The organism is Novosphingobium sp. FG90 (assembly GCF_057808725.1).
In genome coordinates this window covers 1-52852 of record NZ_JBMDIO010000019.1, presented here as the reverse complement: position 1 = coordinate 52852, position 52852 = coordinate 1, and the positions used below count along the sequence as shown (strand labels likewise).

Below are 52852 nucleotides of genomic sequence, written 5' to 3'. Positions count from 1 at the left end.
CAGGTGTTCACCGCGATCACGAACGGGAGTTTCGGATCGACTGCCTCCTGCTCCAGACATTTGAGATAACCATCACGCTTGGCTTTGATGACAGACGTCCAGCGCAGGAGCATCTGATCGGTGGGAACCATACCGGCGCCGTTGGCGCCGCCATCCTGCCACTCCTGCGGCAAGCCGCCCTTGGCGGCGTCGCCCGGCTGCGCGGCGACCGCTTCGATATAGACCTGATCATCGATCAGGAAGTCTGGCCCCTTGTCCTCGCTGGCCATGTTCCAGCCGAGGTCCTGAAAGCGGCCATAGAGCATCGCTTCCCAGATCCGGCTCGCCAGCTTGCCGAGATCGCCGCGCTGGAACTCGACAAGGAAATGGCGGTCGCGGCAATCCGACCGCGCGAACCTCGCGACCATTGGCGTCAGATAGTTCGCGATGTCGGGATCGCTACTTGGCCAGATGCGCGAGAATGTTTCGCGAATGAGCGCAGTCAGTTCGTCGTTATCGCTCATTTCGTGCCGGGGCGACCATCAAGGCAGGGAAGGGGGCGACGCCTCGGTCCTCAGGGGGCTCGAGGCGTCAATCTCGACTAGCCGTTGAGCTTGTCCTTGACGGCTTTCGCCACAGTGAAGGTAAGTTTCCGGGAAGCGGCGATCTTGATGGTCTCGCCATTGGCCGGGTTGCGGCCTTCGCGGGCAGGCACGTCTTTCACCTTGAATTTTCCGAAGCCGTTGAGGCTTACTTCCTCGCCCTTGGCCGCCGCATCCGCGATCGCCGCGAAAACGAGATCGACCGCCTTGCGGGCATCCGCCTTGGTCGTGCCCGTCTGGCCGGCGAGGGTTTCAGCAAGCTCACTATTGTTCATTCGGATAGTCCTCATTTCAGTTGAAATTGCTCACTGCATAGCCGCCTGGACCGACCTGCGCCATCGGTGTGCTACGTCTGCATGAAAATGTCTGCCTTGTGGGTGTCCGACAGGCTCATCACACGATGGGCGAATGCTTCGTTTTCATCGGTCGCCTGATCAAACAGACGTGCGAGCTTTGCCAGATTTTCAGTCTGAAGGTCGCTGAGCGCCGCGCGATCAGCTCGAACGACGTCGATTTCGGTGCTGACGACATAGGAGAAGAACTTGCCCAACAGACCCGCGACGACGTCGCTGACCTGGATCAGCGGTTCGTCCTGCGAGTCCACGAACCTGAAGCTGTCGACTGGCACGCCGTCACGCATGAGGGGATCGGCCAGCAACTGGCGGCGGACGACTTCCTCGAGGTCGAGAACATGCGTCGAGTTGCGCAGCAGTGCGATCCTGTGGCGGAAGAAGATGTCGAACCCCTCGATCAGGATATGCCGATCTTCATCGTCACCTTCGATGAACGGAAAGCTCTCACCCTGAATGGCGTCCTCGAGAGCCTGGGCAAGAAGCCTCCCATAGAAGGGATGAAGGTGATCTGCTTCCTCTTCGACCATCTGCAGCACGACATGATAGAATTGCGGGCCATCGCGAGGATCGAGCGCGGGATAGTTGAAGAGCCGGAACAGGTCCGTGGTCGCCTCGAGGTCCCGGCGCAGGGCAAGGTTGAGCATATCCTTGAGAGCCGGTGCGACCAGCATCAGTTCTTCACGATCGCCCGCGATAAGTGCGGCGTCTACAATGTCGACGAGCGACCAGTAGATTACGTCCAGGCACTGGTAGTGGAGGAATAGCCCGTTGGCCGCGATCCAGTCGAGGAGGTCCCCCAGACGCCGTGAGCCCAGCAGGTCGAGAAAGTCGCCCTTGCCGATGTGCGCGAGCTTCATCTCCTTGGTGGTGGGCTGTAGTTTGAGAGCCGCGCGTAGAGGGGCGATGTCGATGGGTTTGCGAGGACCGCTATGGGCAACGCCGGCGAGGACAAAGCATCCCGGATTATCGACGTTCAACCCATCGGCCGTGACGTGCAAACGGCGGATGTTGTTCGTCTCGTCATAATAGAGCGTATAAGGCGCGTCGGCGCGATCCAGCCCGTGAAGGTGAATGTCGAGCCCGCGCAGATCTTCGATATCAATTCCCTGTTTGCTCTCCGTCATCCGCAATGTCAGCGTTTCGCGATCCTGAGGCCTGAAATGGCGCGTGCGCGAAACCGCGCGGCTCCGCCTGCCTCGCGCACCTTTCGAGCCTTTTCGGCATAGCGGCGCGCCATCTGCCGGTGCGCGAGAATGCGATCGATGCAGGTCGCCCGGCTAGCCGCACGATATTCATCCGTCGTGCGCAGCTCGTAATGTTTGAGACTGAAATCAGCCACGCTGGTCTCCGACAGTTTGCCATTGCCTTAGTGCCAACTGTGTCACTTTACCTCACGCCGGGTAAAGTGACGTAGATGGCAAACGTTACGATCCGTCTGGCTTGCGGTTGGATATGCGGATGATGTTGACGAAGGCCACGACGATGCCGAGGGCCATCACGATGAGCAGGCCCCAGGGACCGGTGCCGGCAAACCTGTCGATGATCCAGCCAAGCAAGGCACCGCCGGCAACGCCGCCGAGTAGTTCCGCCAGCACGCGATTGCCGAGGCTATAGCTGGCATCGGCACCTGTAGAGGCAGGGCGGGTTCGTTCCTCTTCGGCCGAATGCGCCGCCTCGAGGCGATCCTTCAGGCCATCCAATCGGGGATCCTCTCCGATAAGATCGGGGTCTGATTCATCTTTGCTCATGGGGCGGGTCTAGCATGGTGTGAAGACGAGAAAAATGATGAGGAGGGGTGAAGTGACACGGATGGCAAAAGTGCCGTCTCGCGTCTCCATGAGCATTTTGGGGGATTCACAAGAGTCCAGCTTTGTGCTTGATTCGTTCCATGATCCAGCAGGACCTCTTCGCGGCGACGCCCCAGCGAACGACGGGCATGCCCGATATCGTACGCATCATCGCCGAGCACTCCGCGCGGCCGCGCTATACCTTCATGGTGCTTGATCTGATCGCGCGGGTTGCGCGGGCCAACGGGCAGGCGGGACCGCTCGTTCGCGAAGGCGAAGCGCTTGTGCCGATCCGCGAATGGCTGGCCGCGACGATCGCACCCAGCGGCGCGCGTCATCATCAGCGCCGCGCGACCGCCGACAAGGTTCGAGCTGCGCTCGTCGGCCGGGGAGAGTTTCCAGGTGATCCGGCCGAGGCCGACCGCCTGGTCGAGGCGGAAGTCAGTGAGCGTGTCCGCGAAACCGGCATGACGGCAATCAGCCGGGCGGTGTCGGAGCTGGTGAGGGCCGGGCTGATCACGCGGCACTACCAGGGGTTCTTCGTCGATCATGAAAACCGCGGCGCCCAGCGTCATGCGGTCTACACCGTGACCGACGCGGTCCGAGCCGCGCTTCACCCAAGCATCGCCATTAGCGAGCACCGGCGGCAACCCTATGTCCGCGGCGCGCATGGGCAGCCCCGGGCAGAGGCAGCGCGCGCCTCAGGCTAAATCCCCGGTGCGTGCTGCGGCAGAGCGCGCTTTTCTTGGCGCTCCCAGGTCTCGATCAGGAACAGGGCCAGCGAACTGGCGGCGTTGATCGCGAGACGTGCGATGCGCGGGTCGATCCTCCGGAAGCCCTTTTCACGCCCGTGAGCGTCACCACCATGCGTTCGCAGCGCACCGATGCCTTTTGCAACCGATGTCAGGCCGCTCAGGATCTGGCGGACGTCTGCTTCCACTTCGGCGGGCAGGTCGCTGCGCCCCGGCGACAGGTTCAGCGGCTCCTGGACGGCGCGGATAAGGCCGTCGATATCCTTGCGGGGCGGCAGCGGCAACCCGAGCTCGATGAGGATGGATCTGCAGACAGCCTCGATGAGCGAGCACGCGGCGGTTACCGCATCTTCGGGGTCATCCTGAAGATTGGGGAGGGCGCGCGCTATCTCCATCTGCACCGTGTCGAAGTCCAGTGTTTCGACTTTCTGGATGAAGGGTTCGACGATCGTCCCGGAGCTCTGGCGTCTGGTCAGCACGGCCTTGCCGCCGACGATGACCACCGCCAGCTCGTCCGCTGCGAGCGCCTTGTTGAGATGCTCGCGAACCGCGGTCGCCTTATCGGGCTCCGTCAGATATTCGCGCGGATCGCAGACCTTCTCAATGATCCGCGTGATGTAGACATCGCCCTGGCCGTCATAGTGATTGGCTGCCTGGCGCAGGAAATCCGTCGTCGCGGGTACGCGAGAGCTCGCGCCGATACGCATGTCGAGGCCGCAATCGAGGAAGAATTGTTCGATCTTCGGGCCCGACCGATAGATTCCGATCGCCGGGCTGTTATCATTGCCGGCGCCGCCCGTGATCGTGTCGACCAGCGCCTTGATGACAAAGGCAGAGAATTTGCCGCTCATGGCTTGTCTGCCGCGAGAGAGAAGGACGCGAGCTTCGGGCAGCCTTCAATCTTCACTACCCACATGCTCAGCCTTGTCCGAGAGTGATTCCGTCAGAATTCGATGCGTAATTGCTTGGGCTGCCGTGACCAGATGGCTGTATCTGTCGCGGTACAGGAGTTGACCGATGACTGTTTCGACGGCCTTCGGGTTGACCTTTTCTACGACGTCTAGCGCCTTTTGGCATCGCTCGCGGCCGCATTCGCGCAACGCTGAGACGAGATAGTCGTCTCCATGATGCTCGGCGATTGCTGCCAAGTCGAACATGTCGCGTGGCTGCAAGTTCCAGCCCCGGAAATAGACCTTCTTGGCTGCGATTTCGGCCGGTGTCTCCAGGTCGACGATCTGCCCTCGCACATCGTGACGCTCGCTGGCGATATCGAGGATGGCGGAAGAGCAGATGAAGTCGATCTCGCCGAGTTCGTCAAAGGCCAGTTTGAGCGCCTGCGTCCCGTCGGTCTTATATTCGTCCGGTCGGCGGGTCATGGCGAAATCTTGGATCTGCGGATTGAGGAAGGGTAGGATTTGCGGATCATCGAGAAAGATGTCGATGTCGTGGCTTTCGCGATGGTCGATCTGGAGCATGAGAGCGGTCCCGCCGCCAAAGCTCCACGAAGGCGCAAAGCCTACGGTTTTCTCTAAATGGCCGAAGATTTCCATCGCGAGGTCGAACAGGACTGGCCACTGGCTCGGGCCCCGCTCGACCATACGTTACGCTGCCAGCGGGAGCGCGTAGCCCGACAGGTTGGAAAACTGGTCTGCGACCGCGCAGACCTTATCGGCATCGACACCCATTTCCTGGACGAACTGCAACTGCAGAGCCGGGCTCACTTCCGAGAAAAAGGAGAACACGGGCGCGTTGAAGTCGCTCGCGCTCTTGGGGTCGGTGATCAGCGCGGCGAGTTGATGCGCGGAGAGGTTCGCCCCATAAGGAGCGTTCACCGTCGCCAACACCAAGCTTGCAGCCTTTGCCATCTCACAACCTGTACCATGATCCCATCGATCACTCCGTCTATATAGCTCTGGGGCGTTATCAAAACAAGAACGGGGCAATCTGACGAGTAGCTGGGTGAATGTAGGCGTCAGATTTCCGGCTTGAATCCGCCCTCCCCGCGCGATTTTCCCACTTACCATAATGGGAGATTATGGTAAGTATAGGAGCGCGAAACCGGCAGGGAAGGGGCAAGTTCCGCAGATGAAGAAATTGCAGCAATCACGCGGCACAAATGTGCCGCGCATTGTGCCGCAGGCGACCGAGCGGCTGGCGTCACTCGGCGTCGGACTCAGGAACCTCGAACAGTTCGACCGCGAAATCCGCGATCTGGTCGGCGGCCAGGTGCATCATGGCGATCGGCGCGCTCTCCATATCAACGCGCTCGATCTTCCCGTCCTTCATCTGGACCAGGAAGCGGTCGCATTGCTCGAGCACGACCATGCGAATCCCGTCATCCTCGTCGAGCGTCAGCCGACGCACGCTTCCTTCATAGGCGATCCAGGCTCCGTCATGGCCGCTGGTCGTCCGCACATAACCGACGGCGACATGGCCGCCAGCCTCGACCTTCTGGACGATCGGCAACAGCCATCCGAAGCGCAACGGATCGGCCCTCGCCGTAATCGGCGATGTCCGGGCAATCGTTTCACAGATCCAGCCCATCAGCACCGCCAGTCCGAGGAAAAACAGCAGTTCCAGTTCGATCGCAAGCGAGGACAGCCCCTGTGGCGCATGGCCGCTGAGCAGCGCCTTATAAGGGTTGGGTTCGTAGGACAGCCTGATGAGTGGCTTCCAGGCCGCGATCAGTTCGTTGAGCGCGAAGATGCCAGCGCCGAAGACATGCGCGCCCAGCGCCAGCGCCACAACCAGGAAGATAGTGAGATTGGAGTTCGGCCGATCCGGTCGCGGCGAGACAAAATCGCGCGCTTCCCCGATCCGAAGTCCGAAATAACCAGCGAAGCCCGGAAGCAGCAGAACGAGCGCGCCGAGCAGCGCATATCCGAAGGTCATGCCAGCTTAGGCCGTTTCGGCGGTCTTCTCGGCCCTGGCGGCGCGAATCTTCTCGCGGTCGATGACATAGACGCCGTTGCGCTGGACGGCCGCCTCACGCGCTTTCCTCCAGCTCCCGAAGGTTTCATGGACCTCGCGGCCCAGTTTCAAGGCTTGTGCCGAGTTAAGCTGCATCATGTCCTCCAGAATGACATATAGCGAGCAATGGCTGAGAGTTCCACAAGATCCTCCGATATGGAAATCATCGTCGTCAGAACCGAGGACGCCGCACTGCCGATGCGGTCGCGGAACGCGGACGCCGAAACGGTCGATATGCGGTTGCTCCGCACGATCGGCGGCATCGTTCCCACAGATCTGCCGCCGATCAGCCAGCTCGGGCTCGAGACGACGCTTTCGGCCATGGCCGACGCGACCAAGGCGGCGATTGCCGCCGATCTCGATTGCTGGCGTGACTGGTGCGGCGAGGAAAGCCGAAAACCACTGCCCGCCGATCCCGAAGATGTGGTGCGCTATGTGAATGCGCTCGATGCCAGGGGGAAAAAGCCCGCGACCCTCGCGCGACGTATCGCGAGTCTCGGTTCGGTCCACCGCATGATGGGACTGACGGGCGATGCCGCGCCCACCGACGCGCCGATGGTGCGGGCAGCGCTCAAGGCCGTCCGCAGGCGCAAAGGTGCCCTCCAGCGCCAGGCAGCGCCCTTGCGGCTGGGCAAGGCACTCGATCCTCATGCCGCCAAAGGTTTTACCCTTGCCGCGCTGCTCGATGCCTGTGGCGGCGATTTGCAAGGGCTGCGGGATGCCGCCCTGCTTTCGCTCGGCTATGATGCCGGCCTGCGGGTCAGCGAACTCACCATGGTGGAGGCAAGACAAATCGATCCACAGGAGGATGGCTCGGCGACGCTTTTCATCCCTTACTCCAAGACCGACCAGGAACAGGAAGGCGCCTGGGCATGGCTTTCCGCGGAGACGATGCGGCGCGTCGGCGCATGGCTGGTTGCAAGCGGCATCGAAGAAGGCCCGCTGTTCCGCAGGGTCGGGGTCGATCGACGTCGCGCACGGGAAACCGTACCGGAAACTGCGCTCGCACGAACGACCTATTCCATCGGAACGACATCTCTAACCCGGCAGGGCGTCAACGGCATCTACCGCCGTGTGGCGCTCACGGCCTATGACAAGGGACTGGTTACGCTGGCTGTTGGCAAGCTGGACGACGCGATCCAGGCCTTGTCCACACATTCGCTGCGCGTCGGCCTTACCCAGGATCTCTTCGCGGCGGGAGAGGATGGCGCTGGCATCGCGCAGGCCCTGCGCTGGAGTTCGCCAACAACCGCATTGCGCTATGGCCGCAAGCTCGCCGTGCGCAGCAATGTTGCCGCACGCGTCTTGTCGCGGGTCCGTAAATGAGCTGCCAGCCCTGCCTTTCCAGGCCGGATTTGCAAAGACTCTCATATTGTTGGAGACTCCGACGAGGACGGTTTCCGAAGAAATCGAGGAGAATGAGTTTGCCGACCATCACGATCGAATTGAGCAAAGAGGATTCGGCGAACCTGGCCGAACTTACGCGGCGTTGTGTCGATGCAGATCAAGCACGAAATGGCGCAACGACTCATGGACCACTTGAGAGTGCCGCGGACCTTCTAACGATGCTGGCGCAGGATGCGGCGATGGTCATTCGCCGGCCCGGAAGCTGGGAAGGTGCCGGCATGGCTCGACTTCTCGCGGGTCACGGGTATGAGGTGTAGCGCGCCCGCCAAAAGCGGGGCGAAGATCTCGAGAGCGAATGAACGGCTCGTCCGAAGCGCAGCGCCACATGTTGCGGCAAGTGGATACCTGACAGGACCATCACATGACCTAGAACGGGTCTGGGCCTGTCTTGCGGCGGCGATTGAGACGGTCCCGGTGTCGAACCCAGCCTGAAGCGAACGGACGAAGGATAGAGGAAGGAATGTTCACGCTCGATGACGGTTTGGTCCACGCACAATCCGCCGGTACTTGCGCAGCCCTCTATTGTGCGAAACGCGTCCAACTTGGAGTGAAGGGGGATTGGAATATACCGCCGGTGATCGAGGCATGTCTGACGGGACCCTCTGCCCAGGCTTTGGCACTGGCCCACAGCATGCCTTACTGGAATTTGCGGAAACTTCACCGTGATAGGGCTCGCGTCGGCGTATATGCGCTCGTCCTGCGCTCGGGGAATCTGTCGGTTCGATGGCAGCCATTCGGTTGCGATTTCGATAGCAATATCGCCAGATTCGATTTCGAGGGGGACGATGATACGGACTGGATCCGTTCACCGATCCTGGGCCCGCAGGTTATGCAACGGCCGGACAATGAACTCTATTTCATCGAGGATTTCGCCGGCCTGATGCACCGCGTGGACCGAGCAGAGGAACTGTCGCCAAGGGAGCGGCTCCTTCTGGACATTGAGTGCGAAGCTCTCGTGGCATTGCTCAAGAATCTCATCGGAACCTTGTCCTGGTTCGTCAGGCCGATCTGGGAAGACACGATTGTCTGTCGATGGAAGCCCCGTCCGGAAGATAGCGGCAATAAGGGACTTCCAGCCTATCTTCTCCCTGGGCAGAGACACATTGCCGCGCTCGAGGTCCGAATGCGGCACGAGCTGGAGGCGAACTTCTTTGAGGGCATCCTGTCCTGGGCACTATCGCAACTGAAAATCGAAGAGGGAGATTTCTGTAGCGTGCTGGCTGACATCGATCCGAAAGAGCAGAGCCATCATGCGCGCAGCCAGCGCGTGAGCACGGCCATCAAAAACATGACCGGTGCCGGCGGCCCCAAGCGCGTGGCCCGCGCGCTTGGGGCGCTGAAAGCCCTGAACCGGCTTCCCAAAGGATGGTCTGAGGCCGTTGTCCCGAGAGAAGATGATCCTTGGGAAACCAGCATACAGCAGCACTTCGTGGACAGCATCAGCACAGCCGGCTAAATGCCAGTTGCGGCTCCTGGGCCACCGTACCTGCGTGGCGGTCGTAGACCCTCCTCATTGGATGAATGATAGACAGTAATTTCGCGCGCGACTTGGCGTCGATGGCGCGTTTCAACAGGCTGGCATTGTTCGTGGCCAGCACCTTGTTCCTGCCGCGGCCCACGCAATCAGTTCGAACGCGCGATCATATGATCCCGAAATTGCGCTGCCTCGGGTGGAAGCCCCCGAAACCAGTAGCGCCGGACGGGGTAAGGGAGCCAGCGCATCGGCACTCTGCCGAAACCGAAGAACGCCAATATGCACCCCGCAATGAAAGCCGTCATCACGCCGGTGCGGATCAGATCGCCCGCCTGTGTCGCCGGATAGACGGGGAGGTAGATGACGACCAACAGCATGATCAGCACGGCGAGGGTCAGCCTGAATGAGAGCCGCCACCAGTCATCCATCCGATGCTCGAACGTCACCAGAAAGGCCTCCCGATCCGCACGCCCCTGCGGGCTGTCAAGATACACCATGTGGGGGTTCTCCGGCTCCGGCGCGGCCCCGACCGGCACCGGCGTTGGCGGATACCGGTCCGGCGGACACGGCGTCTTTCGCCAGATGACAAAGCCCAGAATCTCTTTCCGGTTCGCCTGACGCTTGCGGTACGGCCAGTAGATTTCGTGCCAGTAGGTCAGGTTCGATTTGCCTTGAGCGGCCAGCCACTCGTAAATCGGTTCTGGCGGCGTGGGTGCCGGACCGTAATCCGTCACTGCCCCAAAGGTGCAATGATAAACGAAGTGGAGGAAGGCGCCGACGAACACGACCTTGGCGACCACGGTCGGAACGGCGCCGGCAAGAACCCCAAAGAAGGTCTGCCAAAGTTGTGGTTCGAACCAGCAGAGAAAACGCGCTCCCAGAATGACCGTGCTGAGCCCAAGCAGGAGCTGGCCAAGCCAGAATAGCGCGCGGCTGCGATTCAGCGGGCCATAGCGCGCGCGTTGCAGGGTGAGGATCGCCGTGTCGATCTGGCGCTCCCCCTCGCCCGGATCGTCCGGAGCCAGATGGGCGGCCAGTGCGTCATAGGCGCGTGGTTGTCTGGTCATTTCTGTTTCTCCTGAAGGGCGCCGACAATTTTTGAATGCCTCGGGCAAGGCCCGCCTCGCGGAGTCCGGCCATCTCGTCGCGCCTGCGGCAGGAGCGGAACAAGGATGCCCGACACACGGGTATGGCTTCTGCTGCCTCCATCAGAGGCTCTCAGGCCGGGTAAGCATGATGCGCGTCTTGAGATTGCCATCGGGCCGGCGATGCAGGTCGATGATATGCCCGGTCCGCGGCTCGAAGCTCATGAGCTCCGCAACCGTCTCATAGGATGTGTTCGATCCGAAAAAGTGCGCCGGGCCATGCCATTTCTGGCCCTCGATCAGCCGCATCCTGAAGGTGCCTTGCGGGACCGGAACGCGAATGCGGTCGTTTTTTGAGACATAGACCGAGATGATGTGCCGGCCTGATGCCGGATCGAAGAGCTGCACGACCGCGTTCGCATCCGCGGTTTCGATGGTGAGGAAGCTGGAAATGCGCTTGCGCGTGACCCCGTTTTCGACGGTGACCGAACCCGATTCCGGGAAAGGCATTGCCGCCGCGCCGTCAGGCAGCCATCCCGCCCTTTGGGCTTCCCCTAAAAAGGGAATGGCAATGAGGAGCAGGCTCAACGCGAAGGGCAACCAGCGCAGTGTCCCGCCGGCATTACCGCGCAGGCTCCAGTACCGGCTACGCTGATAGTCGAAGCCGCGGTTGACGGAATCGAACCAGGCGCCTTCCATCCGCCCGGTCGGGGTTTTCTTCGCACGGTCGCGATAGCGCTCGCGCATATAGTCGCGATCATCGAGTCCCATGGCCGGGCTACCCGTTGATCGCGGCGGTCGGCGCCGCGTCGCGAAGATGCCCGATCACCCCGAAACGGCCTGGACGGTCGGTCCCGTACCGGCGGGAATCCGAAAGGTCCGGTAGCCGGCCCGGGCTGTCATGGCGTCGCGCTCCCGATCCTTTTCGGCATCATGCGAGCGGTCGTCGATCTCGATCAAAGCGATGACCCTGCCTGTGGTGGGATCCTCCACCACGAAATCGACGATCTTGCGCGCGAAGGGATTCCAGTCTGCCGGGATGACCCGCCGGCCAGGCACGGAAGGCACCTTGAGGAGCGCACCCATCGCGACCTGTGCATGGATGCGGTACATGGGCAGCACATGTTCGAGCGCCGCCAGCATGGCCTGTTCTCGTTGCGTCATGAACGGCCTGGCGACAGGCGCCAGAGGCTGCTGAGGGGTAATATTGCCCGACAGCCGCGACCAGCCGAGCGCCACGAGCCCGCTCACCAGCAGGAGCGAGGCCAGAAGTTGAAACATGTTCACAGCTCTCTCCTTCAGCCCCAGCCGTCGCGCCGACCTTCCCCGTTGTCCCGCAGATTCCGGCCATCGAGCGCCGAGCGGCGGATGTTGAGCTCGACCTCTTCGCCCTTGCGGGTGATCTGGACGTCGCGCGGATCGAGGCCGTTTCGCCGGGCATAGTCGTTTGCCGCCTTCTCGCTGCCGAACTTGCCGGCTTCCTCGAATTCCCAACCCATTGTTCATCTCCTTCTCTTGGCCGCCGGCACCGCGCCGGCGGCTTCTCCATTCACAAGTCGAGGCCGAGGCTGCGTTCGGGCAGCGGCGGCAATGGATCGCCGCGATCCGGCTTCAGATCGGACGGCGCTGGCGGGGCCTTCGCGGCCGGCATGGGCGCGGCGCCATCGGGCAGCGGCGGGAGGTCGGTCGGAATCGGTGGAAGGTCCGAAAGGTCGATACCATCGATCGGGCCCGGGTCGAATTTCTCGAGGGTCTGAGCGCCCGGTCCCTTCTTCCCGTCGATGTCGAGGCGACCGAGCGTCTCGAGGGAGGAGGTCTTGTCACCGGGGTTCATGTCGAGCTGGCGGCCAAGCTTCTCCTTGTCGTCGACCACCATCGTGAGGGCATCGCGCACGCGGGTGACGAGGACGTTGAACAGACGCTGATTGGACAGGAAACGCTCGAATGACGACATCACACCGATCGCCTTGTCGGTGGTGATCCCCTGCGCCATGTGCATGTTAAGGCTGTAGGCAAGGTCGAGCCGAGACAGCATCGGGTCACCGAGGCCGAGCGTCACGAGCGCCTTGTCTGCAGTCTCTACTTTCACGCCATCGGCATCGACGCCGACGACACGGGCGAGAGCGGCGTTGAGCATACCGCGTTCCTTGTCGTTGGCGGTCCAGCGGATGCGGTCGCCTTCGCGGAGTTGAAGGTCCTTCTTCTCGGAGAGCTGCAGCCGGTCGCGCTGCTCGGTCGGGGAAAGCTTCTGGGGATCGAACCGGATCCTGCGGCGACCGTCCGACAGTTCAACCTTTCCGTTGGCATGGACTTTCAGGACGTCGTAGCGGCCCGCCTTGATGCCGACGTCCTGCGCACCGCCGCGGCCGACCTCCAGCGTCTGGCCCGGCCAGTAGGTCGACGCATAGCGCAGCTCCTCGCGGGTCGTATTGACGCGCTCGTATACGGTGAGGTGGATCGCCTCGCCCTTGACGCTGCCTTCGGCGATCAGTCCGTCCTGAATGCGCTGATTGATGATGGCGCGCGCATCGCGGCCCGACGCGAACACGGCGGTTGCCTCGCGCTCTTGCGGGTCAAGTCCGAGCCACATGTCGGCGGCAGCGGCCGCCGGGTCGGCTGCCTCGACGACACGCTCCCCCAGCACCTTCATCGCCGCGCCGGCCTTGCCGATATTGGCGAGCGCGGCGACCGTGCGCAGCTGGTCGGTGCGCTGACGGATATTCTGGTCCATGCGCGCCACGGTGCCACCGCCGACCTGGATCATGGCGAAGGCCTTGCCGGCATCGATCGAGGAGAGCTGCTGGCGATCGCCGACCAGCACCAGCTTGTCGACACCCAGGGCCGCCGTGATCTGGTGGAGCTTGAGCATGTCGTTGCTCGAGACCATCGACGTCTCGTCGACCAGCAACATGGTGCCGGCGAGCTTCTCGCGCGCGGCGTCATATCGGGGCGTGTCACGCTCGGTGATGAAACGCTCATTGGCGAGGACGAAGGAGGCGATCGTCTGCGCCTTGATGCCCGCCCCTTCACCGAGGTCCGCCACCATTTTGTTCTGAAATGCGAGGCCGGTGATCGATCGGCCTTCGGCTTCGGCGACCCGGGCGACCGCCTGGAGCATGGTCGACTTGCCCGCGCCCGCAACGCCCTGGACCGACACGGTCCGATCTGTCGACGACAGGATCATTGTCGCCGCTGCAAGCTGACCCGGATTGAGGGGCAGAGCCACCGCTTCCTGCAAGCGCTGCGGCGCGTCTGCTGCCGCCACGATCGGCTCCGCTTTCCCTTTGCCTTCTTCGACAGCACCGAGGATCTTTTCTTCGGTCCGCAGAGCCTCCTGCGTGGTGCCCATGCGGCCCGTCCGATCCGCGGCGGTCGCAACGCCGGGGATGAGCTGACGGTTCTGCACCAGCCGATCGATCCGCTTCTCGATCATGTCGACGGTGACGCCTTTGAGGCCGAGATCGAGCGCGGTCTTGCTCAGCAGATTGACGGGCCAGGCGGCTTCGCGTTCGGAGAGCATGCGCACGGCAGACGCGACCGCAAGCTGCGCGCGTGCTTCTCCCGGCGACTTGACCGCCCGGGCGAGCGCGTTGTCCACCAGAGGATCCTGGGGACGAAGCAGCGCACCCAGGGTCTGGCGGGCGCCATCCACGGCATCGACGATGGCGCGGTAGCCGCGCTCCAGGGCGCTTTCCGGAGCCGCTAGCCCTGCGCGCGCCTCGGCCGCCGCCCGCAGGTCCTTGCCGTCGAAGCCGTGGGCCGCAGCCTGGTCGATCCAGCCCTGCTTGAGCGCCGCGCGATCCTCGACATCGAGTTTGGGATCGCGCGAGCGCTTGGTGATTTCGCGCAGGCCCTCGGGCGACTTGATGCCCAACCGCGTCGCGTGATCGAGGATCTCTTCGCGGCGCTGACTGAACTCGCCGATGACAGCCTTGGGGACACCCGATATCTCGAACGTGCCATGCTTGCCCTTGAGCTCAACCTGATAGCCGATCCGCTCGAGCCCGGCGCGCAGGAAGGCGTGGTAGATCGAGCCGATTATGCTGTTGTGGCTCCAGAGCTTGTCGGCATGGAGCGCCTGCCATTTGCCGTCGGGCATGCGCGTGAGATTGGCGATCACCGCATGGATATGCGCCTGGGGATCGAGCGCCCGGCTGGTGTCGTGCTGGAACAGCGCATAGACGAGATTGCCGGTCTGGACCGGCACCTTGCGGCCTTCGATGTCGCGCCGCCCCTCGGCGAGGTTCTTCTCGACCCACGCCATGGTCTGCTTGACGGCCGCCATATTGGCCTCAAGCACGCGCTTGTCGCCGGCGACATAGGCCATGATCGAGGCCGACTTCGGCATCGAGAAGGTGAGGTCGTAGCCCGCGCGCCGGTTCTCGACCTGGGCGACCGCTTCCCCGCTCGGAAGGATGCCATTGAGCACGCCCTCGAACGCGTCCTTGGACACCTCGCCGGACAGACCGAGGTCTTCCGACCCCTCCCCCGCCCACAGGCTGATCTCTGAGGATCCCTCGACCGTATAATAGTCGTCCTTCGCGAAATAGTTCGCGGCACCGGAAGCGGAGCGGACGCCGGCGACCGAGAGCATCAGATGCCCATATCCATGCCGTCATCGTCGCGGCCGCTGGCGAAAGCCTGGCGCAGCTCAACCAGCGTCAGATCCTCGACCTGCGGGCTGGTCTCGCCGTGCCGATGACCATCGCGGCGGTCATCCCTGTCGCGCGCGGAGACCGGCTGTTCTTCGCCGCCGGTGCGCGCCGCTGCCGCCTTGTCCGCCGCATGGGTGCCGGGCGTCGCCTGTTCGTCACGATCGTCGGCGCGCTGGGCCGCGCGCCGGGCGGCATCGTCCTCCTCCTCGACCTCGGCCGACAGGATGCGCGCGGCCAGATCGCGGGCGAGATTGGTGGTCTCGGCCACCTCTTCCACCACCTGCAACGAGCCGTCGCGCCCGCCTGCCTCCCCTGCCCCATCCTCGTCGAACGCTTCCTCTCCGCGCTTTGACCGCACCGGCCCGACATCGGGCCGTTGGACGAAGCCCTGGGCGACCTGGGGATAGTCTTTCCACTCGAGCAGGATCCGCGCCGCGGGAAAGCCGTCGGGGAACTTCACGAAGCCGTGCATCGAGGGCAGGTTGGTGATGTCGTCGGCGATGACGAGCGGCTCGACCTGTTTGCGCGGGGTCAGGGTCGAGGCGTCGCGGGTGTTGTTGTAGCCATAGCTATAGGCCTCATCCATCTGCCGAACCTCGCGGTTGCCGATGTAGCGGGCGCACTGCTCGGCCGTGTCGAGATCGGCGGTCGCGAGGATAAGCTTGGAGCGGGCAAGCGAGGCGAGATTGCGCGCTCCTTGCTCGCCATAGACTTCGACCAGTTTCTCGAAGCTATGGATGCCGAGGATCATAGCACCGCCGAACGCGCGGGCGGTCTGAAGACCATTCTCGATGGCGGGCAGGCGGTGGAGAGCGCCGAGCTCGTCGAACATGAACCATGTGCGCAGGCTGCGCGTGCGCGGCAGCGTCATCAGCCGGTTGATGGCGAGGTCCATCCAGAGCGTCAGCAGCGCCCGGTTCATCGGCAGATCGACATAGTTCGAGGTCACGAACAGGATCGAGCCGGGCTTCTTGTCGCGGGTGATCCAGTCGCGGATCGAGAAGGGCTCACCTTCGTCCGGCAGGAAGCGCAGGACCTGCGCGTTGGTGTTGAAGACGGCGCGGATCGATTCCGCCATGCGGGCCGCTTCTGGGGCGGTCAGCGGATCGGCGATGGTGTTGGCGAGGAAGCGGTGAACGCGCTTCAGGTCGGCCGTCATCAGGTTCTCGGACAGCGCGAGGTTGCTGGTCTGTCCCCGCTCCATGAGGCGGATGCACATCTCGATGAAGAGCGTGCGCGCGGCGAGCGCCCAGAAGGGTTCGGAGGAGCCGCCGTCAGACGGGATCAGCGCCGCCGCGGCGGCGGTGAACTCGCTGTGCGTGCGGCAGTCGTTGAAGATCGACCAGGCCGGGCAGCGCGCGTCCATCGGATTGAGGATCGTGTCGCGCGTGGGATCGTAGAAGGCTTCGACATAGGCCCCTGTCAGGTCGAAGATCACCGCCGTGTCCTGACGCTCCCGCATCTGGGTGACGAGGCTCCTCAGCTCCGTCGTCTTGCCCGAGCCGGTGGTGCCGATGAGCATGGCATGCGACTGCTCGGTGCGGTGCGGAAAGGGGATGCCGGCGAGCGTGTAGGGATGATGGATGCCGGCTTCCTTGCGCGCGCGGAACGGGAGCGCCAGAACCTGCCGCGGGGACAGGCTGGGGAAGAGGTCGGCGGCTTCCTCTTCGAACTTGATCCGGTTGTGCTCATTGATCTCTGCAAGGAGGACGGTGCGGTCGACCAGCATGGCCCCGCGTTCATGGCGTTCCTGAAGGATCGAACGCCCCCGCCGGTGCGAGATGTCGACGAACCAGATGGCCGCCGGAATGGTGATGAAGATCGAGACGAGGAAGGCGCCGATGAGGCCGCGCATCGCGACGGCCCAGGCGGTGATGACCTCGGGCACATAGGGCACCGCTTTCATCACGGTGCGCAGGATCTCGCCATTGGGAAGCGTGACGTTGACGCGCTTGCTCGGATTGAGATCGACCCAGTTCCAGAGCGTCGCGTAGATCTTCATGCAAACGAGCTGGAAGCCATGCTCATCGAGCTTGATCGACATGATGATGAACCAGGCTGCGAGGAAGGCGAAGAACCACAGGATGAAGGGGAGTTTCGTGCCCGAGAACCACATCAGCATTTCGTGGGTAAGAAGCTGGCTGCCGCGGGTGAAATTACCGGCATTGCGCTGGACGCGGCCGCGCGCGGAATGATGGGTGAGCGGGACGGGACGCCCGTCCGTGCGGATGTCCTCACGCGCCATGATATTGCTCCAATCGCTTGTCGGTTTCGGCGATGATGCGATCGCGATATTCGGGGAATTGCTCGCGGATGATGATGTCGAGCGCGAGCTGCTGGAACTCGCTGATGCGGGCGATCCGGCGATGGCTGGAGCTCAGCAACTGGCCCGATCCCAGGAAGGCATCGACGGCCGCGCGCAGCAGGTCCGATGGCGTGCATCCGCGTTCCGCCGCGAGCGCGACGAGGCGATCATATTTGCCGCGGTCGAGCCGGACCGAGCAGTGCTTGTAGGGGATGGTCAAACCGAGCCTCCTAGCAGGGAGGCTGGTGGGGTCTCAGAAACCGGTCCGGGTTATAGCGCAATCGCTGTGGTGGAGCAAGGAAATCGGCTTCCCCGCAGCAAGCGTGTGCGCCTGTAACACGCGAAAATGGCGGATTTCCGTGGGTTTCGGGAACGGCGAAACCATGTCCCACAGTGTCCCACCGAGCGGAAACGCCATAACCGGTTGGAATTGTTCCAGAACCTATGCACCGAAGGTGCGTTCGGTGTGCTTCTCTGCACCAGGGCTGAGTCCAGACCCTCGGAGCGTCCAGGACGCGTTCGGAATGGTTGGGATAGCGCCTCCGGCGGGGCTCCGTGCCGGCCTGCGGTCGGAAGGAAATGCCGGCTGGCGATTGACGGACCACGCGATCGCGGGTGCGTTTCAGCGCTTTCGGCAGGCTCGATGAGCGCCTATAGTCGGACCGTTCATAGCCCGATCAGCGTGAACCAAGAGGCCCATCATGGCACGCACATTGGAACAGGAAAGAGCCGCGCTTGAAGAAGAAGGCCGCAAGCTGGAAGAGCGGCGGCAACGACTGGAAGAGAAGGAACGCGAGGCCGCGATACAGGCGATCGAGAAGACCGGTCTTCTCAAGCTCGACGGCAAGCGATTGAGTGGGCTGGTCGCCCGCATAAAGTCGCTGGGAATCGAGGAAGTGGAAAAGCGCCTGACGGCCTGAACAGCCCCCGCCGCGACCCTTGTCGCGGCACGGGCATGGGGGGCTCGATGCCCCTCATGCCCGTAACATCGCCACACAAAAAAAGGGGAGAGGCGCCCGCGCCCCTCCCCGTCTGTCTCAGAATTCGTCAAGCCGCCCGCCCGGCACGCTATGGACGATCCGGTCGATGATCGTCATCGGCAGCGCGCCGTAATCCCCCTCGTCGATGGTGATGTAGCCGGCCTCCTCGTCCGCCACGACATGCTGGTCGAAGTAGCTGTGAAGCGCGCGACGTTCGGCGTTCGCGATGGCGGCGAAGAAGGCGGCGTTGTCGGCGGCGGCGCTGGTCGAGATCATCTGCATGATAGGCTCCTGTCTGTCTTGAATGACAGGAGCGGCGCGTCGGGCGGCCGAGGCCGGGTCAAGGATCGCGAAGCGACCGCGAAGCGGCGGTGGGGGTCACGATTTTCTTCGGCGGCCAGGACGCCGAAGGAGAAGCGCCGCGCCTGATCCGCCGGAGAAAATGGTGGGGCCCCGCCGTCCTTGAGGCGGTCTCGGGCGTCCGACAGAATGGGAAGTCTGTGAGAGATGTTTCCTCTCGTCGGGAGACCCCGGCAAGGCGTAGCGGCGTGCGGACCGACGGGTCCGCGCGGCACGCGAGCGAGCCGGGACTTGATGCCAGCGGCAAAAGAAAAGGGACCGAGCGCGAGGCCCGGTCCCGGATGGCGTCAGGGATGACGACCGCAGTGGCAGTAGTTCTCGTCGATGCCGCTGATCGAGCAGAGGCCTGGTCCGAAACCGGCGGCCATGATCTCGGGATCGTCGATATAGCCAAGCTCGGTGGCGATCGCGATTGCCTGTGACCGGAGCGCCGGATCGAGCTTGTCGATGGTCGGCTCCAGCGCCTCCGTGAACCACCGCTCATACATCTCGTAGCTGCCGCCGGCGGTCTGGTGCATCATCGCTTTCGAGACGCGGTCCGCCTCCTCCCGAAACTGCGCCAGACTATCCGATTGGGCGGCTGCGGATAGCGGATCGTCCTGCGGAGTGTGCGCCTGTTGTGGGCGGTGTTCGGCTGCGACCTGGTATGTCCTGCCGCAGTTCGAACAGCGGGCGCATTCATCGACTTCGTCATAATGCTCAGGATCGTAGAGCGTCGCGCAGTACGGGCAGATCGGAGCGTTGAACAGCGCCCGGAGATCGTCGGAAAGGTTGTCCATAAGAGCCTCCATCAGGATGATGCCGTGCTCCCCATCTCTCATCGATGAGGATGGGCTCATCGGGACGCGGTGTTGAGGCGGTCAGGGACGGCATGGCCGCCGCGAAGCGGGCAGCGGGGGAGCCGATTTTGTTGCCGGGTAGCGGAGCGGATCGGCGGCAAAATTGGGGGGACCGCTGATCCTTGACGGCCGAGAGACACCCAGCGTCAAACTGTGGCGATGAAGCTCCGTCTGATGCCGAGATGTGAGAGTGGTTTGGCTTTGCCCCCGAGCGTCGTGCGGGCGTCCGGATGGACCGCATCGCACGTCTAGGAGCGGCTCGCACAGAGGCAACTTGGTGTCGTTCCATCTCTGTGATAGGCGAGCGCTTGCGCCACCAAGGCCGTGGCGCCGGGACTGGTAATCCCGTCGAGAAAGGCAGCTCGGTGTGGTTTCACGCCGGGGTGCCTGCGCATATGTCCAGGTGCCTCGGTGCTAAAAGCGTAGGCGCATGTCTCGACGTGTTACCAGCCCCGGCTCCCGCGCCCAGAGCGCGGGAGTTTCGGCAAGGGTTTGGCCCTTGCGCATCCGGGGAGCGTGGGATGAGCAAGTCAGGGCAGAAGGTGGAGTCTCGTCCGCCGGAGATGGCATCGCGAGCGGCTGAAGCGTCGGACGCGATCGACCATCTGAGAAACGATCCGGAGATCCGGCGCGCGCTGGCTCTGGTCCTGATGCGGCAGGCGATGAAGGCGCTCGAAGAGGCCGAAGAAGACAGGGCCTGTTGTCATCTGCAGGCCGCGATCGACAGCCTTCTCGAGCGTTATGTCGATGGCGTTCCGTCGGCGACGAACTGACCGTTCAGGCCCACGCAAACCGAGCGTCATCATGCGCCGGCGCGCTCGCGACGAGACGCTCGAGCCGGGGCAGATAATGATCGACGCCGCGCAGTGCCGCCCGGCTCGGCGTGGCCGGATCGGACAGCCGGGCGCGGAGGAGCTCGACGGGAATGTCGCCGACGCTTTCCGCCTCGATTGCGAGGGCTTCGAGCAGCGCATAGGCATTGCCATAGGCGAGATCGAGTTCGAGGCCCTGATCCGATGTGAGGGCGACGCACAGCGTGATCTCGGCGCTGGCGGGGCAGTGATGGATGGCGATGCGCCGTCCTCTGAACTGGGCTTCCTCGATGACCGCGATCACGGCGGCGTCATGGTCGAAGATGCTGGTGATGGCGGCGAGCGCGAGCGGACAGACGCGCGCCTCGAAGCTGTCGCCGAGATACTCGTCGGGTTCAAGCAGCGCGACGCCGATGCGGTCTTCCTCGGAGCGGAGGAACCGCCGGAGCGCCGCGAGTTTCCGCGCCGTGATGATAGCGCTGGGCGAGAGAGCATCGTCGGCCGGTTCGGTGATGCGAAACAGGATGGACACGGGCTTGGTCTCCTCGACTGAAGGCGCTTTGCCCCTCCCCTCTCCTCTTTCTGGCGGCCGCCCACGGTCAGCTTGTCGGGCCCGTCTTGGCGGGACGCTGCAGTCGCGGCGCACGGGGGTTCGATGCCCGCGTGCGCCGCTTCCTCGCAGCAAGAAAGAAGAGAGGCTCCGGCGGATGCCGGAGCCTCTCGAGGGTGCGTCAGCGACGACGCTGGCGACCGCCGTTCACCATGTCGCGGTAGTAGTCATCCTGCGTCCAGGGATCGAACTCGTCGCGGGACTTCGGGAGATCGGTCTTGGGCTGGGCGAGCCGCGCCTTCACGGTCTCATCGAGCTTCACGACATGGAGAGGCACGCCTGCCTGCCGCAGCTTCTGGGCGAGGTTCATCTGGATGCCCGAGCCTTCGCAGACGACGGCTTCCACCGGCCTCAGGGCCAGCAGCCGGTCGTTGCGGACGAAGGCGGCCTTGGCGCCCAACCGGCGGTCGAGCTTGAACAGAATGACCTTCACGCCGCGCGCTGCCGCCCATGCCTGCGCAATCGCATCGCAGCCCTTGGTCTGGGCGGTCGTTGCGAGGATCATTTCCGGGATGCGCGCCTTGATCGAGTCGAGCCCGCGCCAGAGACCCTCATGGTCTTCCCAGACCTGCCCGCCGGAGAATGCGACAACCGGACCTTCGGGCGCGAACTGCTCGCGGCGCTCTCGAATTCGGGAAGCGAGATAGTCGCGGGCATCGATCATCGACGCGGTGACGCCTCGGGACACCCGGCTGCCGCGGGTCGGCGAATAGGGCCGTCCGGTCTCGACGCGATAGACTTCGGAGGCGTGGTCGCGCATGCACTCCATCGCATCGCGGCACCCTTGCAGCGTCTGGCAGAGAAGCTGGGCGTCTTCGAGCTGCGCGGCGTAGATCTCGCTCGGGTCAAAGTTGCGGGCGAGTTCGCCAAGCTCCTTCGCGGCATCGTCTTCTCGGTCGTTGATGCGCTTCGCGACGACGTGGAAGCTGTTCACGAAGCCCCAGGCGAGATCGGCTGCATAGGGTTCGAGGCGCGTGTCGCGGAACACATCGAACAGCGTCGCCATCACCATCTCAACGGCCACACGGGCCTGCTCCGGGTCGGGCATGTCGAGCTGCTCGGCCTCGTCGACCGGCGAGAGCTTCGCGCGTTCGTCATGCTCGATGAAAGCGTGTTCGTAAGTGGCGGCGCGGTCGTGGCTGTCCGTCTCGCTGGCGATGAAGCTGGCGAGATCTGCGAAGTTCGAGAAAGACTTGGTCATGTGAGCCTCCATGGGTTCTGGATGTCTCATCCTCGGGATGAGGCCTGGCTCAGGGCATGCGGTGGTCAGGGAGGTCGGGCACGTTAACCGGGAAGCCGGCCGCTCGCGGCCGGACCCGGGTTAACGCCGCCGCGCGGGGAGCGGGGGAGCCGATTTTTTCGGGGGGCCGCGCCAGCGGGCGCACGCAAAAATTGGGGGGACCGCTCATGCTCGACGGACCGCCAACCCCGCATGCCACACTAGGCAGACACAAGAGAGGAATAGGAATGAAAATCCTTCCCCGCTCGTCAACCGCAAGTGGGATCGTGACCCGGCAGGGCGGAGACGAAGCTCCGCTTCGGCTCCGTGAGCTTAGCCGGGGCTCGCGCGGCACGCGCGGGCGGCGGCTTAGCGAATAGAGCCCCGGTCCCGTCCTTCGCCCGAGCGAAGGGCGGGATGCGCCAACCCTTCTTGGCCAGCCCTATCGCAGGACCGATGACCTGGACCTCGCCGGCCCCACACAGCCCGGTTTTCAGACGAAGTCTGATCGATCGGTGAGATCCCGCAGCACGAGCAACTTACGCCGCAGCCAGCACGCAGCACCGCGCGGCACGCAGACGTGACGCGAGGCGACATTCGCTTTGAACCCGGTCCGGTCAGAGGCGGGTGAGCACGGCAAATGCCCGCGCCGCCATCGAGGGCGCCGCGCCGCGAGTTTCAGGGGATGCTGGGCGGGTGGCAAGCTCGCCCTAGGCACGGGGCGAGGCCGGCGTGTGCCGACCTCGCCGCCGGCATCAGGTCGGCCTGATCCAGTCGGCGGCGAGCTGCCATCCAAGGATATCGCTGCCGCTGTCACCGACGGCATCGCCGGAGATGTCGCGCCAGGGCGAACGCGGCCGGTAGGTCGGCATATACCGTACCGTCATCAGCTCGAATGTGGAGCAGGTATAGCCGCTCAACCGGATCGCAAGCACCGGCTGGTTCTCGGGCGGCAAAGCACCGAAGATCGAGATGAAGCCCGAGGGGATCGGGTGCAGTGTCGCATCGATCATCGCGCGCGCGAGCCGGGTCTCCAGTTCGCTGGCCTCGCTGCCCCAGGGATGGGCATCGATGTCGAACAGATCGGCGGCGCCGGCCGCGGGCACATAGGAGAATTCGCCGGACCAGCAGCGGCTGTCCGGATTGAGCGCGGCGATATCGTCGCCGAGGCGCGGATCGCCGGTCTCGCAGCGTAGCCAGTCGGCAAGGGCCGGCGTGAGCCGGCCTGAAAGCTTGCGGGCGCGCAGCGGGGTCGCATCGAGATCGGGAAATTCGACCAGCCACCAGGCGAGGCGGTGGTGCATGATGATGCCGAAGCAATGGTCGGCGGACCGGGCGGGCGTGGATTGTGCGTGCATGAGCGTTGTCCTGTTGGAAGGCCGACGGGTCAATGGACCGACCCGTCGTGCGCGAAGATGGAATGGGGGACGATCAGTTGGTGCTCGCTGGCGACCAGCGACCAGGCCGCGGCAAGATCGTCATAATATTCGCAGTCGACGATCGCGTCGGCGCTGGCTTCGCCGAACTGCGCCTGCTCGAAGTCGCGGGCGTGGGCGGCGTCGGTCGCCTCGGTGATCGCCTGGCCAAGGCGGGCGGCGATCTCGTGGCGGCCCATGCTGTCGGCCGCGCGGCGGATGCGCTCGACCATGCAGGGGTTGGTGGTCTCGATGCCGTGGGCGATGCCGGCGATGTCGTCGAAGCTGGTGAGGGTGAACATTTGTGCTCTCCATCGAAAGGTGGAGGGCGGCCGCGCGCGACCGCCCGGAAGGACGGTCAGAGGAATTCGATTTCCTCGGCGACGATGTCGGTGTTGTAGTAGGTGCGACCGTCGCGCTCGTTGCGGCTGTAGCGGATCTCGCCGACCACCAGGAGCTTGTCGCCCTTCTTCTTGTGGTTGGCGACCGACTTGCCGAGGCCGTTGAAGGCCTTGACCGTGTGGAACTCGTCGTAGGTCTCGGTGTAGCCGTTGTCGTCCTTCTGGACCTGGCCGTCCTTGATGACCGGCTTGGAGGTGACGAGGCTGAAGCTGACGCCGCCCTTGCTGTCCGTGCCGAAGCGGCTGATGTCCGAGGTGATGCGGCCCGAGAGAAAAACCTTGTTCATGGCCTGATGCCTTTCGCGTCTCACGCCAGCGGGCCGATCCCGCTGGGATGAACTTGTCCGAAGGCCCGTGATCGAGGGGACACCGCACCCGAGCGCCAGCGAGGGGAAACCCCCATTTTTCGAGTGGTGCGGGCAGAGGCCGCCAGGCCTCAACACGGTCGGAAAATGGCGGGTTGCGGAGGCCCCGCACGGGCGTAGCGTTCATCCACTCAAGCGGATGGCCCACCGGCGATATCGCGAAGGCCCTCGCCATGGACGGTCTTCACTCGGGGTCAGCCAAAGCGAGACACCTGCCCTGCACGGCGGCGGCGCGTCGGATTGTCGGCCTCGCCCGAGCGGTCTGGGGACGGCCTCGTGTGCGGGATCGACAGGGCGCGGCGTCCGGGACGGCGAGATGCCATCAGGTCATGCCGGCCAGCGGTCGGCGAGTGCCATGCACGAGGAAGGGCATGGCGCTGGATCGTCCGGCAAGAGGACAGCGCACCGCGGCACGGCGACGGGTGCTCCGGCTCGAGCGATATCAGCGGTCGGCAGGCAGAGACCTCGGCGACGCTTCCTGCGGTCGGGCCGGCCCGCCTGTCGCCAAGATGGTGGCTCGATGCGGCCTATCGGCGAGGAAAGCCGGGAAGGACGGCGAGGCTATCTACCGCAGACGGGCGAGCCGGCCTGGCGGTATCCCGCGGAACAGGGAGAGGGAGCCCGCGCCGGTCGCGGCGATCAGGAAGAAGCCGCCCGCCATGGTCGCGTTCTTCAGGATTTCGGTGAGATTGCCCATGTGCGCCTGCTTGGCCGTGGCGAGACACCAGAGCCCGAGCAGGATGCCAACCGTGCGGACGGGATAACCCAGGACGATCGCGATCCCGCCGACAAGCTCGCAAAGGCCGATCAGATAGGCGAAGATCAGGGGGTCGGGCAGGCCGATGGCTGCAAGTCCGGGAACGAGGGCGGCCGCGCCGCCCATGAGCTTCATCGCACCCCATACGATGAAGGGGATGCCAAGGAACAATCGTGCGAGAAATAGCCCTCGGTCGTTCATGAGCATCCCCCTGTGATCGGCCTCGCCATGACAGGAGGACGCACGGAAAGGTCGTGCGTCTACCCGGGCGGGCTTCTTGAAGACTAGCGCCCGTGCGGGCGTGCAACAACGGGTCTAGTCCTGGACGGGCTTTCCGGACTTTTCTTCTTCGAAGGAGAGCGCGACGTCGGCGTTGGCGGAGAGGCGGACGCGGTCGCCTTCGACACCGGCGACCAGGCCGATGCTGATATAGTGGTGGTGGCCGCTGTGGGCGCCGTGGCTGTCATGTTTCCCGAGCTAGATCCGGTCGCCCTCGAGACGATCGACGGTGCCGACATGGACGCCATCGGCGCCGATGATTTCCATGCCTTCCTTGATGTCGTGAGCCATCGCTAGTTTCTCCTTGATTGGCGGAGGTCGCGAAGCAACTCTCATGCCACCGGCATGATCCAGCGATGCACGTGCATAGTCAGCGACATGCGGCGATGCTCAACGCAGGCGAACGACAGAATGTCCCGCATTGCGGGGCAAATTGTCCAAGGCAAACGGTACTCGTCCGTTCAATGCTTGCGGACGAATTCTGCGCGCAAGACCAGCCCCTTGATTCCATCGTATCGACAGTCGATCTCCTGGGCGTCGCCGGTGAGTCGGATCGATTTGATCACGGTGCCCTTGCGCAGGGTCTGGCCTGCGCCCTTCACTTTGAGATCCTTGATCGTGATGACGCTATCACCATCGGCGAGAAGGTTGCCGACGGAATCGCGCACTTCGATCGCCTCGGCGGCGTGGGCATTCGCGGCGGCCTCGGCCGGACTGATCCATTCGCCGGAGGCTTCGTCATAGACATAGTCGTCGCTGGTATCGGTCATGGTCGGTCGCGCCCTTCAGGCCAGACGCGCTTCGAGCGCGCCGAGTTCGGCGGTCAGCGCCGCGGGCAGGCGGTCGCCGAAGCGTGCATAGTCGCGGCGGATGCGCTCGGCCTCGGCGCGCCATTCGTCGTGATCGACGGCGAGGAGGGCTGCCACGGCTGCGTCGGAGAGATCGAGTCCCGCCAGATCGAGGTCGTCCATCCTGGGAAGGCGGCCGATGGCCTTGTCCTCGGCCTCGACGCGCCCGTCCAGGCGATCGGCGATCCATTTGAGGACGCGGGCATTGTCGCCGAAGCCGGGCCAGAGGAAACGGCCGTCGACATCCTTGCGGAACCAGTTGACGTAGAAGATGCGCGGCAGCTTGGCCGCGTCCGACGCCTCCGCGCCCAGCTTTAGCCAGTGGGCGAAATAGTCGCCCATATTATAGCCGCAGAAGGGCAGCATCGCGAAGGGATCGCGGCGCACGTCGCCGATCTTGGTCTCGGCCGCGACCGTGCCCTCGGACGCGACGTTGGAGGCCAGGAACACGCCGTGCTGCCAGTCGAAGGCCTCGGTGACGAGCGGAGCGGTCGTCGCTCGGCGGCCGCCGAAGAGAATGGCCGAGATCGGAACGCCCCTGGGGTCCTCCCATTCGGGCGCGATTGCCGGGCATTGCCCCGCGGGGCAGGCGAAGCGCGCATTGGGATGGGCAGCCGGCGTGCCGAGATCGGGAGACCAGGCCTGGCCGCGCCAGTCGGTCAGCCCGGCGGGCGGCTCCTTGGTGAGGCCCTCCCACCAGACATCGCCATCGGCGGTGAGCGCTGTGTTGGTGAAGATGGTGTTCGCGTCGAGGCTGGCGAGCGCATTGGCGTTGGTGGTCGCGCTCGTGCCCGGCGCGACGCCGAAGAATCCGGCCTCGGGATTGATCGCGTAGAGCCGGCCGTCGTCACCGAAGCGCATCCAGGTGATGTCGTCGCCGATGGTCTCGGCCTTCCAGCCCGGAATGGTCGGCTGCAGCATGGCGAGGTTGGTCTTGCCGCAGGCCGAAGGGAAGGCGGCGGCGACATAATGCACGCGGCCCTCGGGTGAGGTCAGCTTGAGGATGAGCATATGCTCGGCAAGCCAGCCATCGTCGCGGGCCATGACCGAGGCGATGCGCAGGGCGTAGCATTTCTTGCCGAGCAGGGCGTTCCCGCCATAGCCCGATCCATAGGACCAGATTTCGCGCGTCTCGGGGAAGTGGACGATATATTTGGTCTCGTTGCAGGGCCAGGCGGCGTCGGCCTCGCCGGGCGCGAGCGGCGCGCCGACCGAATGGACCGCGGGCACGAATTCGCCGTCCTCGCCCAAGGCGTCGAGCGCGGGCGTGCCCATCCGCGTCATCACGCGCATGGAGAGGACGACATAGGGGCTGTCGGTGATCTCCACTCCGAGCGCGCTGATCGGCGAGCCGATCGGGCCCATGGAGAAGGGCACGACATACATGGTGCGCCCGCGCATGCAGCCGTCGAACAGGTCCTTGAGCGTGCCGCGCATCTCGTCCGGCGCGCGCCAGTTGTTGGTCGGTCCGGCGTCGGCCTCGTTTTCGGCGCAGATGAAGGTGCGGCTTTCGACGCGCGCGACATCGCGCGGGTCCGAGGCGGCCCAGAAGGAGTTGGGGCGCTTCGCGGGATCGAGGCGGCGCAGGGTTCCGGCCGCGACCAGCTGCTCGGTCAGGGCATGCCATTCGGCCTCGGAGCCATCGCACCAGTGGATATGGTCGGGTTTGGTGAGGGCGGCGATCTCGTCGACCCAGGCAGCGAGGCGGCGATGGCGAGTCGGAGCCGCCAGCGTTTCAGCGATAAGGGCGTCCGACATCGAAACTCTCCGAATAACTGGGGCGTCGCGGCAAGCGCGCGCGGTTTGCGAGGGGGTTGATGCCCGGTTCGTTAGCAGTTTGAGGACGCCAGATGCAAGTTTAGGATCGCTATTCAGATAGTCAGCCTCGCTTCTGAGCAATCCTTGACGTCATTCCTGATGTATTTTACATCATGGCGATGCTCACCCCAGCTCAGCTTCGCGCGGCGCGCGCGCTCCTCGGAATCGACCAGCGCACGCTCGCCGAGCGCGCCGGCGTCTCGCTGCCAACGATCCAGCGCATGGAAGCGACCAGCGATGGCTATGTCCGGGGCGTGGTGGATACGCTGACCAAGGTGGTCGATGCGCTTGAGCGCGAGGGGATCGAGCTGATCCGGGAGAATAGCATCAGCGCGAGCGGCGGGCGGGGTGTCCGGCTGCGCGATCCCACCAGCCCGACCTTGCGCGAGCCCGTGCGGCGCACGCAGGACAATGCATCGGCGGCGTAGGCATGCCTGACGGTACGGCGACAGCCCATCTCTTCCGGCCGAAGCTCGTCACGGCCCTGAGCGAAGGCTATTCCCTCTCGTCGTTGCGCAAGGACGTGCTCGCTGCGGTGACGGTGGCGATCGTGGCGCTGCCTCTGTCGATGGCGATCGCCGTAGCCTCCGGCGTGTCGCCCGAGCGAGGGCTATATACAGCGATCATCGGCGGGTTCCTCGTCTCGGCGCTGGGTGGGAGCCGCTACCAGATCGGGGGACCCGCGGGGGCCTTCATCGTTCTGGTGGCTGCCACGACGACGAAGTTCGGTCTGAACGGGCTGCTCGTGACCGTGATGCTGTCGGGCGCGATGCTGACGCTGATCGGGCTTTCGCGCCTCGGCTCGCTGATCCGCCACATTCCCCATCCCGTGACCGTGGGGTTCACCTGCGGCATTGCCGTGACGATCTTCTCAGGCGAAATCCGGGATCTGTTCGGTCTGCATCTCGCGGGCGCGGAACCCGGCCCGCTGATCCCCAAGCTGCTGGCGCTCGGCAAGGCGGCAGCGACGGCGACGCCTGCGGCGGCGGTGCTGGGCCTCGGCTCGGCGGCGCTGATCTTCGTGCTGCGCCGGTATCGGCCCAACTGGCCCGGCATGTTGATCGCGGTGGTGCTGGCGTCCATCGCCGCCGCATGGATGCAGCTTCCGGCCGAGACGATCGGCAGCCGCTTCGGCGATATCCCGCGCGGCTTGCCGACGCCGCAGGCACCGGAGATGTCATGGGCGCTGGTGCTGCAGCTCCTGCCGTCGGCGCTCTCGTTCACCCTGCTGGGCGGCGTCGAGAGCCTGTTGTCGGCCAAGGTCGCCGACAGCATGTCCGGACGCAAGCATCGCTCCAACATGGAGCTGGTCGCGCAGGGTCTCGCCAACATCGTCTCAGCCCTGTTCGGCGGGATCAGCGTCACCGGCACGATCGCGAGAACCGCGACGAACATCCGGGCTGGCGCGATCAGCCCGGTGTCGGGCATGCTGCATGCGCTGTTCGTCCTGCTCTTCATGCTCGTGGCTGCGCCGCTGGCGCGCTATGTACCGCTCTCGGCGCTCGCCGGCGTCCTGCTGGTGGTGTGCTGGAACATGGCCGAGAAGGCCGAATTCCTGCGCCTGATCCGTAGCTGGCCCACGGCCTCGGTGCTGCTCGCGACCTTCGGCCTGACCCTGGTGAAGGACCTGACATTCGGGATCGTCGCGGGGTGTGTCGTCGCCGCATTGCTGGCGATCGTCCGGCGAAGGGTCCCGCAGGAGGGCGATTGAAGGTGCGACGGTGCGGAGCAAGTGGCTTGCCCGCAGAACAAAAACAGGGCCTGCCTCGCGGGGAATGTGCGAGGCAGGCCCTCAAGGGTCGTGCGCGGCCGGGAGGCGCGGGACCGGGCACGTCGGGGAGCATGTTGGAGGGCGGAAGAAGCGGTGGGACCAGGTTCGGGCCGTGAGCGCCATTGAGCGACCGCGTCGCGGTCAAAGGGTTCAATCGGTCAATGCGGAGAGCATACGCGGTGCCGAGGCCGATCCGATCGCGCTTGTGAGACGCGTCGCATCGGCAATGGTGGACGCCGTTCCGAGCCATTCCAGGGAGCCATCATGGCGTTCAGCATAGATGGCGTAGGAGGCGGGGACTTCGTCAGCGTTCTGCACGAGGGCATGTTCGCCGGACGCATCACGCAGGCCCGCGATTGCGATCTGCCGGCTCCATGCGAGAGGAACGGGACGAAGCTCACCGCCAGAGGGCGACGTGGAAAAGTTCTCGGACCATCCTGGGCAGCGCTGGTCCACGAAGTCGATTGCGGCGGCGATCCGACCGTTGGTATCGCCATGGGCAAGGGCGAGACAGGCGGGCGCGGCTGCGATCATATCCGCCAGCTTCGCCGTAAAGGTCTCGAACATCGCATCGCTCTGGAAGTCGCCATCCTCCGGGGGCACGGGCCTTTCCTCCGTCAACACGATTTGCAGTTCGTGAAGCGCCGCGAAGGCCAGGCCGGACGCGTGTCCGGTGGTGAGGTCAGGCCTGTCGAAGATCAGGTCGTAGGGCCGGCCTTCCGGATCGGCGAAAGCCTGATCGAAGGTCAGGTGCGAGATCGATTCCCAGGTCTCTCGGGAAATCTCGCGCGCATCGACATAATATTCGGGTGCGGGAAGGCCGAGACCCGCATCGAGACCATCGAGGCGCAGACGGGAAAGCTGGGCCGTTTCGCTATTCGGATGCTCTTGGCGTTCCAGCAAGGTCGCGAGATCGGTCTGGTCGAGCGCGATCCAGTGCGGGGCCGACGCGCCGTCGCGCGGAAACAGGCCACGGAGCTGGATCAGTCGCTCGATCTGCGAGGCGTCCCGCAGGTCATAGGCGCCGCCGAGGATTTCGGCGGCGATGTGGTGCCAGACGTGCCAGGGATAGCTCGCGAAGGGCACAACATGGCGAGCAACCAGACAATCGTCATCCAGCATGCATTCCCGGCTGCCGTCACCGGCCCAGAATTTGCCCACGCTACCCTCGGCGGAAACGATCTCGGCGCTGGTGAGCGCGACGAAGTCGGCAGTGAGGCCGCACAAGTCGTGGGGCGATCGGGTCGGGAGACTGGATTGGGCAAGTGAAGGCATGGAGGGATCCTCGCTGTTGGTCGGCGTGCGGGTGCGCGCTGTCAAAAGAGACAGGGCCCGCTTCGCGACGTGCGAAACGGACCCTGCAAGGGGCCGCGCCCGGAGGCTGGGCGCGGCGGGGGAGATGGATCGCGTCAGGCGGTCGCGTCGGCGGTTTCGGCCGGTTCGGCGGCCTCGGAACCGTGCGGCTTGCGCTGGCGGCGACCGCCTTCCTGGGGCTCGCCACCGAAGGCATGTTCGGCGGAGGACTGGCCGAGGCCGGCCTCGGCGCCCTGGGTGGCGGGGCCGGCGGTCTCGTCGGCGCCGGGCAGCGGCGGCAGGCCCTCGTCGGCCTTGGGCGCCATCTCCGCGGCGAGATCGCGGCGACGCGTCGGGCGCGACCAGACGACGTTGTAGCTGCCGTCCTCCTGGCGGAACGCCGACACGTAGAGCGGCGCGGCCAGGCTCGGGTCCTCGATCTTGCCGTTGAGGAACGCCTCGCCCGTGCCGTTCGAGAACAGCTCGAACAGCGCACCCACCTGCACCCACGCCCGCGACGCCGACAGCGCCAGAACCTCGAACTTGGGCGCCTTGGGATTGGCCGAGTGCACCTCGCGCAGCGCAACCGTCATGGCGATCGCCAGCGTCGCGATCTTGCCGACGAAAATGCCGGCGTCATTCTGCTTGATCGAACCGATGTTCATGGGAAAGTCTCCTGAAAGCGGTCTCGAACACCGTGTCCGAGCCACCTTCCTCCTTCCCCACTCCCCTCCTCGGCCGTTCGGCCGAGCAGGCGCGCAAGCGCCCATCCGAGCGCCGCAAAAGCGGCCTCGGGTCGAAACGCGTTGGGCGCTGGATGGCGCTGACCGCCTGCGGGCGGTCAGTGCGCTAGAGGCAACGTCACCGGCTGGCGGACGGTCGCTAAGTGGGCGGGAGAGCCTCGCTCGCGGTCATGCTGCGGTCGAAGGCCTCGACATGGCGGCGCGCGAGATCACGCTTGGCGATGTTGTGCCAGTAATGATCGTCATGCCCTTCATAGTTGCCGCGACCGTCGAGCCGGATCGTGTCACCATATTGCTCGATCCGCTGACCGTCATAGGTGAGCAGCACCTCGCCCTGGGTCGTGCTGAAGCGCTTGCGCTCGATAACCAGCTTGGCGGGATCATAAGGCGGCGGCTGGCGCAGATAGTCGGGACGCTGGCGGTTCGCAGCGATCGCTGCGCAGAGGCGTTCAACGTGATGCGCGTCGTTCGAGACGATGATGAAGACATGGGATCGGTCGAAGAAGTTGCCGAAGAAGCTGACGGCATTCTCGACCCCTTCGAGCCATTCGCCGCGCAGGTTGCGGGCATCCCGTTCGACGAAATCGCCATATTTTTCGAACAGGCGGTTGAGCGGATGATCGTTCAGCATCTCGATCAGCGCGTCGATCGCGGCTTCGACGGTCTCGGAGCGCAGATGGCCGTTGCTCAGGACGATGGTCGTCATGGTCGTTCCTCTCGAGTTTGGAGTTGATCGAGCGGGGACAGCCGCCGCGCCCGGTGGTATGTCGGCCTCGGCAGGCTTGTGGCGCGGTCCGGCGATTATCGTCTGCGGCGGAGCGCCACGACTGTAGCGGTCGAGGGACAGGCCGTCAGTTGGGCTCGTCGAGCCAGTTCTCGATTCTAAGGGCGCGGATGCGCGAGAACTCGCCGTAGTTGGCGGTCACAAGGACCGCGTCCAAGGCATAGGCATGAGCCGCGATGAACAGGTCGTTCGGGCCGATCGGCTTGCCCGCGGCCTCGAGCTCGGCGCGAATTCCGCCATATTCGGTGTCGGCCGGAACATCGAGGGCGAGAACCTGGATGCTGTCGAGGATCGCTTCGATCTGGGCCAGGAGGCGCGGCGATCCCTTCTTGGCGCAGCCGTAGCGGAGTTCGGCGGCCACGATGATGCTGACGCAGATGCCGTCAGGGCCGACCTCGGCGATCCGGTTCGCGATGGCCCCGTGCGGATTGCGCGCAAGCTCGGACACGATGTTGGTGTCGAGCATGTAGAGCGTGCTCAAAGGTCTATGGCCTTTGCCGGCAGCAGCGTATCGTCGACGTCCGGGAACTCGTCATCAGGTCCGAGCGGGTCGAGGCTCGCCAGGACTTCGAGAATATTCCGCCGGCGGATCGGCTCGAGAATGAGCCGCTCGCCGTCACGGTGGATCATGACGCTCGTTCCTGGAAGCTCGAAGTCGGCCGGGATACGCACGGCCTGGCTCTTGTTGTTGCGGAACAGTTTGGCTTCCCGCGAGGCTATCGGTTCGGATCGTGCCATGCCGTCCTCCTTGGATATACATAGACATATACATTGCGGTCGGCCATTTCAATGGCGGACAACAACAGGGGTTCCGGCCCTGGCGTCTCACACCGCGAGATAGCAGTCATGGGCGAGCAGGCGCGGCTCTCGCGAGCCGGCCCAGATCGGACGGGGCAGATCGTCGCCCATGGCAAAGCGCCAGCGGGTGAGGCCGTTGGCGGCCTCCAGTACGAATCCGTCCTCGGTCGCGTTGAAGCGCTCTATGGTCGCCTTCTCGTCGCCGAAGTCGGGGATGTCGGCTATGCGTTCATGGCCGGCATAGCGATGCTCCCACGGCGTGAATTCCGCGATCTGGTCGGGATGCACGCCAAGGATGCGCTGGTCGATGGCAGCCCGGAGCGACCGGAAATCCTCGGCCGGAGTGATCTCCTCGCGCGTCAGCCAGATCCACCCGTCAGACCCGGTGAGCGGCAGAACGATCCATGAGCCGCGATTGCATTGCCAGCCCGAGAGGCCGACGCCCCCTTGCCCATAGCTGCCGAGGTGGCTCGAATAGTCGGTGAGCATGCGGCCTTCCGGCCAGTCCGGCGGCATGGGACCGATGACGCTGTTGCCCCTGACGGCGCTGAACGAACCCCGGTCCCATATGCCGTCTCGGTTGAGGACCCGGCGCTTGGTTCTGCCGGTGCGAGGAAGGTCGAGCACGCGGCGTGCCTTCTCGAGCGGATCCTCGCCCTGACGGACGGTGACGGCGAGGCGGAGGGTGAGCGCTCCCGAGGCAGGGCTGGCGCTCTCCTCACAATCGAGCGCGAAAACAGCTTCGTGCTGGACCGGAGACTGGCTGCCTTCCGGCACGATCGTTCGCGCGGCGGCCCAGTCGATGCGCCGACGCTCGTACCAGCTTTGGGAAAGAAGCCAGCTGCGCGCACGGCGCGCATCCTCGGCCTCGGCTTTGGCGAGGATCCAGTCGGGGACGGGCGCCGTGAAGACGACGTCATAGGTCGGCATGGCGAGATACTCCGGCTTGAGGGTGTGAGCGCCGCGCTTGATGGCGGCGGTCCGGCGCGTTCAGGCGAGCGGCGCCGGCAGGGCCAGCCATTCCGGCTGGTCGCTTGCGATCGGCAGATCGGTGTTCGAGGCTTCGGCCTCGGAGAAGACGGTCGCGGTTTCGAGCGAGCCGAAGCCCGCCTTGCTGTTCCAGAAGAGCAGGCCTTCCTCGCGATCCCGCGTGGCGATGACGAGGCCGTGCTCGGCCTCGCCGGGACGGCGGGTCAGCGCCTTTTCGAGGCCTCGGGCCGAGCCGCCGAATTCGATGTCGTCCTCGCGGATCACGACGAAGCCGCCGCCGAACTCACCCGGACGCATGCGATCACAATCGAGGGCATATTCGAAGCCGAAGGGAAGCGCGGAGCGTGCCGTGGCCTGGATCAGCGCCGCCGTCGCCTCGATGTCGACCTGCTCGCCGTGGATCCAGACGCCGACCGTGTCCCCGGTATCGGGAGGATCGACCTGCAGGGTGAAGCCGAGGCGGGGATAATCGGGATCGGGGAATATCTCGAGAAAGCCCGAGAACGGGTCGGCATCGGCCGGCGGAAAGCAGGCCGCGAAAGCCGGGCCCAACGCGGAGAACCGCGCGGTGCGCCCATCCGGTTCGAGCGAAGCATCGTCGAGGGCCTCGATGGCATCGTCGATCAGGCGGAGGACCTCAGCCTCGGCGGGCGTGACGGCGAGCGTGAAGCTCGCCTTGGTGAAGTGGTTGGCCATGCTGACTCCTTGGGGAGAGGGATGCGGCGCAAGCCGCGTCCCCGGCCTCGGAGACAGGCCCGGCCCCCTTCCCCTGCCCTGCTCCCCTTTGCATGCGCGGAGCGCGGACCGCAGCAGACGCGCGGAGGATTCCGCGGCCTTGGTCAGAGACGTTCGGAAGGTGCGGGCGGCGTTACCGCCCTATTGGCAAGTCTAGGCCGTGCGCTTGCGGCGGCGGGGAGGCCCGACATGGTCGGCGGACACTTCGAGGTCCACCGCGAGCTGGGTGAGCGTACGCTGCGCGCCCAACCGCTGCAGCCCGTCCATACGACCGTCGAGCTTGAGCGTCTTGATCCGCGATCGAACGAGCGAAGCGGCGACGCGCAGCGTGTGGGGATCGAGCTCGGTCATGGGACTCGATCATAGCGCGGAAGGCGCGTCGAGGCGAGCGCTCAGCCCTCGTCTGGAAAGTCGCGCCAACGGCGAACCAGCTCGATCATCTCGGCCTTGCGGCCGAAGGCATCGGGATAGATCGCGCCTTCATGCTGGCCGAGAAAGCCGATGATGATTGTCATGTGGGTCGCGATCGTCGCGTCGACGCCGAACAGATCTGCGATAGGGAAATGACCGCAATCATCGCCATTCCACCAGGCAAGCAGGAAGTTCGCGACCCGCCGCGCCTGGCCGGTGTCGGATCGAGCGATCTCGATCAGCCGGTCGAGGGCATGGCGCGCGGCGGCGTCGCTGAAGGGTCCCTTGTCCACGGGATCAGCCTATAGCAGCGAGATGCTCACGGGAACCGGGAACCGGAGCGCCAAACTCGGGATCGACACCCGGCGAGCCCGCCGGATTGCCGCGCAGGATCCACGGCATCGGCTGGATGAGACGCGCCCAGTCGGCAAACGACGGTATCCGCCCAAGATCTTCGGTGACATGCTGTTCTCCGACGAGCCGGACCGGGATGTCCCGGCCGTCGCTGTTGCGGATCGTCACGCCGAAGATCGTCTCGAGGAGAAAAATGCCTTCGGCATGATGCCTCAAGGCGCGGTGGCGCGGATCGGCGATGATCTTCTTGGACTCGTCGAACCACTGGTGAAGCGGCAGATAGTCCTCGGCATTACCGCCCCACCGGCGGACCGAGCTCAGCGCATGATAATGGCAATGCGACATCGCTAGAGCTCCGTCTCGCTGGTGTCATAGTCGATGAAGCGGGTGTTGTGCGTCAGTGTCACCGAGCCGGAAGCGACATCGATGCCGATGATGCCGTGGGCCCCTTCGCCGTTTTCCCAACCGCAATGATGGCTGCAGACCGCATTCTCGGCGAAAGCGCTCAGAGCATCTTCAAGGTCGACCGTCCGCGTGGTGACAGAGCCATTATATTCGAGCGCGAAATGGTCGCACAGGATGGTCGGTAGCTCTGCGCTGGCGTCGTCGCGATAGGCGAAGACATCGCCCACGCTGCCTTCGTCGCCGCCGCCGTCATAGTGGATGTCAACGCGCGCGATGCCGTGTTCGCGCAGCAATGGAAGGAAGGCGGCCTTGCAGCGCGCCTCGACGTCTTGGACAGCGGTAAGACCGGTCTCGATCTCCGCGACGATCGCGGCCTCGGTGACCGGCTGGTCGGAAGTGGGTTGCTGGATCATGCGTCGATCTCCTGGATCAGGATCTTCGCGGCCTCGGCGCTGGCCGGATAGGCGGCGGCGAGGTTGCGGTGAAGGGCTTCGAAGTCCGGGATGGCGAAGCGTCCGTCGGCATTGGGCCGGGTCGCCAGAAGCGCGCCGGTGACGATGTCGTCGATCCGGTCGCGATCGACTGTCGGGGCGCTGCCGTCTTCATAACGGACCGGTGGCGCGAACCCGGCCTCGACCCAGCTTTCGAGGCCGTCCTGCGCGGCCTCGGTATAGGCGGTAACCGCGGGATTACGCCGATAGGCAAGCGCATCGACCTTGAGGCCAAGCGAATAATAGACGCCGAAGTCGTGCCGGTTGGTGACCGACACGAGCGTGCAGCCATCGGGCGGCGGGCCGAAACGGGCAATGATGGCGGCGCGGTAGGCGGCGACTTCAAGCCGGTTCAGCCGCTCGAAGTCGGGCGTGTGCCCAAGCTGCGCGCAGTCCTCGTTGGCGGGGGCGCCGCCGAGGTCGATGATGTCGGACATGATTGTCTCCCGTCACGATTGGACAGGAGCCACGCTCCCCCTCCTCTCTACGGCCGCAGGCCGGTCGGCCGGGATTGAAGCTGACAGGAAAGGGGCACGGCGTTAGACAGGGTGGCCGTCCCGACAAATCTGTTCAGAGGCTTCGCTTTTGGAAACCATCACGCTCGTCCTGACATTGCTGTTCGCCGTGGTGCTGAGTGGAATCCTGGCTCGCCTCTTGCCGTTTTCGGTTCCGCGTCCCCTCGTCCAGATCGCTCTGGGTGCCGCGATCGGTCTCGTCGCCGACTGGCGGGTGACGCTCGATCCGGACATCTTCTTCCTGCTCTTCCTGCCGCCGCTGCTGTTCCTCGATGGGTGGCGGATACCGCCCGACGATATGTTCAAGGATGGCGTCACGATCCTTGAGCTGGCCCTTGGCCTGGTCGTGTTCACCGTCGTCGGCATGGGTTTCCTCATCCACTGGATGATCCCGGCTATGCCGCTCGCAGTGGCTTTCGCGCTCGCGGCGGTGGTTTCCCCCACCGACCCGATCGCCGTGTCCGCGATCGCGCAGCGCACGCCGATCCCCAAGCGGATGATGCATATCCTGGAGGGGGAATCGCTGCTCAACGACGCGTCGGGCCTTGTCTGCCTGCGCTTTGCGGTGGCGGCCGCCCTGACGGGCAGCTTCTCGCTGGGGGCCGCGGCGCTCAATTTCCTGTGGGTCGCGATTGGCGGCATCGTCGTCGGCGCGGGCCTCACCTGGCTCGTTGGGCGGGCAAAGGAACTGGTCGCGCGGCGTCTCGGCGAGGAAAGCAGCTCGCAGATCCTGATCAGCCTGCTGATTCCGTTCGGCGCCTATCTCGTAGCCGAGCATCTCCATTGCTCGGGCATCCTGGCGGCGGTCGCGGCCGGCGTGATGATGGGGTTCATCGAGACACGGGGCAAGGCGCTGGCCGTAACCCGCATCCGACGCACGACGGTCTGGGATCTCATTCAGTTCACGGCCAACGGCATCATCTTCGTGCTGCTTGGCGAGCAGCTTCCCACGATATTGGCCGGCGCTGCCGACAGCGTCAGGCTGACCGGCCATCATGGAGCCTGGTGGCTGGCCGTCTATATCGTCGCGATCAATGTCGCACTGGCGGCGCTGCGTTTCGTCTGGGTCTGGTTCTCGCTGCGCCTGACGTCTTTCCGCCGCGCGGAAGATAGCCCGAGGCCGAACTGGCGGTTGGTGGGGGCGATGTCTTTCGCGGGCGTCCGTGGGGCCATCACGCTCGCGGGCGTACTCACGCTCCCGCTCGCCATGGCCGACGGGACGGCGTTCCCGGGTCGCGATCTCGCCATTCTCCTGGCAATGGGCGTCATCATCCTGTCGCTGATCGCGGCATCGATCGGACTGCCGTTGATGATGCGGGGGCTGGAGATGCCGGCGGAGCCATCGCGCGATGCGGAGATCGAAGAAGCCCGGAGAGCGGCCGCCGAAGCCGCGATCGCCGAGATCGAGCGCACTCAGCACCAGCTTGCCGAGGGGCGAAAGGATGCCGACGCCTATGTGAACGTCGCTTCCAGGTTGATGGACCTCTATCGCGAACGGATCGACAATCGCTCGAGCCTGCCCGAGGCGATGGCTTTTCTGCGGCGCGATGAGCGCATCGAGCGCGATCTTCGCCTTGCCGCGCTGAAGGCGGAACGCGGGGAAATTTTCCGCCGGGTTCGTCAGAGCGAATTGGGGAGCGAGGCGGCGCGCAAGCTGGTGCGGGAGCTCGACCTGCAGGAGGCCCGTCTGGCAGGGTGATGCCAACGACAGCCGGCAGGCACGGCGCGGCCGCGAGCTTTGGTTTCGGGACAAGGAAAAAGCCCCCGCTTGGGTGAAGCGGGGGCTGGGAGAGTTCGAACTGCCGTTTGCGTCAGCTCGCGAAGGCATGTTCGGCGGAGGACTGGCCGAGGCCGGCCTCGGCGCCCTGGGTGGCGGGGCCGGCGGTCTCGTCGGCGCCGGGCAGCGGCGGCAGGCCCTCGTCGGCCTTGGGCGCCATCTCCGCGGCGAGATCGCGGCGACGCGTCGGGCGCGACCAGACGACGTTGTAGCTGCCGTCCTCCTGGCGGAACGCCGACACGTAGAGCGGCGCGGCCAGGCTCGGGTCCTCGATCTTGCCGTTGAGGAACGCCTCGCCCGTGCCGTTCGAGAACAGCTCGAACAGCGCACCCACCTGCACCCACGCCCGCGACGCCGACAGCGCCAGAACCTCGAACTTGGGCGCCTTGGGATTGGCCGAGTGCACCTCGCGCAGCGCAACCGTCATGGCGATCGCCAGCGTCGCGATCTTGCCGACGAAAATGCCGGCGTCATTCTGCTTGATCGAACCGATGTTCATGGGAAAGTCTCCTGAAAGCGGTCTCGAACACCGTGTCCGAGCCACCTTCCTCCTTCCCCACTCCCCTCCTCGGCCGTTCGGCCGAGCAGGCGCGCAAGCGCCCATCCGAGCGCCGCAAAAGCGGCCTCGGGTCGAAACGCGTTGGGCGCTGGTGTTAGTTTATCGAGCCGAAGAGACGCCTCTTGGCCGCTGCCTGATGCAGGCCGTCCTTGACGCCGACCGTGGCGTTCATGTCCGCCGCGAGATCGGCAGCCAGCGTCTCGGGAATATCGGCATAAGCTTCGACCACCCTGATGGCGATCTCGGGGCTGAGCAGCTCGCCCGGCTCGGTGCCAAGCCAGATCGTCGCCTCGCCTTCTTCGGGTTCCTCATCGGTCGGCGTGAATATCTGGGCGAAGAAGGTCTGAAGGGGTCTGTCCCAGCCAACCACCGCCTTGATGACCCCATTCCCCGGTCTCGGTTTCAGTTCGTAGCGGCTCATGTCTGGCTCCGACGAATGCGATGATCGACGTGGCGGGCCGCGCCCTCGGCGCTGCGCAGCGCCTTGCGGACCGCGGCGGCGGCGCGCGGGGCGCCGCTCTGGGCAAGAAGGTGCCGCGCGCTGCGAAGCTGGTCAATCGCCTCCCACACGGCGTCGCGGTCTGCCCGCTTCGCGGCTCTGATGGGTCGCATGGGATTGGTCCCTTCGAGATTGATCAGGATGCCGGCGACGCCGGGACGGTTTCGATGCGGACATCGATGGCGTTCCTGCCGATGATCGCTGAGAACTGGCGCCCTTCGGGAACGAACCATTGGGCGCGGTAGGCGATGATCGCCCGGAGCCGCTCCACCAGCGCCGCGTCGTCTCCAAGCAACAGTCGGGTGGCCATTTCTCTGGCATCGAGCAGGAAGTGATCGTTCTGCGTCTCCCAGCTATCGGCGTCGCGATCGTCGCTCGCGCAGAAGCATGAAGCCTCGAGCAGGTCGACCAGCTCGTCCGGGGATATCGCGCCGCGCGCGGCGAGAAGGACGTTCGCTTCCTCGAAACCCCAATGATGCGCGTCGTCATACTCGATGACGACGGGAGCCGCGACGGTCAGCGTCTCGGTTCTGGCGCCCCCGATCTCGACCACGAGATCGAGGCGGTCGACCGTCCCGCATTCGAGCCCGGACAGGGTCTCGCTGTCGAACAGATGGCGGGCGCCGTCGCGTTCGATCTCGAACCGAAGCGCTGTGATCCGGGGGAGTGCATCGTACCAGCCATATCCCGCCATCGCGTCGTCCGGATCGGCGAGGGAACCTTGGAGGCGGCCGTCGCGGGCGAGCGCGAATGCCGCGCATTGTTCGAGCGGCGCGCCGAAATTCTCCATGAGGACGAGATTGTCCGCCGGGATCAGGCCGGAACCCTCGCGTCCGCTGTTGAGATCGGCCGTCGCCGGGGTCCAGCCTCGCAGGAGCGCCGTCGCCTCGGGAAGATCGATGCCGAGATTCCGGGCCTCGGTCCATTGGGCGAAGGACAGGCGGTGGCTGCCGAGAGATGCGATGTGGCGGAAGATGGTCTTGCGGACCAAGTCGCGGAGCGCTTCGAGCGCGGCGCTCTCGACCATTTCGGTCCGGGCTGGCAGCACAAGCTGTAGCGCTGGGGCATCGATGATGTCGACGCGCGCCCACCAGCTGCGATCCTTCTCGTCAATCGAGGGCAAGGCGCAGGGGACGGTGAGGCCGTGGAAGTTGATGCGCGGCTGGTAGTGAGTGGAGCGCGCCCCGTTATAGAGGCCGATGCGCACGCCGCCGGTCTCAACCGTGACCAGGGCGTCGGCGAGCCAGTCCGATTGGGCAAGCGGCGCGCCGTTGAATCGGATCGGCGTCGGACAATAGCGTGCGGCCGCGTTCGCGCTGGCCTCCAGGGATTTCGCCCAGTCATCCTGGAGTGGGAGACGGATCTCGGTGCCGAAGCGATGATCGCAGCGATAGACCGGGATAGGACCGCCCGTTTCCCAATCGCCGGGCGCGATCGAGATCCGCCAGGCGTCTCCGCCGGCGCGCGGACGGGACCGGATTTCGACATGGCGCCCGGCAAGGCTGAACACGCCCATGCCGGCAGGATCTTCACGGGCCGCGATATCCTCATCCCATCCCGAGCGCCCGAGCGCGAGAATGACCGCGGGATCGGCGATCCCCGCGCCGTCGTCGGCGATGACGAGCCACTGCCGATCGTCGGCTTCGGCGACATCGAGGTCGACGGTCGTCGCGCCGGCGCGGCGCGCATTCTGGATGAGCTCGGTCAGTATGGAACCGAGCGTATTATTGAACAGCCTCGTCACCTTGGTGATCGCTGCGGGATCGACCTGGCTGTGGACGACGGTGGGAAGGGGCATCGGGGTCTCCTCGGCAAGAGCGAATGGCCCCCTCCCCGCCCTTCTCTCCTTTCGCTCGGGGCTGCGCGTCCACGGGCGGCGGTGGCGCGGCTGTCAGGCGCAACGGCGCTCCTTCTCGGCCGGTGTCTCGATGTGGACATAGCGCTTGCCGGCCCGGCGGCGCTTGCGGATGCGGCCATCGACGAAGGCCTTGGCCCAGCGGTCGGCTTCGTCCACGCGGGCGGCGATGGCGCACTCGTCGGCCTGTTTGAACATCGTGTAGGCCAGCGCGTATTGCGCGCGCTCCGGCAGGCTGAGCAGTGTCGCGCTGATCGGCAGCGCGCTCTCGTAGAATTCGAGGATATGGCGGCCCCCGCCGTGGTGCATCAGGATGGCCAGGAGGCCCTTGTTTCCGGGACCGGTCGGCCGCGCGATCTGGATGTCATGCGACCCGTAGGTTACCCCGACCTGGGACGCCCCGCCCTCGCCGCGATGGAAGACGCGGTCCTCGCGGTTCGCCAGGGGATGGGCGAGAACCTCATAGCCATCGAAGCTATCGACGCGGCGGATGCGGTTATGTCCGATGACGGTCATGACAAAATCTCCTCATGCCCCGGGGCGCAGGCCACCGGGGTTGGATGGGCACGGAAAGTGGTGGAGTGGCCGGCAGGGGTTCAGTCACCGCGCGGCAAAGGGATCGGGACGGCTTGGCCACTGGCGAGGTTGATGAAAGCGCCGGCGTGCCCGATCGACCCGCGGCCGAGAAGGTCGAACAGCAGTGCGAGCGCGTGGCTCGCCAGCACCCGATTGACGAACAGGGACTGACGTTCGAGCGCCTCGGCGACCGAGCAGGACGGGGCATCGTCCTCGGCCAGGGTTTCGTCGGCCAGCTCGGGAAAGGCCTCGAGGACAGTTGGCAGGCGCGCCTTGACGTTGCCCTTCGGACGGCATGGGCAACCGATCAGATATTGTCCGTCGCTGGCGCGATTGCCGAGGTCCATCCAATAGGTCGGCACGACCCTGCCGTCGCTAAGCGCCGCGCCGAGTGCCCGGCGCGCCGAAGCCGTGTCGACGCACGTGATGAGGATGTCGGTCCCTTCCGTATCGACGGCATCGGGCGCTCGGCCATGAACGGCTTTCCAGCCCAGGCCGTGGGCAAGGTTGATCCGCTCGGTTAGCGTGCGCGCCTTGGAGTTGCCGAGATCGCAGCGATAGAAGGGCTGGCGACCGAGATTGGCCTCGGTCACAATGTCGTCGTCGACCACGGTGACCGCGAGCGAACGCGAGGAGATCGCGCGGAGAGCCGTGTCGAGCGAGGCAAGGCCCATTAGCATCTGAGCGCCGTTTCCACCGCATCCCACGAGGAGGATGCGGATCCCGCGATTGTCGAAGGTGGCGGGAAGGAAGTGGCGCTGGAGCTTGTCAGGCTGCATGGGGAATCTCCCGAAAATGGGCTGCGCGGCACGGCCAGGAACATCCCTCCGGCGCAGAGCCTGGCGGCCATGACCGGACCCGCCGGGTGGTCGAGCCGGCCGACGACGAGTGAAATCTTGGTGGCATGGGCATCGTCAGCATCGTCGGTCGCGCTGAAATAGGCCGGACCGCGCCCGTGACTGTGCATGTCGCAGACGACATGCCAACTAGGCTCGCAGGCCGGGGGCCGGTAGACGAGGCGCGTCGGCGTCGCTTCATCGATCTGCGGAAAATGCACGGTGAATTCGGCCGTCGCCTCGTTCCACAGGATGAAGGCGGCTGCCTCGTTGGGCAGGGCGGCACGGAAATGGTCCAGGACGGCCGCGAGATGCTCACCCGGGACCCGGCCGCAGCGCAATTCGGCCTGGGGGTCGCCCATGCTGCCATAGGGGAGATGGGCTGCGAATGGCGGCGACAGAGGCGCATCAAGCGCCAGCCAGGGACGACGCAATATGAGCATCGCCCCATCGGCCCCCACGGCGAGCCCGTGTCCGGCCCGACTGCTGCGAAGCGCATCGAGCCCAGGCGATCGGCCTATGGGCGGAACAGGATAGCAGGGAACGGCGGCGAGCAGCGCGGCCGCGGTCGGATCATCGGCGAGCATGGTCATCTCCCGGCAGCCGCTGAAATCAGTCGGCCGACCGTGATCGCGTCGGCCGGCGGGCGCGCCTGTCGCAGACGGGCGGCGGGATTGAAGGGCCTGAGGCGTCGGACCGGGAAACGACTGGCCCCGCGCGCGGCGAGATCGTCCCAGAGTCTGACGAGGCCGCCCTTGCCGGTCACCGTCCATTCCTGTCCGGGATTGGGGTGCGTCGACCAGGAGTCGAACACGGCCCGTTCGAACTCCGGGATTGCGGCAACGCCGAGGGTTTTCGGCCTCGGGATATTGCCCCAGCAGAGCCGCCCTTCGATGAAGACATTGAGAATGGGCGAGTGCAGCACCGGCGTGTCAGCCACGGGGCGCTCGCTGGCCGGCAGCGCGTAGACCCCGAGCCCCGCGCGCGTGGCAATGAACAGATGCGCGGGATAGGGCACCGCGACCGTGGTGCGCCGCGCCAGCGCTCGAAGACCGTCGGGCGGCGATGAGAGCGCGAAATAGGCGGGGCGAACCTGTGCCGGCGTCCACCATGCGAGAACATCGGGATGGGAGACCAGGACGGTGTCGGGCAATATCTCGGGGATAGCCGTGCGGCCCAGCGCCTCGGTCCACTGGCGCAGCTGCGCACGCGACAAGGGAATGCCCGCAGCGATCGTGGGGCGGCCGTCTCCATCGAGCTCGACGGCGTGCATGCTGGCGAACGCCGCCACGTCGTTCCTGGGCGCGCCATAGGCGTTTGGGGTCCGGGACGTTCCGGCCTGATAGAGCAGGATGGCGTTGGTCAGGACGAGACCGCCGCCGGTGGCTTCGAAGTGGCTGCTGTGATCGGACATGGGGGCCTCACGGATTGGGTGGGTCGAGACGGACGAGATCCTGAGCCGCGAGCAGGAACTGGACGCCGAGCCTGAGGCTCGCGAACCAGGCGTCGATCCGGCTCACTTCGGGCAGCGGGCAGAGGCCGCAGAAATCCATGAAGCCCATTTCCATGCCGTGGCGCGCGACATCGTCGAGTTCGCGGGCGAACTCTTCGAACGGAACGAGCGTCAAGGGCGGAAGGGACGAGCATTCCTCGATGCCCGGCACATATTCGTAGAGGGCGTCGCTATCGAAGTGCCAGGCATTGCGGTCCGAGGCGAGGTGTTCGAGCGCCTTATGCGCGTCGCGAAGCCGGTGCAGCGCCTGCGCCAGCTCTTTCGGGAGGCATGCGGGCTTCGCTGCGTTCGCGCCGATCATCCAGTCGGGACGGCGCGCGTTCATTTCCGAGGGGAGCGTCTGTTCCTCGATCTCTTCGGCGCTGAGACCCTGATAGGCGGCCAAGCTCCGGCGCGCGCTCTCGTCGTCGATCTCGCCGTCCCAATAATACATCGAGATTTCGTCGAAGAGGTCTTGGTAGCCGAAGACCGGAAGGGCGGTGCCGAGCGTCTCCCCGAGGGCCGCATAGGCGGCGGCGCGCCAGGGGATGGGAGCGTCGCCGGTTTCGATCCAGCCAAGATCCAGTTGGCCCAGGGTCTCGCAGACAAGGGCGATCGCGGGCGGATTATCGTCTTCGCCGACGAGGACGGCGACCCGCAGATCGACAAGCTCGATCGGCTCCAGGATTTCGAGAACCGCGGCATTGAAGACCTGCTCGATGCGCTTGCGGGCGCCGACGCGCGTGTACCGCTTGGAGGTTGCTTCCCGCGCGGACACCCAGCGGCCCATCAGCTTGTGGTGATTGCTGAGCGGCTGATCGAAAGTGGCGGGGATGTCGACGGACAGCGCGACCGACCGCCCCGCGAGATCAACCGAGTGGGGCGAGCCTGAGGCCGGCGGGGGGCTGAAGCGGCTCCGCCGCTTCGCCTTTGTGATTGGCAGGGTCGAGGAGGATCCGCGCGTGGAGGGCCTGGGCCTGGGCGCTGCAGGGAGGCTGGGGGAAGCCGGTCGTGTTGCCATCGTCGTGCTCGATCCATTCGAGGAGCGTCTTGCGCGGAGCGGCCGGAATGGCCGCGCTCTGGGCGGGCGGCATGTTCAGCCCTTGGTGCCGACGGCGCGCCGATATTCGATGAGGTGGGCGTTGCCCGACACGCCGGCATCGACGATCTCGGCGTTGAGAATCGCCGGGAAGAGTGTCGCATGGTAGGAGCGCAACGCTGCCGGTTCTTCCGCGAGATGCGGCGGGACCGGGAGGTCGATGCCGTCGTATCGGTAAGTGCGGGTCAGGAGGTTGATCTGCATGATGGGCCTCTCGAATTGAGATGTTGGGCAAGTCGATGAAGGTCAGTCCCAGAGGCTGGCCGGTTCGTCCGCCTTGGCGTCGGCTGGCGGAGCGGCGGGGTTCGCAGCTTTTGCGGGACTCGTGGGCGCGGGCGTCTTCGGCGTTGCCGCCTTGGCCTTCGCGGCTTCGGCGGCGGCGGTGCGGGCCGCTTCGGCTGCCTGGCGTTGCTCCTCGAGCTGGTCGGCGAGCGTCTTGCGAGCGGCGATGAGCTGGCCGAGCGCACCGTCTTCGCCCTTGGCTAGTTCGGCGTCGATTTCCGCGGCGCTGGCGGTGAGCGAGATCGGGCGGGTTTCGCCGGTCTCGAGCTTGTGCGCGGCGCCTTCCTGCCTGCGGGGGATCACGGTCAGGGTGACGGTATCGTCCGGGCCGGCGACGAGATCGAAGCCGAGCGAGTAGCGCGCGAGCAGCGGGAGCAGGTTGGTAATCAGCATGGGGGCGCTTCCTTCTATGTGAGTGTTCGGGGGGTCAGGCGGCGAGTTCCGTGATCGCGGCTTCGGTCGGCGGCGCGGCCTTCACCGGCGGCGGTCCGTATTGGCCGTCGAGCGTCATCGAACTGGGGAGGCGTCCGGCCCAGTCGAAGCCGGGCCGGCCCAGCATGCCGGCGATGAGGTCGGCCTTCTTGGCGGTGAGGAGCTTGGCGAAGCCCTTTTCGCCCATGTGTGCGACGAGGCCGCATTCCTGGGCGATGAACTTGAGTTCATCCTTGGTGTATCGCTCGAGGAAGGCCTTATCGACCTGCCAGACGTCGCGCAGGTCGACCGCGAAGGCCCGGGCGAGGTCGGCGACATGCCCGAAGGTGAGCACGTCCTTGGCATAGGCGGCGCCGACGGCGGACAGCACATTGGCCGCCTGCGGCTCCGAAAGGGCGCGGATCTCCGCGATCTTGTCGCCATAGGGAAGATCCGGGAAGGTGGCGCCGACCAGGATGCCGGCACGCGCCTTCAGCGTTTCGGCCTTGATCTGGGGAAGCGTGCCCGACATGGCGGCGACGAGAATGGCGGTGTGGGCCTGGACGGCATCGGCCGCGAGCGCCCGGGCGACGGCGGTGCGCCACTTCGCCTCGCGCAGGTCGCTGGTACGGCCTGCGATCGATTTGACCGTGACAGTCGGCTTGTGCGCGGCGGAGCCGCCGCTCGTCGAAGGGAGCGGGGTCTGCGGAGCCGGGGCGCGCGGTTCGGCGCGGGTGGGAGCTTCAGTGCGATCGCCCGGGTTCGCATCAGATCCGCCTTCGGTGTCGTCGAGGACGTCATCCTCGTCGTCATCGCGCTCGTCATCCTGCGCATCGTCAGTGGAGGGCGGAGCTGCAGCCCGTTCCGCCTTCTCGGCACGCTCCTGCTCCTCGAAGCGGATCGCCTCGGCGGTCTGGGTCTTCAGTTCGAAGCAACCGGGATTGGTGCAGTGTCCGTCGTCGACGTGGGTCTCGAACAGGGTTCGCTGGGAGGCCGAGTTGAACGGACAGGTGGTGCACTCGGTCTTGTCGAAGCAGGCAGCGGCGAGGTTCTGCGTCACCCGCATCAGCAATTCGCGAGTCTTGCCGACGTCCAGCCCGGCGGCGAGAATGGTCTCGAGGGCCTTGTCCTGCTTGTCGCCGGGTACGGCCGCCAGCAGCTCGGCATGGCCGACCTTGATCCGGCGTTCGTCGAGCGCGAGCTTCACGGCATCGGAAAGCTCGGCGAGCGCCAGGCGCCGATCGAGCTTCGCCCGGGACCAGCCAAGCCGTCGGGCGGCCTCGGCGCGATCGTTCTGGCAGGCCGCGAGATAGCGGACGGCGGCGTCAGCCTGCTCGGTTTCCGACGGATCGTCGCGGTCGTCATTCTCGGCGATCGCGGCGTCCAGCGCCTCCTGGTCCGTCATCTCGCGGATGATGACAGGCACTTCGCCATCGGGGCCGTAGGCTTCCAGACCGGCGCGGTAGCGGCGCTCGCCGGCGACGATCGCATAGACCTCGCCCTTGGGACGCAGGAGGATGGGCTGCAGGATTCCGCGCAGGCGGATCGAGGCGACAAGCTCGTCATGCTTCTTGCGGTCGAAATAGCGGCGCGGATTGTCGCCCTTGGTGATGAGGGAGAGCGGCAGCGTGGCGCGGATCGGTTCGGCAGGGGTCAAGGCTGGTCTCCTCGGGGATTGGGGAAGGCAGGGTCCATCGAGCCCGCGCGCTCTCGGTCGGCGAGCCTGAAGCTCGCCCTCCCCCTCCCCTCTCGCTGCCCGGAGGGCCGGCGAGCCGATGCGCTGATTTTCATGGGGAATGGGGCTTGAGGGCTCGCTGGCGCTCAGTAGTCCTCGGCGAGCATGACGGTGAGGACGCGCCGCGTGATCGAGGCGTCCGCCGGGTCGTCGGAGCCGAACTCGAGCGCCATGTCATAATAATCGATCTTGAAGAGGACCCTCTGCCCCTGCAGGTCGAAGGCGCCGAAATCGCGCTCGGGCCCGTCGCCGGGCTTGAACGCATAGCGGCGGACCGCCGCGAGCAGTTCGGCCTGCGCGAGCACCTCGGCGATGCCTTCGCCCTCGCCGGACAGCCGGGCAAGGCAATTGCGGGTGACCATGATGCGGGCATGGGCATCGAGGCCCTGCCGGCAGCGATCGTTGAGACGGGCGATCCGTTCGGTGGCGGGAATTGTCATGCGGCCTCCAGCAAGCCGGCGTTGAAGGTGTCGAGCCACTCCGCCATTGCCGGTCGTTCGGGGAGCGGGACATGCGCGGCGACGTCCTGAAAGCGGATGAGGTCGGCGGGCGCATCGCGGATGATCGCGTCGATGTCGGCTGCGGGGAGCAGCTCCTCGGCGCGGATGAAGTCGGTCATTCGGCCGGGTCTGGTCGAGGTAGACCGGCGCCACAGGCCTTCGACGGTACGCAGGCGCGGGGCCGCGCGGGCTTCGACCAGGACGATGAGCCGAAGGCACCAGGCCGGTAGCGCCCGAACCTCGTCCGGCTTCATGGCGCCGCAGATGAATTATGTCGCCATTGAGACGATCCATTCCCTTTGACGGGATAAGGATATTGTCCCATTATCGATCGGGTCGGGGCAATAAAATGGAAACGCCCAGTGTCATGTCGAGGGTTCAGTGCATCTTTTCCCGTTCGATCCTTGGCTCGGCGTCGAGCCTATACTTCTTGATGGGACGATGATCCGGCCTGCGCTTGATGACTCCATAAAGCAGGACGCAATCAAATACTTACCCGAAACAAATCTCCCTTCTCTCCTTCATTCCGACGGAAGCCCCGTTGTAGAAGTCAATTCGTTCATCACGTTCCTGCGATCCGATGGCGTGTCCCTTGCCAGCGCAGGCCACTATGCTCGAGATCTTCAGGTCTTTGCCCGTTACCTGCGGGATGCGCGTTCAAAGTCGTTACTCGACGCATCGAGTGCCGACGTAGGGAAATATCGCAGCCTTCGGCTCGAAGGGCCGGGCGAGCTCCGACTATCGGGATCGTCTTGGAAGCGCACCTCTGCGGCGCTAACGCGGTTCTATCAATGGGCCGCCAGCGAGGACGCAGGACTGATATCAGTTGCGCCGAAAACCAGATTCCGCCGTGATGGCGCGGTTGCCGAAGATACGATCCGCATGATCCCGCTCGAGGATTACGTTCTGTTCCGAGACCAAGGCCTGCTCGGTGGGGGTTACGCGAACGGCATCACTCACCGGCGGAATCCGATGCGCGATGCCGCGTTCGCCGAGCTGCTTGTGACGACAGGGGTTAGGCTCGAAGAAGGCGCAAGCCTTCTGATCGGTGAGCTTCCGACGACGAACGCCCGCGTCTTTCACGGCTGTCGCAGCACCATGATCGACCTGCCCGCCAGAATCACCAAAGGGCGCAAACCTCGATCAGTGCCGTTCCCGAGGCGGGTAGCCAGTAACTTCATCGACGCTTATATTCGCGAGGAGCGGAGCCAGTTGGTCGATCGCTGGCGACGCGCGGGTGGGGTCCGGACCATGCGGCAGCCGCTCATCGGCACGCTTGCAGGCGGGCAACGCGTTTTGATCAAGGGCGAGCGGCGCCCTCGATCACTGGCGACTCTGCGCATCGACGAACGACGCAACCTCCTATTGCTGCCCGGATCGGGCGCACCATTGGAAAGTGCGCAGCCGGCAGCATTGTGGCTGGCGCAGGACGGCCAAGCCCTCACCCCCGCGGCATGGCAGTCGATATTCCGGCGTACCAGCAAGAAGTTGTCGGAGGACATGGGCTGGGACCTACACGTATCGCCCCATACCCTCCGGCATACCTTTGCCGTCTACTGGCTTACACACCTCGTCAAAGCGGAAGTGATGAGGCTCGACGATCGATCTGTCCCGGATCGAACCGAGGAAATCTACATGAAGGTTGTCAGCGACCCCTTGCGCCGGGTCCAGCGATGGCTGGGTCACGCCAGCGTCCTGACCACTGAAAAATATCTCACCTACCTCGATGAAGCCTTCGAAATCGTAGATCAGGCGGCCGAGGCGCTGGACTCTCGTCTGATGGGCTTCTTCTAGCAGTGGGTCGCCCTCGCCTCTCGTTCCGCGATTTACCTCCGCAGCAGGATGAGGAGCCGCGAGCCGACGCGATCGTAGCCTATCATCATCGTGACGGTGTCGGGCGCGAAATGACCTGGTTGCTGCACGAGGTGGGGAACGAAGGCCTGGGTCGCGATCTTGCCTTGTACCTTGGGCCGATGATGAACGAGCTGTTCGCCGGCCTGGCCGTCCCGAGTGTCGAACAGTATCGACAGAGCTGGATCCCGCTCGGGAAACATCTGTCCTCCAGCGGGCGCCTCAACGGGGGGCTTCGCGTGATCACGGCCGCTGACATCGATGCCTGCGACGTTCGGGGTCAATACTCCCGGTTCCGTTGCCTTGTTCACGGCCTTCGCGCGATAGACGAACGAAACCCTGATCTGCTTCGTCCGGATCTGAAGGCGCGGATCAACTTCACGAGCCGGCACAACGGAACGGCATTACGGCCCCGCGAACCGTTGACACCGTTCGTCGCTCGCGTCCTGAAAGACGCCGCTGATCGCAGCGTGGTAGCTACACGCGAAAGGATCTTGTCGGGCCGCGAGCAGATCGAAGCTTTGCGAAACAAGCCGGAGAGGAGCCGCTTTGAGAATGTGTTCCTGAGGGTCGCCGACGGCACGCGCCCCGCTCGAAGCGAGTTCGACATGTTCAAATATCGCAAGGTTGCCATCGCCGCGGCCAGCGATCTTCTCGTTCTGACCCTGCCTGATGCGATCTGCTTCATCATCGCCATCGCGCTCCGGGTCGAAATGCCGATAGAATGCCTGCGGACCCTGCGGCGCGACTGCCTGAAGAACCCCGCGAGAGGGTACGTCTCCATTGAATACACAAAGGGACGAGGCGGCCCCCGCGCGAAGATCAAGCGCGAACGCGTGCGTGATGGTGGAATTAATACGCCCGGCGGACTCGTTCGCCTTGCCCTCGAACTATCCCGACCCGCCGCCGAGCGAATGGCCGATCGAGGGGACCCGAATGCGGATTACCTGTGGGTGGGCTTCGTTGCAGCCGGACTGCCGAGCTGGCGGCGGTTCAGCCTTTCTACCCACAACTTCTATGCCGCGATCAGGAGCCTTGGGCTCGTCGACGAAGCGGGCAAGCCGATAACCAAGATCGTTCCCGCCCGGCTAAGGAAGACGGTGAAGCGGGACAATTACTTGCGCCACACAGGCCACCTTCGGCGCTTCGCGAGCGATCACTCGAAGCCAGTTGCCGCTCGGCATTATGCCGCGGTGGACGGGCTTCGAGAAGAGCATGCACGCTCGGTAGCGGTCGCTGAAGGTCAACTGTTCGACATGGCGATGATGCCGTTGGTCCTGCCACCGAAGGAGGAAGTCAGCGCGCTCGCATCCGGCCTCTCGATCGGAAACCAAAAGCTCGACGCAGGCGCGGTCGCGTCGTTGGTCTCAGGCGATGCCGATACGTTCCTTGGCATGTGTTCCGGCTTTTGGTCGAGCCCTCTTGGGCGGAACGACAACGGCTCCTGCGCCACCGCGTTCACCGGCTGCCTCCATTGCTCGAATGCAGTGTTCACCGCACGAAAACTGCCTGCATTGCTGACCTATCTGACATGGCTAGCTGAACGGCGCGCCGTCATGACGGAAGCGGAGTGGCACGAGCGCTACAGCGCCGACCATAATCGAATTATGGTACAGATACTCCCCGTGTTCGACGCTGGCGATATCGAACAGGCTCGGTCCACGGCGGAAAATGCCGCTGTGGCGCCAGCGCTGCCGCCACATCTTCAGCGGGGCTGAACATGCGTCGGGTTCTGGAACGTGCCGAAGCATCTTGGCGGATTGACCGTTCGGCATTGGTGATTCCGCCCCAGATGGTCGTGAGTGGCCGTGAGCAGCAGAATATCTCTCTGGTCGGGGACGATAAGTGGCTGCTCGAATGTGCCATCGCGCGGCCGACAAAGGCCCATGAAGCCTGTATCTGCTTCGGTCGGATCGCCGATGCTGATGAGCGGGAGCTCATACGAGAATACCTGTTCCTGTCTTTAGAGCGGTTTTCGATCAGTCCGGATCATATCCACACGACTTGAAGTAATTGGC

At 64.9% G+C, this 52852-nt stretch carries 65 protein-coding genes and 2 pseudogenes (1 of these 67 cut by a window edge); 12 read left to right on the top strand and 55 right to left on the bottom strand.

Going from position 1 to position 52852, the window contains the following annotated elements:
* The 5 genes from ACODRZ_RS16695 to ACODRZ_RS16675 all read right to left on the bottom strand — a co-directional run.
* Window positions 1-503: the 5' portion of a hypothetical protein gene (locus ACODRZ_RS16695; protein WP_019054640.1), read on the bottom strand. 406 nt of this gene lie to the left of the window's left edge; 503 of the gene's 909 nt are visible here — the first part of the coding sequence; its start codon is at window positions 501-503; the stop codon falls past the left edge of the window.
* Window positions 504-580: 77 nt separating this feature from the next.
* On the bottom strand, window positions 581-856 hold the full coding sequence (locus ACODRZ_RS16690; RefSeq protein WP_019054639.1) for an HU family DNA-binding protein: 276 nt from the start codon (window positions 854-856) through the stop codon (window positions 581-583).
* A gap of 71 nt (window positions 857-927) precedes the next feature.
* Complete coding sequence (locus ACODRZ_RS16685; protein WP_019054638.1) at window positions 928-2058, bottom strand: DUF3800 domain-containing protein; 1131 nt, start codon at window positions 2056-2058, stop codon at window positions 928-930.
* Between the two features lie 8 nt (window positions 2059-2066).
* Window positions 2067-2273: a hypothetical protein gene (locus tag ACODRZ_RS16680; protein ID WP_019054637.1), complete on the bottom strand. Its 207-nt coding sequence runs from the start codon at window positions 2271-2273 to the stop codon at window positions 2067-2069.
* An 85-nt stretch (window positions 2274-2358) separates the two neighbouring features.
* A complete protein-coding gene (locus ACODRZ_RS16675; RefSeq protein WP_019054636.1) occupies window positions 2359-2682 on the bottom strand; it encodes an AtpZ/AtpI family protein in 324 nt (107 codons plus the stop codon).
* Between the two features lie 140 nt (window positions 2683-2822).
* On the opposite strand from ACODRZ_RS16675, the gene ACODRZ_RS16670 reads away from it, so the two are divergent.
* Window positions 2823-3431 carry a hypothetical protein gene (locus tag ACODRZ_RS16670; protein ID WP_019054635.1) on the top strand — a complete coding sequence of 203 codons (609 nt, stop codon included), beginning with the start codon at window positions 2823-2825 and terminating at the stop codon, window positions 3429-3431.
* Here ACODRZ_RS16670 and ACODRZ_RS16665 read toward each other — a convergent pair.
* The 5 genes from ACODRZ_RS16665 to ACODRZ_RS16645 form a co-directional block, all read right to left on the bottom strand.
* Window positions 3428-4324 (bottom strand): abortive infection family protein, encoded by an 897-nt coding sequence (locus ACODRZ_RS16665; protein WP_019054634.1) that lies wholly within the window; start codon window positions 4322-4324, stop codon window positions 3428-3430. The two genes, ACODRZ_RS16670 and ACODRZ_RS16665, sit on opposite strands and share 4 nt — an antisense overlap.
* A 45-nt stretch (window positions 4325-4369) precedes the next feature.
* Window positions 4370-5023 carry a nucleotidyl transferase AbiEii/AbiGii toxin family protein gene (locus ACODRZ_RS16660; protein ID WP_235219113.1) on the bottom strand — a complete coding sequence of 218 codons (654 nt, stop codon included), beginning with the start codon at window positions 5021-5023 and terminating at the stop codon, window positions 4370-4372.
* A gap of 51 nt (window positions 5024-5074) precedes the next feature.
* A complete protein-coding gene (locus ACODRZ_RS16655) occupies window positions 5075-5338 on the bottom strand; it encodes a hypothetical protein (protein ID WP_019054632.1) in 264 nt (87 codons plus the stop codon).
* A gap of 292 nt (window positions 5339-5630) precedes the next feature.
* Window positions 5631-6365, bottom strand: a complete 735-nt coding sequence (locus ACODRZ_RS16650; RefSeq protein WP_019054631.1) for a hypothetical protein — start codon at window positions 6363-6365, stop codon at window positions 5631-5633.
* A gap of 6 nt (window positions 6366-6371) precedes the next feature.
* Complete coding sequence (locus ACODRZ_RS16645; RefSeq protein ID WP_019054630.1) at window positions 6372-6542, bottom strand: hypothetical protein; 171 nt, start codon at window positions 6540-6542, stop codon at window positions 6372-6374.
* A 57-nt stretch (window positions 6543-6599) separates the two neighbouring features.
* Here ACODRZ_RS16645 and ACODRZ_RS16640 point away from each other — a divergent pair, with 57 nt between their 5' ends.
* From ACODRZ_RS16640 to ACODRZ_RS16630, 3 genes are all read left to right on the top strand, one after another.
* Window positions 6600-7769 (top strand): tyrosine-type recombinase/integrase, encoded by a 1170-nt coding sequence (locus ACODRZ_RS16640; protein ID WP_019054629.1) that lies wholly within the window; start codon window positions 6600-6602, stop codon window positions 7767-7769.
* Between the two features lie 98 nt (window positions 7770-7867).
* The gene (locus ACODRZ_RS16635; protein WP_157410331.1) at window positions 7868-8107 is read left to right on the top strand and encodes a hypothetical protein; all 240 of its coding nucleotides are present in this window, start codon (window positions 7868-7870) and stop codon (window positions 8105-8107) included.
* Between the two features lie 203 nt (window positions 8108-8310).
* A complete protein-coding gene (locus ACODRZ_RS16630) occupies window positions 8311-9306 on the top strand; it encodes a hypothetical protein (RefSeq protein WP_026150008.1) in 996 nt (331 codons plus the stop codon).
* Window positions 9307-9473: 167 nt separating this feature from the next.
* Here ACODRZ_RS16630 and ACODRZ_RS16625 read toward each other — a convergent pair whose 3' ends face one another.
* From ACODRZ_RS16625 to ACODRZ_RS16595, 7 genes are all read right to left on the bottom strand, one after another.
* Entirely contained in the window at window positions 9474-10391 is a 918-nt protein-coding gene (locus tag ACODRZ_RS16625; RefSeq protein WP_019054626.1) for a hypothetical protein, read from the bottom strand.
* A 141-nt stretch (window positions 10392-10532) separates the two neighbouring features.
* On the bottom strand, window positions 10533-11180 hold the full coding sequence (locus tag ACODRZ_RS16620) for a hypothetical protein (protein WP_024020800.1): 648 nt from the start codon (window positions 11178-11180) through the stop codon (window positions 10533-10535).
* A 54-nt stretch (window positions 11181-11234) separates the two neighbouring features.
* Complete coding sequence (locus ACODRZ_RS16615) at window positions 11235-11690, bottom strand: DUF2726 domain-containing protein (RefSeq protein WP_488971808.1); 456 nt, start codon at window positions 11688-11690, stop codon at window positions 11235-11237.
* 17 nt (window positions 11691-11707) lie between these two features.
* Complete coding sequence (locus ACODRZ_RS16610) at window positions 11708-11908, bottom strand: hypothetical protein (RefSeq protein WP_019054788.1); 201 nt, start codon at window positions 11906-11908, stop codon at window positions 11708-11710.
* A gap of 50 nt (window positions 11909-11958) precedes the next feature.
* Window positions 11959-15003 (bottom strand): MobF family relaxase, encoded by a 3045-nt coding sequence (mobF, locus tag ACODRZ_RS16605; protein WP_019054787.1) that lies wholly within the window; start codon window positions 15001-15003, stop codon window positions 11959-11961.
* Window positions 15003-17309 carry a type IV secretion system DNA-binding domain-containing protein gene (locus ACODRZ_RS16600; RefSeq protein ID WP_024020798.1) on the bottom strand — a complete coding sequence of 769 codons (2307 nt, stop codon included), beginning with the start codon at window positions 17307-17309 and terminating at the stop codon, window positions 15003-15005. Before ACODRZ_RS16600 ends, mobF begins: the two co-directional genes overlap by 1 nt.
* On the bottom strand, window positions 17299-17589 hold the full coding sequence (locus ACODRZ_RS16595; protein WP_019054536.1) for a hypothetical protein: 291 nt from the start codon (window positions 17587-17589) through the stop codon (window positions 17299-17301). The genes ACODRZ_RS16600 and ACODRZ_RS16595 overlap by 11 nt, the downstream gene beginning before the upstream one ends.
* A gap of 481 nt (window positions 17590-18070) precedes the next feature.
* On the opposite strand from ACODRZ_RS16595, the gene ACODRZ_RS16590 reads away from it, so the two are divergent.
* Window positions 18071-18289, top strand: coding sequence for a hypothetical protein (locus ACODRZ_RS16590; RefSeq protein WP_019054537.1), 219 nt, complete (start codon window positions 18071-18073; stop codon window positions 18287-18289).
* 117 nt (window positions 18290-18406) lie between these two features.
* Here ACODRZ_RS16590 and ACODRZ_RS16585 read toward each other — a convergent pair whose 3' ends face one another.
* Window positions 18407-18631 carry a hypothetical protein gene (locus ACODRZ_RS16585; protein WP_019054538.1) on the bottom strand — a complete coding sequence of 75 codons (225 nt, stop codon included), beginning with the start codon at window positions 18629-18631 and terminating at the stop codon, window positions 18407-18409.
* Between the two features lie 365 nt (window positions 18632-18996).
* Window positions 18997-19488, bottom strand: coding sequence for a hypothetical protein (locus tag ACODRZ_RS16580; RefSeq protein ID WP_254447843.1), 492 nt, complete (start codon window positions 19486-19488; stop codon window positions 18997-18999).
* Window positions 19489-20069: 581 nt separating this feature from the next.
* Between ACODRZ_RS16580 and ACODRZ_RS16575 the strand changes: the two genes are divergently transcribed.
* Window positions 20070-20321 (top strand): hypothetical protein, encoded by a 252-nt coding sequence (locus ACODRZ_RS16575; RefSeq protein ID WP_019054540.1) that lies wholly within the window; start codon window positions 20070-20072, stop codon window positions 20319-20321.
* A 4-nt stretch (window positions 20322-20325) separates the two neighbouring features.
* Here ACODRZ_RS16575 and ACODRZ_RS16570 read toward each other — a convergent pair whose 3' ends face one another.
* The 9 genes and pseudogenes from ACODRZ_RS16570 to ACODRZ_RS16530 all read right to left on the bottom strand — a co-directional run bounded on the left by ACODRZ_RS16570 (window position 20326) and on the right by ACODRZ_RS16530 (window position 28012).
* Window positions 20326-20892 carry a hypothetical protein gene (locus ACODRZ_RS16570; protein ID WP_488971809.1) on the bottom strand — a complete coding sequence of 189 codons (567 nt, stop codon included), beginning with the start codon at window positions 20890-20892 and terminating at the stop codon, window positions 20326-20328.
* A 199-nt stretch (window positions 20893-21091) separates the two neighbouring features.
* On the bottom strand, window positions 21092-22171 hold the full coding sequence (locus tag ACODRZ_RS16565; RefSeq protein ID WP_019054542.1) for a DUF2493 domain-containing protein: 1080 nt from the start codon (window positions 22169-22171) through the stop codon (window positions 21092-21094).
* Window positions 22172-22944: 773 nt separating this feature from the next.
* Window positions 22945-23547, bottom strand: coding sequence for a hypothetical protein (locus ACODRZ_RS16560; RefSeq protein ID WP_019054543.1), 603 nt, complete (start codon window positions 23545-23547; stop codon window positions 22945-22947).
* A gap of 29 nt (window positions 23548-23576) precedes the next feature.
* A complete protein-coding gene (locus ACODRZ_RS16555) occupies window positions 23577-23906 on the bottom strand; it encodes a hypothetical protein (RefSeq protein WP_019054544.1) in 330 nt (109 codons plus the stop codon).
* A gap of 56 nt (window positions 23907-23962) precedes the next feature.
* Window positions 23963-24292 carry a single-stranded DNA-binding protein gene (locus ACODRZ_RS16550; RefSeq protein ID WP_171132328.1) on the bottom strand — a complete coding sequence of 110 codons (330 nt, stop codon included), beginning with the start codon at window positions 24290-24292 and terminating at the stop codon, window positions 23963-23965.
* Window positions 24293-24935: 643 nt separating this feature from the next.
* Entirely contained in the window at window positions 24936-25328 is a 393-nt protein-coding gene (locus tag ACODRZ_RS16545) for a DoxX family protein (protein WP_157410318.1), read from the bottom strand.
* Window positions 25329-25442: 114 nt separating this feature from the next.
* A pseudogene (locus tag ACODRZ_RS16540) lies at window positions 25443-25697 on the bottom strand (DUF2171 domain-containing protein).
* A gap of 170 nt (window positions 25698-25867) precedes the next feature.
* Window positions 25868-26176: an alkylphosphonate utilization protein gene (locus tag ACODRZ_RS16535; protein ID WP_019054549.1), complete on the bottom strand. Its 309-nt coding sequence runs from the start codon at window positions 26174-26176 to the stop codon at window positions 25868-25870.
* Window positions 26177-26191: 15 nt separating this feature from the next.
* Window positions 26192-28012, bottom strand: a complete 1821-nt coding sequence (locus ACODRZ_RS16530; RefSeq protein ID WP_488971810.1) for a phosphoenolpyruvate carboxykinase (GTP) — start codon at window positions 28010-28012, stop codon at window positions 26192-26194.
* Window positions 28013-28191: 179 nt separating this feature from the next.
* Between ACODRZ_RS16530 and ACODRZ_RS16525 the strand changes: the two genes are divergently transcribed.
* Together ACODRZ_RS16525 and ACODRZ_RS16520 are read left to right on the top strand one after the other, a co-directional pair.
* Window positions 28192-28500, top strand: coding sequence for a helix-turn-helix domain-containing protein (locus tag ACODRZ_RS16525; RefSeq protein ID WP_043146178.1), 309 nt, complete (start codon window positions 28192-28194; stop codon window positions 28498-28500).
* A gap of 2 nt (window positions 28501-28502) precedes the next feature.
* Window positions 28503-29783: a SulP family inorganic anion transporter gene (locus ACODRZ_RS16520; RefSeq protein ID WP_019054552.1), complete on the top strand. Its 1281-nt coding sequence runs from the start codon at window positions 28503-28505 to the stop codon at window positions 29781-29783.
* A gap of 210 nt (window positions 29784-29993) precedes the next feature.
* On the opposite strand, the gene ACODRZ_RS16515 is transcribed toward ACODRZ_RS16520, so the two are convergent.
* The 12 genes from ACODRZ_RS16515 to ACODRZ_RS16460 all read right to left on the bottom strand — a co-directional run bounded on the left by ACODRZ_RS16515 (window position 29994) and on the right by ACODRZ_RS16460 (window position 37284).
* On the bottom strand, window positions 29994-31118 hold the full coding sequence (locus ACODRZ_RS16515; RefSeq protein ID WP_167539654.1) for a hypothetical protein: 1125 nt from the start codon (window positions 31116-31118) through the stop codon (window positions 29994-29996).
* A gap of 134 nt (window positions 31119-31252) precedes the next feature.
* On the bottom strand, window positions 31253-31801 hold the full coding sequence (locus ACODRZ_RS16510; protein ID WP_304537359.1) for a DUF736 domain-containing protein: 549 nt from the start codon (window positions 31799-31801) through the stop codon (window positions 31253-31255).
* Between the two features lie 217 nt (window positions 31802-32018).
* Window positions 32019-32585: a hypothetical protein gene (locus ACODRZ_RS16505; protein ID WP_019054759.1), complete on the bottom strand. Its 567-nt coding sequence runs from the start codon at window positions 32583-32585 to the stop codon at window positions 32019-32021.
* A 145-nt stretch (window positions 32586-32730) separates the two neighbouring features.
* Window positions 32731-33129, bottom strand: a complete 399-nt coding sequence (locus tag ACODRZ_RS16500) for a type II toxin-antitoxin system VapC family toxin (protein WP_019054758.1) — start codon at window positions 33127-33129, stop codon at window positions 32731-32733.
* A gap of 11 nt (window positions 33130-33140) precedes the next feature.
* Window positions 33141-33401: an antitoxin gene (locus ACODRZ_RS16495; RefSeq protein ID WP_019054757.1), complete on the bottom strand. Its 261-nt coding sequence runs from the start codon at window positions 33399-33401 to the stop codon at window positions 33141-33143.
* An 87-nt stretch (window positions 33402-33488) separates the two neighbouring features.
* Window positions 33489-34391, bottom strand: coding sequence for a hypothetical protein (locus tag ACODRZ_RS16490; protein ID WP_019054756.1), 903 nt, complete (start codon window positions 34389-34391; stop codon window positions 33489-33491).
* A gap of 60 nt (window positions 34392-34451) precedes the next feature.
* Window positions 34452-35147: a hypothetical protein gene (locus ACODRZ_RS16485; protein WP_019054755.1), complete on the bottom strand. Its 696-nt coding sequence runs from the start codon at window positions 35145-35147 to the stop codon at window positions 34452-34454.
* A 192-nt stretch (window positions 35148-35339) separates the two neighbouring features.
* Window positions 35340-35537: a hypothetical protein gene (locus ACODRZ_RS16480; protein WP_171132739.1), complete on the bottom strand. Its 198-nt coding sequence runs from the start codon at window positions 35535-35537 to the stop codon at window positions 35340-35342.
* Window positions 35538-35578: 41 nt separating this feature from the next.
* Window positions 35579-35890, bottom strand: coding sequence for a DUF7673 family protein (locus tag ACODRZ_RS16475; RefSeq protein WP_019054753.1), 312 nt, complete (start codon window positions 35888-35890; stop codon window positions 35579-35581).
* 4 nt (window positions 35891-35894) lie between these two features.
* Window positions 35895-36296, bottom strand: coding sequence for a DUF6915 family protein (locus tag ACODRZ_RS16470; RefSeq protein ID WP_019054752.1), 402 nt, complete (start codon window positions 36294-36296; stop codon window positions 35895-35897).
* Between the two features lie 2 nt (window positions 36297-36298).
* Window positions 36299-36769 carry a DUF6878 family protein gene (locus ACODRZ_RS16465; RefSeq protein WP_488971811.1) on the bottom strand — a complete coding sequence of 157 codons (471 nt, stop codon included), beginning with the start codon at window positions 36767-36769 and terminating at the stop codon, window positions 36299-36301.
* Entirely contained in the window at window positions 36766-37284 is a 519-nt protein-coding gene (locus ACODRZ_RS16460) for a hypothetical protein (RefSeq protein ID WP_019054750.1), read from the bottom strand. Before ACODRZ_RS16460 ends, ACODRZ_RS16465 begins: the two co-directional genes overlap by 4 nt.
* Window positions 37285-37432: 148 nt before the next feature.
* On the opposite strand from ACODRZ_RS16460, the gene ACODRZ_RS16455 reads away from it, so the two are divergent.
* Complete coding sequence (locus tag ACODRZ_RS16455) at window positions 37433-39061, top strand: Na+/H+ antiporter (protein WP_019054749.1); 1629 nt, start codon at window positions 37433-37435, stop codon at window positions 39059-39061.
* A 112-nt stretch (window positions 39062-39173) separates the two neighbouring features.
* On the opposite strand, the gene ACODRZ_RS16450 is transcribed toward ACODRZ_RS16455, so the two are convergent.
* The 15 genes and pseudogenes from ACODRZ_RS16450 to ACODRZ_RS16380 form a co-directional block, all read right to left on the bottom strand.
* On the bottom strand, window positions 39174-39638 hold the full coding sequence (locus ACODRZ_RS16450) for a DUF736 domain-containing protein (RefSeq protein WP_304537360.1): 465 nt from the start codon (window positions 39636-39638) through the stop codon (window positions 39174-39176).
* Between the two features lie 154 nt (window positions 39639-39792).
* Window positions 39793-40119 (bottom strand): hypothetical protein, encoded by a 327-nt coding sequence (locus ACODRZ_RS16445; RefSeq protein ID WP_019054435.1) that lies wholly within the window; start codon window positions 40117-40119, stop codon window positions 39793-39795.
* Window positions 40116-40310: a hypothetical protein gene (locus ACODRZ_RS16440; protein WP_019054434.1), complete on the bottom strand. Its 195-nt coding sequence runs from the start codon at window positions 40308-40310 to the stop codon at window positions 40116-40118. The genes ACODRZ_RS16445 and ACODRZ_RS16440 overlap by 4 nt, the downstream gene beginning before the upstream one ends.
* 23 nt (window positions 40311-40333) lie before the next feature.
* Complete coding sequence (locus ACODRZ_RS16435) at window positions 40334-41995, bottom strand: ATP-binding protein (protein WP_488971812.1); 1662 nt, start codon at window positions 41993-41995, stop codon at window positions 40334-40336.
* A gap of 93 nt (window positions 41996-42088) precedes the next feature.
* Window positions 42089-42568: a hypothetical protein gene (locus ACODRZ_RS16430; protein ID WP_019054432.1), complete on the bottom strand. Its 480-nt coding sequence runs from the start codon at window positions 42566-42568 to the stop codon at window positions 42089-42091.
* An 80-nt stretch (window positions 42569-42648) separates the two neighbouring features.
* The gene (locus tag ACODRZ_RS16425) at window positions 42649-43407 is read right to left on the bottom strand and encodes a PRTRC system ThiF family protein (protein ID WP_026149972.1); all 759 of its coding nucleotides are present in this window, start codon (window positions 43405-43407) and stop codon (window positions 42649-42651) included.
* Entirely contained in the window at window positions 43302-44057 is a 756-nt protein-coding gene (locus tag ACODRZ_RS16420) for a PRTRC system protein A (RefSeq protein WP_019054430.1), read from the bottom strand. Before ACODRZ_RS16420 ends, ACODRZ_RS16425 begins: the two co-directional genes overlap by 106 nt.
* Entirely contained in the window at window positions 44054-44878 is an 825-nt protein-coding gene (locus tag ACODRZ_RS16415) for a PRTRC system protein B (protein ID WP_019054429.1), read from the bottom strand. The genes ACODRZ_RS16420 and ACODRZ_RS16415 overlap by 4 nt, the downstream gene beginning before the upstream one ends.
* Window positions 44879-44885: 7 nt before the next feature.
* The gene (locus ACODRZ_RS16410) at window positions 44886-45746 is read right to left on the bottom strand and encodes a hypothetical protein (protein WP_019054428.1); all 861 of its coding nucleotides are present in this window, start codon (window positions 45744-45746) and stop codon (window positions 44886-44888) included.
* Between the two features lie 79 nt (window positions 45747-45825).
* The gene (locus ACODRZ_RS16405; protein ID WP_019054427.1) at window positions 45826-46050 is read right to left on the bottom strand and encodes a hypothetical protein; all 225 of its coding nucleotides are present in this window, start codon (window positions 46048-46050) and stop codon (window positions 45826-45828) included.
* Window positions 46051-46052: 2 nt separating this feature from the next.
* Window positions 46053-46259 carry a PRTRC system protein C gene (locus tag ACODRZ_RS16400; protein ID WP_019054426.1) on the bottom strand — a complete coding sequence of 69 codons (207 nt, stop codon included), beginning with the start codon at window positions 46257-46259 and terminating at the stop codon, window positions 46053-46055.
* A 42-nt stretch (window positions 46260-46301) separates the two neighbouring features.
* Entirely contained in the window at window positions 46302-46730 is a 429-nt protein-coding gene (locus tag ACODRZ_RS16395) for a PRTRC system protein E (protein WP_019054425.1), read from the bottom strand.
* A 34-nt stretch (window positions 46731-46764) separates the two neighbouring features.
* Window positions 46765-48405, bottom strand: coding sequence for a PRTRC system ParB family protein (locus ACODRZ_RS16390; RefSeq protein ID WP_019054424.1), 1641 nt, complete (start codon window positions 48403-48405; stop codon window positions 46765-46767).
* Window positions 48406-48569: 164 nt separating this feature from the next.
* Window positions 48570-48923, bottom strand: a complete 354-nt coding sequence (locus ACODRZ_RS16385) for a DUF3768 domain-containing protein (protein ID WP_019054423.1) — start codon at window positions 48921-48923, stop codon at window positions 48570-48572.
* Window positions 48920-49252: pseudogene (locus tag ACODRZ_RS16380) on the bottom strand (hypothetical protein); the annotation flags it as partial. The pseudogene ACODRZ_RS16380 and the gene ACODRZ_RS16385, both read right to left, overlap by 4 nt.
* 172 nt (window positions 49253-49424) lie before the next feature.
* Between ACODRZ_RS16380 and ACODRZ_RS16375 the strand changes: the two are divergent.
* The 3 genes from ACODRZ_RS16375 to ACODRZ_RS16365 all read left to right on the top strand — a co-directional run bounded on the left by ACODRZ_RS16375 (window position 49425) and on the right by ACODRZ_RS16365 (window position 52842).
* A complete protein-coding gene (locus tag ACODRZ_RS16375) occupies window positions 49425-50777 on the top strand; it encodes a tyrosine-type recombinase/integrase (protein ID WP_037522502.1) in 1353 nt (450 codons plus the stop codon).
* A 110-nt stretch (window positions 50778-50887) separates the two neighbouring features.
* Entirely contained in the window at window positions 50888-52552 is a 1665-nt protein-coding gene (locus ACODRZ_RS16370; RefSeq protein ID WP_048939653.1) for a hypothetical protein, read from the top strand.
* A gap of 2 nt (window positions 52553-52554) precedes the next feature.
* Complete coding sequence (locus ACODRZ_RS16365) at window positions 52555-52842, top strand: hypothetical protein (RefSeq protein ID WP_488971813.1); 288 nt, start codon at window positions 52555-52557, stop codon at window positions 52840-52842.
* Window positions 52843-52852: the final 10 nt, after the last annotated feature.

Excerpts from the sequence above, each read along its gene's own strand:
- ACODRZ_RS16690 (WP_019054639.1), bottom strand. The coding sequence starts at position 856 with ATGAACAATAGTGAGCTTGCTGAAACCCTCGCCGGCCAGACGGGCACG.
- ACODRZ_RS16685 (WP_019054638.1), bottom strand. The coding sequence starts at position 2,058 with ATGACGGAGAGCAAACAGGGAATTGATATCGAAGATCTGCGCGGGCTC.
- ACODRZ_RS16675 (WP_019054636.1), bottom strand. The coding sequence starts at position 2,682 with ATGAGCAAAGATGAATCAGACCCCGATCTTATCGGAGAGGATCCCCGA.
- ACODRZ_RS16670 (WP_019054635.1), top strand. The coding sequence starts at position 2,823 with ATGATCCAGCAGGACCTCTTCGCGGCGACGCCCCAGCGAACGACGGGC.
- ACODRZ_RS16665 (WP_019054634.1), bottom strand. The coding sequence starts at position 4,324 with ATGAGCGGCAAATTCTCTGCCTTTGTCATCAAGGCGCTGGTCGACACG.
- ACODRZ_RS16660 (WP_235219113.1), bottom strand. The coding sequence starts at position 5,023 with ATGGAAATCTTCGGCCATTTAGAGAAAACCGTAGGCTTTGCGCCTTCG.
- ACODRZ_RS16655 (WP_019054632.1), bottom strand. The coding sequence starts at position 5,338 with ATGGCAAAGGCTGCAAGCTTGGTGTTGGCGACGGTGAACGCTCCTTAT.
- ACODRZ_RS16650 (WP_019054631.1), bottom strand. The coding sequence starts at position 6,365 with ATGACCTTCGGATATGCGCTGCTCGGCGCGCTCGTTCTGCTGCTTCCG.
- ACODRZ_RS16645 (WP_019054630.1), bottom strand. The coding sequence starts at position 6,542 with ATGATGCAGCTTAACTCGGCACAAGCCTTGAAACTGGGCCGCGAGGTC.
- ACODRZ_RS16640 (WP_019054629.1), top strand. The coding sequence starts at position 6,600 with ATGGAAATCATCGTCGTCAGAACCGAGGACGCCGCACTGCCGATGCGG.
- ACODRZ_RS16630 (WP_026150008.1), top strand. The coding sequence starts at position 8,311 with ATGTTCACGCTCGATGACGGTTTGGTCCACGCACAATCCGCCGGTACT.
- ACODRZ_RS16625 (WP_019054626.1), bottom strand. The coding sequence starts at position 10,391 with ATGACCAGACAACCACGCGCCTATGACGCACTGGCCGCCCATCTGGCT.
- ACODRZ_RS16620 (WP_024020800.1), bottom strand. The coding sequence starts at position 11,180 with ATGGGACTCGATGATCGCGACTATATGCGCGAGCGCTATCGCGACCGT.
- ACODRZ_RS16615 (WP_488971808.1), bottom strand. The coding sequence starts at position 11,690 with ATGTTTCAACTTCTGGCCTCGCTCCTGCTGGTGAGCGGGCTCGTGGCG.
- ACODRZ_RS16610 (WP_019054788.1), bottom strand. The coding sequence starts at position 11,908 with ATGGGTTGGGAATTCGAGGAAGCCGGCAAGTTCGGCAGCGAGAAGGCG.
- mobF (WP_019054787.1), bottom strand. The coding sequence starts at position 15,003 with ATGCTCTCGGTCGCCGGCGTCCGCTCCGCTTCCGGTGCCGCGAACTAT.
- ACODRZ_RS16600 (WP_024020798.1), bottom strand. The coding sequence starts at position 17,309 with ATGGCGCGTGAGGACATCCGCACGGACGGGCGTCCCGTCCCGCTCACC.
- ACODRZ_RS16590 (WP_019054537.1), top strand. The coding sequence starts at position 18,071 with ATGGCACGCACATTGGAACAGGAAAGAGCCGCGCTTGAAGAAGAAGGC.
- ACODRZ_RS16585 (WP_019054538.1), bottom strand. The coding sequence starts at position 18,631 with ATGCAGATGATCTCGACCAGCGCCGCCGCCGACAACGCCGCCTTCTTC.
- ACODRZ_RS16580 (WP_254447843.1), bottom strand. The coding sequence starts at position 19,488 with ATGGACAACCTTTCCGACGATCTCCGGGCGCTGTTCAACGCTCCGATC.
- ACODRZ_RS16575 (WP_019054540.1), top strand. The coding sequence starts at position 20,070 with ATGAGCAAGTCAGGGCAGAAGGTGGAGTCTCGTCCGCCGGAGATGGCA.
- ACODRZ_RS16565 (WP_019054542.1), bottom strand. The coding sequence starts at position 22,171 with ATGACCAAGTCTTTCTCGAACTTCGCAGATCTCGCCAGCTTCATCGCC.
- ACODRZ_RS16560 (WP_019054543.1), bottom strand. The coding sequence starts at position 23,547 with ATGCACGCACAATCCACGCCCGCCCGGTCCGCCGACCATTGCTTCGGC.
- ACODRZ_RS16555 (WP_019054544.1), bottom strand. The coding sequence starts at position 23,906 with ATGTTCACCCTCACCAGCTTCGACGACATCGCCGGCATCGCCCACGGC.
- ACODRZ_RS16550 (WP_171132328.1), bottom strand. The coding sequence starts at position 24,292 with ATGAACAAGGTTTTTCTCTCGGGCCGCATCACCTCGGACATCAGCCGC.
- ACODRZ_RS16545 (WP_157410318.1), bottom strand. The coding sequence starts at position 25,328 with ATGAACGACCGAGGGCTATTTCTCGCACGATTGTTCCTTGGCATCCCC.
- ACODRZ_RS16535 (WP_019054549.1), bottom strand. The coding sequence starts at position 26,176 with ATGACCGATACCAGCGACGACTATGTCTATGACGAAGCCTCCGGCGAA.
- ACODRZ_RS16530 (WP_488971810.1), bottom strand. The coding sequence starts at position 28,012 with ATGTCGGACGCCCTTATCGCTGAAACGCTGGCGGCTCCGACTCGCCAT.
- ACODRZ_RS16525 (WP_043146178.1), top strand. The coding sequence starts at position 28,192 with ATGCTCACCCCAGCTCAGCTTCGCGCGGCGCGCGCGCTCCTCGGAATC.
- ACODRZ_RS16520 (WP_019054552.1), top strand. The coding sequence starts at position 28,503 with ATGCCTGACGGTACGGCGACAGCCCATCTCTTCCGGCCGAAGCTCGTC.
- ACODRZ_RS16515 (WP_167539654.1), bottom strand. The coding sequence starts at position 31,118 with ATGCCTTCACTTGCCCAATCCAGTCTCCCGACCCGATCGCCCCACGAC.
- ACODRZ_RS16510 (WP_304537359.1), bottom strand. The coding sequence starts at position 31,801 with ATGAACATCGGTTCGATCAAGCAGAATGACGCCGGCATTTTCGTCGGC.
- ACODRZ_RS16505 (WP_019054759.1), bottom strand. The coding sequence starts at position 32,585 with ATGACGACCATCGTCCTGAGCAACGGCCATCTGCGCTCCGAGACCGTC.
- ACODRZ_RS16500 (WP_019054758.1), bottom strand. The coding sequence starts at position 33,129 with ATGCTCGACACCAACATCGTGTCCGAGCTTGCGCGCAATCCGCACGGG.
- ACODRZ_RS16495 (WP_019054757.1), bottom strand. The coding sequence starts at position 33,401 with ATGGCACGATCCGAACCGATAGCCTCGCGGGAAGCCAAACTGTTCCGC.
- ACODRZ_RS16490 (WP_019054756.1), bottom strand. The coding sequence starts at position 34,391 with ATGCCGACCTATGACGTCGTCTTCACGGCGCCCGTCCCCGACTGGATC.
- ACODRZ_RS16485 (WP_019054755.1), bottom strand. The coding sequence starts at position 35,147 with ATGGCCAACCACTTCACCAAGGCGAGCTTCACGCTCGCCGTCACGCCC.
- ACODRZ_RS16480 (WP_171132739.1), bottom strand. The coding sequence starts at position 35,537 with ATGACCGAGCTCGATCCCCACACGCTGCGCGTCGCCGCTTCGCTCGTT.
- ACODRZ_RS16470 (WP_019054752.1), bottom strand. The coding sequence starts at position 36,296 with ATGTCGCATTGCCATTATCATGCGCTGAGCTCGGTCCGCCGGTGGGGC.
- ACODRZ_RS16465 (WP_488971811.1), bottom strand. The coding sequence starts at position 36,769 with ATGATCCAGCAACCCACTTCCGACCAGCCGGTCACCGAGGCCGCGATC.
- ACODRZ_RS16460 (WP_019054750.1), bottom strand. The coding sequence starts at position 37,284 with ATGTCCGACATCATCGACCTCGGCGGCGCCCCCGCCAACGAGGACTGC.
- ACODRZ_RS16450 (WP_304537360.1), bottom strand. The coding sequence starts at position 39,638 with ATGAACATCGGTTCGATCAAGCAGAATGACGCCGGCATTTTCGTCGGC.
- ACODRZ_RS16445 (WP_019054435.1), bottom strand. The coding sequence starts at position 40,119 with ATGAGCCGCTACGAACTGAAACCGAGACCGGGGAATGGGGTCATCAAG.
- ACODRZ_RS16440 (WP_019054434.1), bottom strand. The coding sequence starts at position 40,310 with ATGCGACCCATCAGAGCCGCGAAGCGGGCAGACCGCGACGCCGTGTGG.
- ACODRZ_RS16435 (WP_488971812.1), bottom strand. The coding sequence starts at position 41,995 with ATGCCCCTTCCCACCGTCGTCCACAGCCAGGTCGATCCCGCAGCGATC.
- ACODRZ_RS16430 (WP_019054432.1), bottom strand. The coding sequence starts at position 42,568 with ATGACCGTCATCGGACATAACCGCATCCGCCGCGTCGATAGCTTCGAT.
- ACODRZ_RS16425 (WP_026149972.1), bottom strand. The coding sequence starts at position 43,407 with ATGCAGCCTGACAAGCTCCAGCGCCACTTCCTTCCCGCCACCTTCGAC.
- ACODRZ_RS16420 (WP_019054430.1), bottom strand. The coding sequence starts at position 44,057 with ATGACCATGCTCGCCGATGATCCGACCGCGGCCGCGCTGCTCGCCGCC.
- ACODRZ_RS16415 (WP_019054429.1), bottom strand. The coding sequence starts at position 44,878 with ATGTCCGATCACAGCAGCCACTTCGAAGCCACCGGCGGCGGTCTCGTC.
- ACODRZ_RS16410 (WP_019054428.1), bottom strand. The coding sequence starts at position 45,746 with ATGGGCCGCTGGGTGTCCGCGCGGGAAGCAACCTCCAAGCGGTACACG.
- ACODRZ_RS16405 (WP_019054427.1), bottom strand. The coding sequence starts at position 46,050 with ATGCCGCCCGCCCAGAGCGCGGCCATTCCGGCCGCTCCGCGCAAGACG.
- ACODRZ_RS16400 (WP_019054426.1), bottom strand. The coding sequence starts at position 46,259 with ATGCAGATCAACCTCCTGACCCGCACTTACCGATACGACGGCATCGAC.
- ACODRZ_RS16395 (WP_019054425.1), bottom strand. The coding sequence starts at position 46,730 with ATGCTGATTACCAACCTGCTCCCGCTGCTCGCGCGCTACTCGCTCGGC.
- ACODRZ_RS16385 (WP_019054423.1), bottom strand. The coding sequence starts at position 48,923 with ATGACAATTCCCGCCACCGAACGGATCGCCCGTCTCAACGATCGCTGC.
- ACODRZ_RS16375 (WP_037522502.1), top strand. The coding sequence starts at position 49,425 with ATGATCCGGCCTGCGCTTGATGACTCCATAAAGCAGGACGCAATCAAA.
- ACODRZ_RS16370 (WP_048939653.1), top strand. The coding sequence starts at position 50,888 with ATGACCTGGTTGCTGCACGAGGTGGGGAACGAAGGCCTGGGTCGCGAT.
- ACODRZ_RS16365 (WP_488971813.1), top strand. The coding sequence starts at position 52,555 with ATGCGTCGGGTTCTGGAACGTGCCGAAGCATCTTGGCGGATTGACCGT.